Source organism: Nocardia sp. NPDC088792, assembly GCF_044750615.1.
Taxonomy (GTDB): Bacteria; Actinomycetota; Actinomycetes; order Mycobacteriales; family Mycobacteriaceae; genus Nocardia.
Genome location: NZ_JBIVKC010000008.1, coordinates 172736 through 230406, shown reverse-complemented (window position 1 = coordinate 230406; position 57671 = coordinate 172736). Strand labels below are relative to the sequence as shown.

Here is a 57671-nt window from a genome sequence, read left to right as displayed (position 1 = left end):
ACCCCCGGTGCGGCCACGATGCGACCCCGTGCGGTGTCGTACACCGCGACGGCTCCGGGTGATCGGTCTGTGAGGCCATCCGCGTAGGCGTAGGCCACGATTTCGGCGTAGGCGTGGGTGGACGCGAGGGCCATGCCGTAGATGGTGGCCTCGGTGTCGGGGACGCCCAGGTTGTAGACGGTGTTCGCGTAGTCGCCGGAAGTCGTTGCGGCGTCGAGGCGTTCGGCCAGGTCGGCGGATTCGGCGCTGAAGGCGACGAGTTCGGCGGGCGGGCAGTGGCCGAGTGCGCCGAGCAGGGGGCGGGCCAGAGAGTCGCCGGAGCCGTCGGACCACAGGGTGTGGATTTCGAGGCTGTCGCCACGGCGGATGGCTACCGCGTGGTCCTCGGCGCGACGGGTTACGCAGACGCGCACGGTGCCGGTGGCGGTCTGGATGCGCATGGCCAGTTCGCGGTCGGGCTGGGCGAGCGTGAAAAGCGCTGTGGCGGTGTCGGTGTCGACATCGCCGTGCGCGTCGACGATGCGCTGGGCGCGCAGGTCGGCGCGGGCGCGCTCTTGCGCCTGCTCTAATTCCCAGTAGGTGTCCTGTTGCGGCCCGATGGATAGAACCAGCGGGAGCGTCTGGACGCCCAGGTGCCCGGCGAGCGCGATCATGCCGTCGTTGGTGAGTGTCGTCATGATGCCGCCTCTTTGGCCGCACCAGCATCCACTGTGGCAGAAGCCGTTTCGGTTCCGGTGCTGCCCGCATTGAAGGCGATGTCGACGGGGGCGCGTTGCGCGCTCGGGTCGAGGCCGCCGAGTACGGCGGGCGCGACCTGCATGCCGGAGGTGAGTCCGAGCTCGGCATCGCCGGCGGGTGCGCCCACCAGCCCGGCGCGCGGCACGTGTTCTTCGTCGCCGGACTGACCAGTGCCGCCCATTGCGGCGGGCGCCGCGGTGACGCCGCTCTGCTGGACCGTAACCGGCTGCGACACAACACGTTGCGTGGTGGTGGTCTTGTCGGTCTCGACGGCCGTGGTGCGCAACTGGGTCAACGGCATCGGCGGCAGGTTCACCGGAGCGAAGGAGAGCGTCGGCAACGAGGTCGGCATATCGACCGGGGTCTCCACCGGCGCCGCGGGTGCGGCCGCCGGTGCGGCGGGCTCGATTCCGGCGGTGACCTGCGGCGGCGCCTGGTGTTCCCAGGGCTTGGCCAGGTTTTCGGTGGCGGCCTCGTAGGTCCGCATGACCCGCGCCGCAGCGGCTTTCGCCTGATCGGCGTCGGTGTCGGTGGTGGCCAGGCCGCCCAGTAAGGGCATGCCGAAGGCGAGGCCGACGTTCTGCATCAGCTTTTGCAGGTCCTGCAGCCGCTGGACCTCGTCCACGTCGGGCATGGTCAAGCGGGCGAGTTCGTATGCGGCAGCGTGGGATTCGGCCTGCGTGGCATTCCCGGCCGCCGCGGCGGCGGATTCGCCCATCCAGTCCCGCAGCGCCTTGATGCGTTCGATGAACGGACCGCTGTGCTGGGATTCCCAGGCGCTGTCCAGGACCGAGAGAATTCGCTCGTATTCGATGGCCGCAGCCGCGAAACCCGCGCTCAATCGCGCCCAAGCGGTCCCCGCCTCGGCGGCGGGTACCGCACCGGCGCCCGACACCAGGTCGCGCGCCAGCTGCTCGGCCGGTTTGGATTCCCAGACCGTGTCGGTGAAGCCGGGTTTCGTCGGTTCCAGCATCGGAAAGGGTATCCGCTCAGACTGCGAAGCCGAGGACGCTCTGGTCCTCGACCTGCCCGAGAGTGTCGAACTGGTTGCGCAGAGTCGCTGCGAGAGTGCGCAGTTCGGTGACGCCGTCGCTGCCGGAGGAGACGAACGAGGCGGCCACCGCGGTGAGGGTCTGCGCCGCGTGCACCGACACCTCGTCGGCACCTGCCGGCGTCAGATCCAGCTTGACCTGCTCGACCTGTAGTCCGCTCGCGAGCCGGTCGGCGAGCGCGTCCAGCTGGCTCGCGGCATCGCGCGCGGTCGACGCGTCGAAGCGCAGACCGTCGAATGCGTTGGTGCTCATGCCATTCCTCCTGTTTACCCCTGGCTGTGCAGTTTCATAGTCCGAGCGATGTCAGAGTGTGAGCGCCTTGTCCGGCGGCTCGTCGATGGCTTCGATGGCCCCGACCACCGGGAGGACGACGCCCTCGATCACGCCGACCACCTCGTCGCCGTGCGCGCCGGTGACCAGGTTGGAGCGATCCGAGGTGGATTCCTCGTCGGCGGCCCCGGCCCGGCCCGCGGCGCCGCCGGCCGGCGACATGTTCGGCGAGGCGGTGGTGCGGCCGACCGCCTCGGTGGCGGTTTTGGGAGTTCCGGCGCCGGTCGGGCTGATCTCCCCGGTCGGGACGCGCGCACTGGTGAGCGTGCCCGACGGACTCGTCGTATTGGGGACGCCGCCACCGATGATGGTGCCGGGCGGCATGCCGCCGCCATCGATTTTGGTGGTGTCCGGGCTGGTGGTCTTCGTCGGGTCGGTCTTGGTGGTGTCCGGGACCGTCGTCGGCGAGTTCGTCTTGGTGGTGTTGTTCGTGGTTGTGCTGGGGTTGTTGTTGCCGCCGGTCAGGGTGCTGACCAGGTTCTGGCCGATCTGGCTGGCCGCATCCGTCCCACCGGACACCACCGACGCGCCCTTCTCGACCAGGTTGGTCGCCACCGTGGGCGCCACGCTGGCGATGGGCTGCAGGGCGGTGCCCACCATGTTCGCGAGGTCCGCGATATTGGAGGCGATGGGCGCGCCCGCGATCATGATCTTCGTTCCGGCCGCGGCGATCTCGGCGGTGCTGCCCGCCAGTTGCACGCTGGTCTTGGCGGCGATGGCCGTGCCTTCACTGATGGCATCGGTCGCGGTGGCGATCAGCCACGGGATGCCCGCGGGCGTCGCCAGCATGGCGATGCCGGCGGATACCGCCGCGACGAATTTCGCGATGACCGCGCTGATTTCGGCGTAGCCCTCGGCGACGATGGCCTCGGCGCTGAGCAGGATCCCGTGCTGCTGCGCGCCCTGCGCGGCCACCTCGCCGCTCTGCGCCTCGACCGCGTCGCTCTTGTTCTGCGCGGCGACGGCGGCATCACCGGTCCAGGTGTTCATGACCGTGCTGGTCGCCGCCTTGCTCTGCGACGCAGCAGAAGTCAGCGCGCTGACCAGCGAGGTCAGAATGCTCGCCGGATTGAAACTGCTGTTGCCCAGGCTCCCGGTGCCGAACGACTGCAGCAGGCTGACGACCGGCTGGATCAGCGCAGTCGGATCGATACTCGGCAGCGTGGGTAGCTGTATCCCCGACAGATCCGGCAGCGTCATGTTCGGCAGCTGCGGCAGTTGCGGCAACCCCAAGTTCTGCAATACATCCGGAATCGGCGTATCGAGGTATGGGCCGACCGCGCTCTTGCGAAGCTCGTCAAGAACGGTCGGAGTCGACGGAGTCGTCACAGCACCGTCGACAGGAAACTTGCGGCAGAGGTCACTTCATTGCTGCCGTAGGCGCCGACGGCCGCGTACGCGGTGGTCGCGGTATCCGCGTGCACCGCCGCGATCTCCGTCGAGGACATCAGGAAGTTGCCCTGCGCGACAGCGAATGCCGCCAGGAACTCCTGCCCGATCAGCCCGAACACCGGGACTGCCTGCGCGAGCGCGGTACCCACATCCACCGCGGCCGTCCCCGCGACCTGTGCGGCAATGCCCGCCTTCTGGGTTCCGTACGCCAAGATGGGCGCGAAATCCGCCGCCACATGATCAGCCATGAGTGTCCCTCCCACTACCTATGATCTTGCACAGACTACAAGTACGAAATACCTTGTGCCAGCTCGCAAGGTGCAAACTCTGGCGCAAAGTTTTGTAAACAATCCGGCCTAACCGGCCATCTCCTCATTGAACCGATTCACAACCTCGGCCCGCCGCTCGAACGCCCGCCGCGCCGCCTGCGCCGCGGTAGTCACCACGACCCGCTCGAACTCCGCCGGCGTCATCCGCGAAACAGCACTGCTGAACTGCAGGTCTTTGAGAGCGCCGTTCCCGTCGACCTCAGCCGTGACGGCCCCGTCCTCGGAAGTCTCCCGCCCCCTGACGGCAGCCATCTGATCGGCCAGATCCTGAAACCGGTACAGCTGCCGCCGAACCCGCTCCTGCAGCTCATCCATAGACGAGACCACAGCTCCCCCTCTCAAACCGTCCTGAGCCAACTCTGCGGCTCAGTATCGTAGTCCTGCTCCGCGACAATCTCCTGCCGAGCGACATCAGCTTCCGTGGGAAGTCCGGTCCGCGCGAGCCCAGCCGCATCCAACCCGGCCTCCTCCAACTGCTTCCGCAGCGCAAGCCCAGCCCGATTAGCAGCCTTCTGACAAAGCCGCAGCAACTCCCCAGCCAACTGCTGCGGATCCCGATGCAGCTCAGCCGCTTCAACCTTCACAGCAAGGGGAAGCCCTTGCGCGGTAGTCCGCACCCGAATAGATCCGGTGAAGTTCGCTTCAGCAACCGAGGCCCATTCCCCCTCAGCACCACCAGAACTCACCGCCCCCGCGTCGGTCATACAGAACTCCCCTCCTGCTCAAGTAGAGATACCATACGGTACCGACACCTTCCACGGATTATCCGCGTTCATCCTTGATGACCTGGATCACTGCCGCAACATAGCTGTTGAGCACCGAGATGAATCGGGCCTCGTCCACTGCGAGCGCTCGGTCGGGCGCGTCGGTAATGGCGTATCGGCCGTCTTCCTCGAGATCGCGGAAGCGAACGGTGTGGCGGGTCAGCCCACGCGGGCCGAAAACCGATCTGCCCTGGACGATCTCGATTTCGCCGGACGTCGCGAACGACTTCGCCAGGAATTCCCGCGACTTCGACACCGCGGTATCCGGCATCGCAGCGATAGCGGAACGGCCGAAGTCGTGGTCGAGATCCTGTTCGTCGGAGGCCAATTTGATGTCACCCATGCCACCCCGTTCGGCCGACGGCATCGCACGGACGATTTCATCGGCGAGCTGGATCGGATCACATTCGGTCACTGTGTATCCGCCACGATGGAAGAAACTCGTGCCGGGCAACTGCCTGATCACGTAGCCTTTCGTTCCTTTTCGGGTGGCGCGCACCCGGATCATCGCGTCTGTGCCGAACCGATTCTGCTCGTCCCACCCATAGCCGGTCAGGAACAGATCGGGATTCGCCATGGCGTCGAAGACAAGGTGGAAATCCCCACCGGTCTTCTGACTCAAGGTTTCCCGAGCCTGCGCCTGCTCGAACTCGAAATCGTCGGCGGTCCTGGTAGCCGACGTGAACATGAACGGTTTGGGCGGCGCCTGTCCGGTCCGATCCATCCACAGGGCATAGAACTCGGCCTCGGTGAACCGCCAACTCAGCGTCATTTCTCTGCCACCGGGGTGACCGCCGCCGGAGCCTCACCGATGACTTCCTCGAAATGTTCGAGGCTGGTGAGGTACTGAGGCCGCTTGTGTTCTTTACCCTGGCCCCCTTGCGAACCGGCCGCCATGGGAGAACCACCCATGCCACCGGACGTCCCGGTCGATGCAGTCGAGGACGTCGTCGCCAATCCGGCGCGAGATGCGGTGCTCGAATCCGTCTCGGTGTCCGCGGCCGTTGTCGGCGCCGCGGAACGGGGGAACAACTGACTCTTCGGTTCGGTGGTCGTGGGCCCGCCCGGGCTGCTGGGAACGCCGCCAGTAGGCAGACCGGAAGGACTCCCCGAAGGACTCCCGTTCGGAATGAGCCCCAGATTCTGCAACTGCTTCGTCAAATCATCCTGCGGCTGAGTCGTCGGATCGCCGGGGTCCTTGGTTGTCGTCGGCTGGGTAGTCTGCACAGCTTGCTGAACGGCCGAGACGATCTTTTCCGCACCCTGTTCCACAGCTGAAATACCCGCCTGCACAACCGAACTGGCCTGCGAAAGCAGCGACTGAAGCGTCTGCGACGTATCAGTGGTGGTGGGATTGGTATCCGACGGCTTCGTGTTCGTGGGTTGCGTATCGGTCGGCTGTGTGGGGCCGTCGACCTTCGGAATGTCGGGCGTGACCGGCGATCCCGGGCTGCTCGGCGAACTCGGAACTTGAGGAGTAGTCCCCGGTCCAGGTCCCGGCGCCGCGGGGTCCCCCGGTTTCACCGGTTGTACAGCGACCGCGTCTTTCGGGTCGGGAATGATGGGCACGGCTCCGCTGGAGTCTCTTACGCCATTGCCATACCACTCATCCCACGCCTGCCGCATCTCGGTCATCGCTTCATCTACAGCGCTTTGCGAAATGGGCATATCCACGACCGTGCATCCAGCCGCAACGGTCACCGTGGTCTCCGAAATGCTCTTGTACGGAAGGAAATTCTGAAGCTTCTTCAGCCAACCCTCGGCGAACGCGAAGTTGGCGCTCATCAGATCCATGGAATCGGTGAGGGATGTCACGTTCGTCAGATAGTTTTTGATACCGGTCTGAGCTTGCTTGGCGGCATCGGAAGCCCAGATCTTGTCCCCGACAGTTGTGTCGCCTTGGAAGCCGGTCAGATACTGGTCATTGGCGGTTGAGAAGGTAGCTGCCTGGCTCTTTATGTACTCACTAGCAGTTTTCCAATCCTGCGCATGGTTCGTGAGAACACTGAGAATCGTGGAATCGTGAATGTATTGCCAGTGGTTATGGAAGTCATCCCACTCATACTGGCTACCGGGCTCGGGGGAAACCTGCTTATTGTCGAGCGAAACCCCAGCTCCACCTTTGAGTTTGTTCAGCTCGGTCACCTGGTCGGTGTGCTGCAGTTTGTTGGAGTAGTCGTCCTTCGAAGTCCCCGACCACTCGTAGACGTTCCCCCCGTTGGATTGTCCCCACCCCGGAAGACTCACCGAATCGACATGCTGGCGCAGCGCGGCCAGAGGCGATACCGCCAGCCCGTTCTGCCCAGTGCCCGTATGCATACCCCCGAACCTGTTGGCTACGTTCGCGTCGAAGTTCACGGCCGACGTATGATCAGCCTCCGCGTACTCCTTGGTCGCCCCCACGAACGCCTCGCCCATACTGGTGAGAACCGCTTGGTGACTCTTTGCAACCGTGTCACCCAGGCGCTTCACCGCCTCGTTGAACTTCTTGGCGAGCATAAGGCCCGAGTCTCGCTGGTTGAACGGCTGCAGATCCTGTTCCGGCTGTACCAGAGCAAAGGCGGCGTTCACGACCGACAACATATCGGCGGCCTGCTGCGCCATCGCTTGCGCCGCACCGGAGTCGAAGTACACCCCCTTCTTGCCGTCGCTTCTGAGACCAACGAAGTCGTCGTTATCCGCCACCGGCATCCCCTCCTACATGATCTCGTCGTAGCGTAGCGACTGAGCGCCGTGATGCCCACCGCCACCAGTCAACTAACAGCCCTAGTCACCTGATACGTCAGAGATGCACGTTCAGTATTGGACCGTTTGCGGCGGATACGCATTGCCGATCGGTGGCTGCTGAATACGGCGCGAACCTCCGAAAGCCATGGCGCCCGCAGCGAAGACTACGAGTGCGCCTCCGCAGAGAGCTCCCCAGCCCACTGGCTTGTACCATGACGGCGGAGCTGCAGGTCCGAGCACATGAACTGTGACCCCGTTCGGCACAGACATGTTGCCCACCGCAGCGGTGACCGTCGCCCTCGCCGCGGCATGGTCCGCGCCGTCGCTCCGAACCGTCACCAGAATCAACCGCGTGTGCTTATCCGTACTGACCAGGTATTTTCCATCGGACTCGACCAGAGTTACGTTCGGCATCGCACGTATCTGGGCAACGATCGGACCCAAGGTCGTAGCGCTGGTCGGCGAATCGAACGTTTCTGTATCCGATTGAACGGTCAACACGAGGTCGGGAAAGACCGCACCACTGAACTGGCGATCCGCCAGTTGATTTCGTATCTCGTCAGTGGTGAAAATCGCCGGTGCGCTGCGCAACAAGCTGACACCCCCACCCACGATCAACCCTGCCCCAACCAGAACTCCGATGATCGCCCCGATCAGGCGCCAAACCCGCCGGCCCGGCCGGCCCTGTACTGGCTGCGGGAAGCCGCCGACGGGAACCTGGGTGGTCTGGCTGTACTGCGGTGGCCAGTTGGAGGGCGCCGAATGGTGCGGCTGCGGATAATCCCCCATCAACCCTGGTGGAGTCGTACCCGACACCATCGCGCTGCTGTGCTGCTCGCCCCCCGGAGTAGACATTTCCCGACCGTATCATGCCTACATCCGCTATCGCCCAGGACGATTCGTCGCACTTCCACGGTGCTCGATGGATGCGGTAATCCTCTGGGCATCCACGTATTCGAGTCAGTTCAGCAGAGTCATGTGCCGTATCGTGCCCAGCTCGAGCGCCGTCCACAGCAGCCGTGACACAGCTTTCGAAGTGCGTCCGCCGCGCCGGATCCCCTAGGGTCCAAAAGGGTGAGCACCCTGAGCCGATCCACCAGAGTCCGCATAGGCGGCGGCTTGCTATTGATTGCTGCGGCGCTACTCGTCGCCGCGTCATTTACACCGCTCGTCGCATACCGTGCACACCAGTTCCCGCACCAGGTCAGCGCTTGGCAGCTCGGTGGAGGGCCAGATCAGCAAACCGAGCTCAGTCTGGTGGGAGTCGCGTTCGCCCTTTGCGCAGCAGCATCCATGCTGGCGGGCGCCCTGATGCTCGCGATGGCTGGAAAGCAGGGCCGTGTTGTGCACTGGCTCGGCACCTTCGCAGCGGGGATGACATTCGGCGCCTCGCTCGCGGCTATATCAGGGACCGTGTCGATTCTGCGCCTGGATGACAACGGGGATCCAGACCTCGTGTACCACCCTGATACCGGATTCTGGGTCCTCGTCCTTGCCGCAGTCTTTGCATTCGCCGCGGTACTTCTGACCGTCGCCGCAGCTGTCCCGGTACCACGAGTAAGTACCGGTGCACCGGTGACCGGTGCACTCCTCATCGCTGCCGCGGCAGTAGCGATGGCAGGTTCATTCTTGGATCTGGTCGGAGACGGTGATAAGTGGGGAGTGTCGATGTGGGGGTCAACTCTGGGCATTGACATGGCGAACCAATTGGCCTGGGTCCCTTTAGTGTTGGCAGTGGCCTCCGCCGTCGTAGCCGCCATCCTGCAATTCGCTATTCGCGGTCCCCGCAGCCCGTGGGCCCGATCTTCCGGGGCTCTCGCCGGCGCTCTGATGGCGGGAGTAACTCTCACGACAGTGCTCAATTTCGTGTCGAGCCCCGACCTGTTGGGGGTTCGGTCGGAGGTCGTGCAGTACATCAGACCCGGAAGCTGGGTTCTGGCAGCAGCTTTGATGCTTTCACTCGGTGCGAGTATCGCGAGCCTCGTCTCGATGCGGAATGCGGCCGATCACAAGTCGGCCTATCCCGCCGTCCAAAGCAACCCGACCATCTCTTCGACACCGCATATGCCCTCACCCGTCGCTTCGACCCCTGTTCACCAACATCACTCCCCTGCAGTGCAGCCCGGCCTTCGCCTGGCACGCATTCACGAGGGCCTGAGCGAAGATGGACGACCTGTCATTACCCGCGCACCGTTGGATCCGAACCTGAGCACTGCGGTGTTGGCCTTCCTCGAATCCGCGCCGCTGGTACTGGCAGCCCGCAGCCTGGGGACGGACGAGTTCGAACCAGCGGACAAAGACGTGCCGTTGAGTTATCGGACCGATGGAGTCTGGGTGTGGCCCGGCGCCGTCCCGCACTATCTACACAAGCACGGCATCGCTCCCGAACCGGATCTGGTGCGGCACATCATAGATCGCGGTTTCCTCATCAACTCGATCGATGAAGCGACAACAGCGGCTGCCGTCCGGACTATCGCAGGCGCGTAGCGACCAGAATAAATGAGGTGGGCCAATGGGCTCCGAGTCAGCTGATACCCATGGCGACCCGGCACCCCGAGTATTTCCACCTGATCCGGAGGCGTCGGCACGTTTCCGTGAGTGGCTACACTACCGCCAGGCAGGCGATCTCGATGCCGGAGAGCTCGATCTCAGCGAAGTCGATCTCTCCGACGGAAACTTCTCCCGATCATGGTTCGGTGAAACATTATTCACAAATACCAAGCTCGCCGGTTGCATGTTGCATCGATCCGATGCCTACCCGCTGGTGATCACCCTCAGCGCCAGATCCTTTGCTTCGGCGGTGATCTCACCGTGCTGAAATCCGCGGTCGATGATGTGCTGCACCAATTCGGGCTCCGGCGGGAGATCGTGCTTGCGCAGGTAATGCGGCACGGATCCCGACCAGATCCACACTCCGTCGGTCCGGAAGGTCAGCGGCACATCACGTTCCGATGGTGCGAACTCATCGACATCGAAGCTTCGCGCGGCAAGCACGATCGGCGCGTGCTCGAGGTAGGAGATGATCCCCTCTCGCAACCACCAGGGCAGAGCCTCCCGCACCGCAACGGGGTGGCCACTTTCGTCTCGTCCGTCGTAGACGCGTGCCAGACGCGGTGACTCTTCATTCATTGGCCGACACTCCCCCACTCGTAGTGCCGCCGATATTAGCCGAGCCGCTCGGAGGGAGAACGAATTGCCCGTCAGCGATGCCCTTGGCGAAGGCATCCCATTCAGCGACGGTGAACAGCAGCCTGGCCTGGCTCTGATCTGCGAGGATTACGCCCCCATTCGAGCAGAGTTCGACTCTCACTCCTTGCCCGAGATCGCCCACTGCACCCGATAGAACAAGGTCGAGGAATCTCGGCCATTGGGCGTTGGAGACCGAGACTATCGGCCGGCCGAGAGCAGGGCCCGAGTACTTGCTGTCACGAATGAGGACCCGCTCCGGCCCGAAACTCATCTCGACGCATTGGCCACCATTGCTTCCGCTGTAGGTGGACTTGCGCCATGCGCGACCTGCGAACGGGGCCATACGCCGACTCCCTCATTTCCACTCGGCCGCTCGGCTCCGAATCAGTTCGGCGGATTCACTTTTCGGCAAGGCCGCCGTGCGGAGCTGGTCGGCCAGCATCTCGTACACTGCCACCCCATCGTAATCCTGCAGGTAGAGGGCACCCGTGGGGTACTCGATGTATCCGACGGTCTGGGCCTGGTCGAAGTACAGCAGGGTGAATTCGCTGACGTTTCCCGCGTGGGCGTAGGCCCTGGTCGGCAGGATTCGGAGATCGATGTGGTCGTGCTTCATGAGCTCCCAGAGATGGGTGAGCTGCTCACGCATGACGTCAGGGGTGCCGACCTGGCGATAGAGAACCACCTCCTCGATAACCGTGGTCAGCACCATTGGGTTCGTCCTATCGGCCACTCGTTGCCGCGCCAGCCGCGCGCGAACTATCTGCGGTACGTCCACCGATGCCACCAAAGGACTACCTTCGTGCAGGGCGGTCGCGTAGGCCCGCGTTTGCAGTTGCCCCGTGAAAGTCACTGTCTGGTAGATGAATTGGCTCCGCGCCAGACCCTCGAGACCGACGAAGGTCTTGAACCAGTTGGGCAGCACGTCGGAGAACGGCGCCCACCACGTCTTCTGGTCGGCCCGGCCGGCCAGGGATGCAAGCCGGTCGATCTGGGCAACATCCGCTCGGTACAGCCGGAGCAAGGTCGTGACGTCCTCCGGCTGCTGCAGATACTTGCCCGATTCCATCGCAACAATCTTCGGCTGACTGCAACCGAGCGCCTTGGCGGCCTCGCTCTGCTTGACGCGCGCCCGCTCCCGCGCGGAACGCAGCTCATGGCCGATCAGGAACCGCAGCGCAGATGGATCCGACCGTTCGCTCACCCCGTCCGCCCTTCCCAACAGTGATCGAATCATCCTGCGGATCAACATCATCCATCGAAAGCTGTTGAACTCGCTGATATATCAGCCTATTCTCATGATGTGGCCTACGCCACATCAGCGTTCTCGATCAGCATCCCAGATGCCATGCGTGACAGCCCAAACCACAAGGGGAGTCCATGTTCGAGCAGTTGAAGGTCGGCACCTGGGCCTGTGTCGACGACCAATGTCCCATCCGGCCCGTCATCCACACCCAAGACGGGGCAGTAACACTCGTCTTCGGCGCACCCGAAGCATTCGAACTCTTCGTCAGCGCCACAGCCTTGCAGAACCTGTTGCAAGTAGGCAGCAGTGCATTGGACCAGCTCATCCGGACGCCTCGAACCACCGCGCACGGTGAGACGAGTGACGAAGGCACAGAAGAATGATCGGCGACATCACCTTCATACTCGTCGGCGCAATCGCCGGCGTAACCCTCGGCTGGATTACATCCGCTATGCGCCCGGCCGGTCCCCATGCCGGCGGCAGAACAGTCACAGAAATCCGCAGCCGCATCGAGCGCGAAAGCAGCGGTCGGCACCGACTACTCGCCTGATGGAAGCGGGCGGAGCCCGTCACACCTGTGCGACACCCAGATAGCCGCAAGTATGCGATTGATGCCGACAGTGCCGATCAGATCATGCCTGTTCAGCAAGTCCGCGCAGGTCGGAAAGGTGTGGTGCGCGTTGCTCGATTGCCCGATCATCGATCACACCGAAGGTTCCGGGAGCGTTGGCGGGGAGCGAGCGAACACGACGCAATGCTTCGAGGACCGGAAGCCCAGCGGCATGGGCATCCGACAGGCGGGCTCGCCATAGCCCACCGGCAACCAAACCTGTTCCTCCAGCAGCCGTTCGAGGAAGGTACCCGGCCGCTTCGTCACTGATCGACGCCCACACGTACCCGACCACGGATCCACTAAGCGTCACGGGCAAGAATGTGACAGGCGAAGCGGTTTCATGGGCATAGTTGGATGTCGGCACAGGAGCGATCGCACTGAACCCCTCTGACCGATTATCAGGAGTGCCGCTGGGGAAGACACCGTCCTGAATCCATGGCCCCTCACCCAACGGGCGGTCGGGATTGAGGCGCAATGCTAGCTCCTGGATGGTGCGCGATTCCCCTTGAACAACACCTTCAAGGATCCCGCCGTACTGAGAATCCGGCGTCTTTCCGACCCAGTATCTGATTGCTTCAGCCGGCTTCAGACCCCGGCGATACATCTCTTCGAGCCGGTTCTGCCAGAAGATCGAGGACCTCACATTGTTGATGCCAGAGGCGAGATGAGGGAAGAATCCCGCCGCGTTCCCGTTCTGTGCCCCCCACAAGTAGCCAACCAGGTTGTCACCCAGTGTGATCGGAAAGTAGAAGACCGGGAGACGAGTCCAGGAATCATAGTTTGTAGTCATAGGTACCGCGGATTCCTCATCGATTGAGTACCTCACCGTGCTCTGGCCATCGGGCGGCTTTACCTTCGCCTATCGAATCGGAAGGCACCTTTATGCACGAGGGCGAGGCTCCGTCTGCTCGCCATCCTCACTCCAACGCCGCTGAACCTGCAGTTTTCCGTCGATACCAAAAACATCCTCAGATGCCAGCTGACCGTTGGGATGCCAAGTCCGCCAGCTACCAACTCGCCCGACGCCCCGCTTCACCTCCCCCTCACTCTTCGGTCTGCCGTCCGAGAACCACTCGCGGAACAGTCCGTCCTCGTAGCCACCCGTGTAGGTGCCGAGCCAGATGAGATTCCCGAGCCCGTCGGTCTCGACGATCTCGCCAGTGTACGGAGTGTCCTCATAGAGCTTCACTCCTCCGACGTCAGTGTCTGCGTCGTCGATATCAATCCGCATGACCATGCCCCTACTCAATTTCCTGGTTGTCCGGGTGACCCACCGCATGCGTGTTCCTGTGTGCCATATTTTGTACGCCATCCATCATGATGTTGCAATTTGCACAGAAGGGTACTGCCATAACAGGGCGCTTATCGACAGGACGAACCGACTCAGCAGTGAAGCGGTCGGATATCATTTGTTTGATTGTCGCAGTATCGCCGCTGAAGTCGACCTCTGGGTGATCGCGCATCATCTGATTGAGCACCTTGACCTCGGCGTGACGAAGCGGTTCGTCGTCTTGTGGGTATTGCTGGGTAAGAACACTACCGTCTTCATTGGTCAGTGGCTGAACCTTCCCATCGGGACCGATAAACCGGTTGGGGTCATTCTGATGCGGATAGGCGGGGTACGGACCCTCTCGGTCCAGCCAAGCCTGTCGCTGGTTCAAGACGGGATGCACTTCACGCTCCGGAATTACCGAGTTTCGTGTCGAGCCATTGACCGCTTCCCATACCTGCCCTGTGATACGGTCCACACCCACTGCGGATACACCACCGATACTGCTCTTACTAATCTTATTTTTGCCAACATTACCGGGATCGCTTATCTGCTCACGGATCTCCCACCCACGTTGCAGCGCACGTTGTTCCGTCCAGGCTTTGACGCTCAGACCGTCAATCGTTTCGATCCGCCCGTCCAGAGTCAGCGTAATCCGGTCCGTATCGGCGAGATCGAGCCTCTCAAGCATGCTTGGTCTGGTTCCGTCGACGGGTGGCCGCTGATCGTGGGTGTCACTCGAAGGCAGTGGCCCGTCATATCCTGAATTCGCAACGTCGCGATGCTCCGCGACCCGAGGCTCACCGTGATGGGAATCGTCTTTTCTGGTTGGCTCCTCACCACGTGCCCGAGCTACGTCGGGTGTGACACCGCGCTTGTCCTCCTCGCGTGTGCCAGGCGCAAAACCGTCCTTCGTGGCTTTGGTTTTCGTACCGTCCGGATGAACAAGGTCCCAATCACCGTCCGGTGGGATGCGGGGACGCCGGGTGCCTTCGGGAGTTGGCTCTGGGGTGGAGGAGAAGATCCGGCCGTGGTCGTCGGTCCAGGCGGACTTGGTGGGGGCCAGGATGTTTCGGTTGGTGGCTCGGGATAGGCGGGCGGCGGCATCGTTGGTGGCTGCGTCGCAGCCGATCAGGCGGATGGGGCGGCCGTCGTGGCCTAGGGCGGGGAGGCGGGCTGCTAGTTCTTCGGGGGTGTATTTGCGGCCGTCGATGAGGAAGTGGCCGTCTTCGGTTACGTGGGCGTCGAGGGTGAAGTAGTGGGGGTCCTCGGGGACCAGGTGGGCGAGAGTTCGCATCTCGGGGTCGTCGTGGATGGAGACGCCGGCGGGGGTTCGCTCCGCTAGATCCAGGAGAGGGTCTGGAGTGTGCGTTGGGTGGTCGTCGAGGGGGTGGGTGGGGTCGGGGTGCGACTCGGGGTCGTGGGGGTGGGACTCGTTCGGGCGCGGCTCGTTCGAGTGCGCAGCGGTGTCCTGGGTGGGGGTGTCGTGGATGGTCGGATCGTCGCCGGGGTGGGACGCGGACGGGGTGAGGTGGGGTTCGTCCGGGCGTGGGAGGAGGGTGTTGTGGTTGTCGACCAGGAAGCGGGCGAAGGCTGGGTCGTGGTCGGCGAGGAGGCGCCAGGGGGTTTGGGCCGTGGTCGGGTCCATCATGCCGAGGCGGTCCAGGAGGTTGGCGAAATCCTCCCTGAGGGAAGGGACTTCGCTGAGTCGAGCGGGGTCGGAGATGGCGCGCATCGTGTCCGCGGCGCGGGTTCTCATCTCGTCGAAGCGGGATTCGAGATGCGGGGTCATCACCTCCGGGCGGTCGTTCGGAGGTTCGACGGTCGGGGCGGACTGGCGGTCGTCCGGGTGGGATGGGGCGTGCGGCTCGCTGTTCAGGTTGAAGGGAACATCGTGCTTGCCGGGTTGGCCTGCGTGGTGCGACGCATCCGCCTCGGGGGCGTTGTGCTCGATCTCAGATTCAGGCCGAGCAGGTGAATCATGTTCGGCCGGAACATGTCCGGCGGGTTCGTGTACGTAGTCGGCGGGGACGAGGGTGCCTTTGATCAGGTACTCGACGTAGCCGTCGTCGTAGCGGGGGCCGCCGGGCTTCTCTACGACATCCGTGATGAGGAAACGGGATTCGCGCTGGAGGAGGAGTTCGTTCTCGGGGCCGGAGAGGCCTCGGTCGCCGACCCAGATGCCCTTCGTACCGGGTGGGACGTCCAGCTCCATCCGGACCCTGAGCTTGAATTCCTGGGTCGGGGTTGGGGACAAGCTGGTTGACATGTAGCCGCGTTCGCGTTGGATCGTGCCGATCAGTTCGCGGGGGTTGCGGCCGTTCAGGGGGAGGCCCTCGTGGTCGATGAAGCGGTCGAGGCTGTTGAGGCTGATGCCTCGGCAGACCTCTATGCCTTCCGGCACAGGGTGATTGGCGGCCTGGTCCAGGTTGTTCACGCGGTCTCTGAGCATGTCCATGGTCGGGTCGGTTCCGAAGAACTCGCGCATCATGGTCAGTTTGTCGGAGTTGCGCCAGAGTTCGTCGATGCGGCCGTGTGGATTGAGCTCGCTCAGTACGTTGTCGATGGCGGCCCGCAAGGGCGGATCGAGGTACGGGTCGCGCGGGTCGGGATGCTCGGCCACGAGGCGGTCCAGTACATCGACTCGGGGCGGCACCGGACTACCGTTGGTGAGACGCAGCAACTGCTGGTGGAGAGCGTGATCGTCTTGGAGCTTGGCAATGAGCCCCATGGGATCCGGAGCGCGCAGGAACTCGTTGAGCCAGGACTTCTTGCTGTACTGCTGTAGCTCACGGAGTTGATCGGTGGGCAATGCGTCCCGGATCGGGCCGAGGGTGTCTTCGCCGTAGCGACGGCCTGCATTATCGGTGTCGAAGCGATGGATCGGATCGTGGCCGGGTGATCCGCCGTCGGGTTCGGCATGCCTGGGGCGTTCGTGAGAAACAGGGTCGTGTTCCGGCACCGGATGCTGCTCTCGAGCGGGTGCGGGATGCGAATCCGGTTGACCGATACGTACTTCCGGCCGAGATGCTGCCGGGCGCTCAGGAGCACCCGACTCGATCGGTCGCTGGGGGTTTCCGTGTTCGTCGTAGACGATCGCGTGGGTGGAGCGGACATTGGTGCGATCCATCGGGAAGGGGTGGGGGCCTTCGCCGAGAGTGGGGTCGTGGAGGACGAGGCGGCCGCCGTCGTTGGTGACCGTGTAGGCGTGAGCGCCAATTCCGTTGGTGTCCGCGGGGCCGTGATATTCGTCGACCACGAGAGCGGTGGCGCCGTCACCGAGGCGGTGTAGTCGGTCGGCCAGGCCGCCGTAGGTTTCGAGGCGCTCCATGCGAGCGCCGGCCGCGTCCTCCAGTTCCCGGGCAGTCATGCCACGGTCGGTGATCGACGGGTCTTCGGGGACACGGACGTGCTCGTTGCCGGTCAGGTCGTGGACCTGCCGGAGGGCTTGGGGGCCACAGTCGTTGGTCTGCGGTCGCTGTTCCGGGGCCGGCTCGTGGGTGGGTTGGTGTTCTTCGGCCGGCTGGTGTTCGGCGATCAGGTCCTGGTAGCCGTACGGGTGTTCGCCATCGCGAATTTCGAGTTCGGGTGGGCGTAGGCGGGCCGGGTCGTTGGGTAGCGAACCCACATTGCGCTGCCAGGCATTGGGGTCGTCGTGGCCGGGGCGGTTGTATTCCGGCAGTACGTGCGGGGATTCGCCGGCGGCGATGCGGGCGAAGTTGTGTAGTGATTCGGTCGGGACGGTACGGCCGTCGCCGTCCAGGTACCGGTAGTAGCCGGTGTGGGTGGAGATATCGCTGAGAGTGCGTGCGCCACCGGGGAATTGCGCGGCAATACGGCGGGCTCCGAAGGCCTCGATAGCGGGGTCCATGCCGAGCCCCATGCCCATTTTCGGCGCTATGCGGCCTAGCTCGCCGTGCGTATTCGCGCCGATCCAGGTGACAGGATCGCGCGGCGATGAACCGACGAAGACATTGTGGGCGCCGATACCGAAGTCGGCCGCGTGTCCGACCGGGCCGGCGCCGGGCGAGCCGAGCAAGGTGATGGTCGAGACATCGCCGGATAGTCGGCCGCCCGCGCCCGCGAAACTTGTTGTGGTGGAGCCGTAGCTGTGGCCGAAAAGGTGTGTATCCGGGGCCGGAACGCCGCCAGGACGGCTGGCTGCCAGACGGCGAGTCTGGTTGAACGCGGACACATCTCGGGCGAGCAATTGCCCACCGCGCTGGGCCAGGCGCGCGTCCGTCATCTCACGGACGATCTTCGGGAAACCGCTCGGGGCGTCGTATCCGATCCATGCGATGGACGCGACCTGGCTGGGGTCATCGGCGCGGGTCGAGGTCTCCCACATGTGGTTGAACGCGTTGGCCAGGTTGCCTTCGAGGCTGCGAACCGTAGTCGTGATACCTGGAATGTGCCAGGACACCGTGGACGCCCGATCGGTGTCACCGAAGGCAACGACCGCGCGGCCCTCACCGTTGAATTCCCGGGAGTCGTAGGACAGCACCTGCACGGGTGGCTTGTCGCACTTGAAATCGTCGGCGAAGCGCCCCGCCAGATTCTCGCCCTCGTCGAGGGCTCGCACGGTGCTGTCCAGGTTCTTCCACTGCCGGAAGTTCTCCGGATCGGTGAAGCGGGTAGTCCACTTGCCGATACGCGGATTCTGCTCGCGCAGGTTGGCCATATCGCGCGTGATGGCCAGGCGATTGGCTTCGTCGCGGACGCTTGCCGGGATGCCGTCGGCATTGCCGATCTCGCGGGGATGGACTCGGACCATCGCATCCTGCTGTTCGGGCGTGAGGTCATGCCACCACTCGTGGTTCTCGGTCGCGCGATTGTGCGCGCCCGAGACCTCGGTGTCGGGGTCGTGCCGGAGATGCTCGGGAGTCGCATCGTGGCCGAGCCGATCCAGAGCGTCGCGGGCATGCGCGTGCTCGGCATCGGTGATCGGCGAATCCTTCGGCAGGACACGATGTTCCGGCAGGGAGTCCGTGGAATGCACAGGACTCGGATCGGCGGGGTGCCCGTCGTGGGAGTGCGGACCGTCTGCAGACGAATCCTTGTCGCGGCTGGGCGCCTCGTGATCCTTGTCGCGGCCAGACGCGTCGTGGTCCTTGTCGTGGCTCGACGCGTCGTGGTCCTTGCCGTCGCTGGGCGCGTCGTGGTCCTTGTCGTGGCTCGACGCGTCGTCATCGCGAGCCCGCGTCCGGCCATCACGAACGTCCGCTTGGTCGTCACGGGTACGCGACTGATCGTCGCCGCCCGGGGCGTTTCGATCGCGGGCCGAGTTCTGGCTGTCCCGGTCGGCCGAATGATCCGAAGGCCCTTCGGATTTGGGATCTCGCCCACCGACCGGATCCTCGGGCCGCCCGCCGACACGAGACAGTGGTCCGTCGTGGGTGCGATCGGTCTTGCCGGTGTCCGCCTGCACATTTGCGCGTGACGTGACCTCGGCGCCCGTAGCTTTGGCCTCCAGCGGTGTTGCGGGACTTCCCGCGTCACGCGGGACGGCAGCGCCGGCCCGCGATTCGGCGGGCGGGACACCGGCTCCGGGCGCACCACCGCGAGGTACGGCCGGGGCATCCGCACGCGGTGCCGCGGGAACCGAGCGTTGGTCCGTCACCCGTGTCTCGGGTGCGGTATGACCGGGATTCGCGTTCTGCGGAGCTGCGTTGTCCGGGGCTCGCACATCGGTCGGGGCGATGTGGGCGGGTGATTGCGCCTGCGGCATGCCCGCGACCGGACCTTGACCGGGGTCGACCCGAGCCGGTCCGTCGGATACCGACTGCGGATCGTGAGCTTGCACTTGCGAATTCGGGTCGACCTGCGGCTGATGATCGATGGAGGCGGGGTGCTGGCCGCCGATATTGCCGGTCGGCGCGCTGTCCTGCGGCTGAGCGAGTTGTTCCGTCGTGCCGGTCAAGCGGTCGGGGACGGACACTTTAGCGGGGTCGACGGTGCTGGGCTTCTCAGTGTCGACCGTGACTCCAGGCTTTCCGTCTCCGGTCGATACGTGCGGTGCACCGCCCTTGAGGGGCGAGGGAATCTCATGAGCAAGACCGGGCAATGTACCGCCGGCCATGCCGGCGGTGATGACTCGCGGATCGAAATGCCAATCGTGCGTGAAACCGCCGCTGACCGCCCAACCCCCCAGACCAGCGGTGCCGCCGGCGATCGCACCGATACCCATGTTGGTCAGTCCGCGACCCAACCGGTTTTCGATACCTTTCGCCCACGGCTCGGTGAGCTTGCCGATTGGCGCCGCAACCAGGCCGCCGACGAAACCCCCGAGCGCAGAAAGGCCCAACTGCCTGAGATCGACGTCATCGCGGCGACCGAATTCGTGTTGATACTCCTGAATGGCACCGTCCTGCAAACCGCCCATCAGACCACCGATCAGCGCGGTACGCAGCGAGTACTTGACCAAGGCCAGCGCGGTGAGTTTCACCCCCTCCTCGCCGAGTTCCTGGACGGCCTTCCTCGTTATCAGGCGCACGGCGATCTTGGCGACACCGATCAATGCGCCCTCGGCGGCCGGCGCCGTCGGCGGGAACAGCCACGCGCACGCGATATCCGCGGCAAGAGTGACCAGCGTGGTGTAGAACATGAGCTTCGTGTATTCGAGCTCGGTTCCGGTCTTGTTCGCCGAGGCCGCGGTACTCTCGAACCATTCGGCCAGCTTGTCGATCGACTGATTGCCGCTGCGCATGTCCTGCAGCTGGGCAATGATCTGATCGCCACCGTCACCGATCGGATAGGCCTGGCGTACAGCCGCTATCGCCGCGTCGATGTCGTCATTGATGGAGCGCAGATCCGTGGCCGAGGATTTCCAGTCGTCGGCCAGGTCCCACATGCGGTCTTCATTGCCGTCCGGCCATTGCATGCCGACCAGCCAGCCGAGCGCGCCCGCCGCCGGAGGTTTCCAGATCACCGTGCACCGCCTGCGACGAGAATCACTCGCGCGGCGGCGGTTTCGAACAGACACCCCCGTGACGCCACTACCGCCCCCGATATGCACTGACCTGCGTGGTTAATACTCTGCCCACCAGCACGTTTCACCGGGAACAGTTCACGATCTCGCGACACGCTGCCACAGAACCCGCCGACGATCAACTGGGCGGCTGCCGATCGTGAGCAATCGGCTATGGTCGGCGGCAGTATCGGGACAGCGGAGGAGAAGGGCGGGAAACCATGCGCGCACTCTGGTTCATCCCGCACGGCATTACCTTCACCGGGCCGGAACGGAGCTCCGGCTACCCCGGCGGATTCTCTTCGACCCTGAATCCGATCAGCAGACGTCAGGCCGCCGCCGTCGCCGCTCGCGGGCAACATCGTGCACGAGAGCTGGTTTCACTACTCGAAGGCGCCGGCTACACGGCCGAGGACGAAGGCTCGGAGACCTGGAGCAAGACGGACCTCGTGGGCGAAGGGTTCAACCGCTTCGACAAGGGATCCAACGGGCGGGTTCACTCCCTCACCATCTGGTTCTCCGCCCCGCCCGGCGAGTTCGACGAACTGATGCAGCGATTCGCCGCCCTGCCGTCGAACATCATCTTCGATTCTAGGGACGAATCCCCTCGGCACGGGCGCCGCTTTGTCATGTGGCCCAAGCAGCGGTACGGGCACAACAGCAGTATCACGCTGTCGCAGCGCAAGGATTCGTCGCAGATAAGCGCCCGGTTGAGTCTGCACAGCGACGCGTACTTCTATCGCTGGGCCAAACGGGACGCGTTCTGGCGCATCCTGATCCACGGCAACAGCGAGAATCTGGAAGAACGGCAGCAGCGTGAACAGCGGCGGCTGGGCTTCTACAACCAGCGTCCTTGGCCGGTACACGCCGCTCTGCCCGGTGGGCTGCGGAAATCCGAGGCCGAGGAACGAGTCCGCCTCTATCTCATAGGCGCGGGCGTCGATACCGATCGCATGAAGTTCGCCGGGCAGCGCGCAGCGGATGGTTGGGACATCACCATCACCGGCGGTCCGACCGCCGGACTCGACGGCCTCCACATCGGCGACGACGGCCGCATCCGATCCCGCGAACAATGAGCTAACGTCGACCCGGCCCGACACCCACCCTCCGAATGTGTAAGGTCGCGAAGGTATCCGATCGGCGCTGGACGCGAGGCCCGGTCGAGGAGGGGAGCTCGGGATATGGACAAGCCGCAGGCCGGGAATCCGGACGAGGAGTTCATGAAGTCGTTCATGGACGGCTTCGCGCAAGCCAATAGCGATCCCGACGTAGGCTTCACGCTCGTCTCGCATCCCGGAGCTGCTCCGGTTGTCGATGATCAGCAGATCATTCAGCGTGCCCGGGAGCTGAGCCATCAGATCGCCCGCGAACTCGCCGCCGCCGCGCCGGCCGGGTGGGAACGGGTGGACGCGGTCTTTGCTTGGACGGTCGCGGCCAAGACCTGGGACGTCGTGTACTCGGCCACCGATCAGGCCGTGCGCGCGCAGCCGTCGGAAGCCGTGCTCATCCTGGTTCAGGAACAGCGCGACGTGGCCGCGCAGATGAGCGAAGGCCCCTGGTGGCGGATGCGGGTCAGCCTCACCGCTGCCGGCCAGGTCGAAACCGACTACGACTACGGCGACGAGCCCTTCCCCGACGAACAGCTGTTCCCGGCCGAGGCGTACCTGGCCGATTTGAAGGAGTATCCGCGCAAGCGACTACCGGTGTGGCTGGCCGCGTATGTGAGTCATGGCGGACGACTACTGCGCTCGCCGCGTACCGCTGCCGAACAGGCGCGCGCGGATCGCGCCAAGGAGATTCGGGGACAGGCGACCACGCAGGATTTTCCCGCGCTACCGCTGTTGTGGGCGCGCTGGACGGCGCTGGCCGCGACGATGACCGCACTCGGCGAGTCGTACGGGCCGCGAATTCTGCCCTCCCTCGCCTGGTTCGAGGGGCGGAACCGTAGCGGCAGCACGCTGTATCTGATCGGCGAGCGGGCCGTCATCTCCGGCGGTGTCTGGAATGCGCCCGAACTCGACGCCGTATACAACCAGGGCGCCCGGATGCCCGAACTGTATGCGGGAGCACCGGATTGGGTTACCGACGCGGTATTGAATCCGCGTGCCGCGACCGGGCAGCTGTCCTTCTGTTACTGGTGGGAGGACGGGCAGTGGTTCCGTGGGGAATCTCCGGCAGCCTCCGCACTCGTCGAGGCTGTGCCCGGAGTGTGGACTCACGAGACGACCGCCGGCCTCATCCTGAACGTGCTGACCTCCGCCACCGGCGAACCGGTCGACGAGCGCATCGAATCGGCTGTCGCACTGCTGATTTCAGCCGCGGAAGCGGGCGTGGTGACTTACGAAACCCTCACCACCGTCTTCGATCCGGCCCGGCACGATGTCGACGCGGCGCTCAACCAATTCTCGCTGGCGGGGCTGCGGGCCTTCGTCACGGCGCCGCCGTTGAGCCGGATCGACGCGATCGAACAGATTCGGCGCTACATCCTCGGACGCGGGTCGGATACCAGCGGTTATCCGCTGGACCAGTTGACGGCCGACCGCATCGAACACGGCTGGATGGTTTACGTACCGACCCGGCCCGGCGAAATCATGATCGGTCGCGCCATCTACTACATCGCGGACGACGGTGTCGTCGAGCCCGCTTCGTCGTCGGTGCCGCCCGCGGTCTATACCGCTGGATTCACGCAGCGATTCCTCGAGCGCTCCAAGCGCTGAGCAGCATTGATATGCGTTGCCTTCCGGGCAGCTGCCCAACTACTGTCGGCACCATCTTCGGATAGGGGAGGAAGAAAGTCATGGCGGACAAGCTCGAAGTAGATCCCGAACTACTACGCCAGGCGGCCACGAAGGCCGACTATGTGAACCAGCGCCTCAGCACGGTGGTGAACAATCTCGAATCCATGCTCGGCGGCCTCGGCGAACCGTGGGGAACCGACAGCTACGGCAGCCAATTCGCGGGCACAGAAGGCGGTGGCGGCTATCTCGCCGCCCGGAAGAACTTGAAAGACCTCGCCGACACCCTAGCCAAATCGGCCGCGAACAACTCCGACGGCCAGGACCAGTCCGGCAAGAAGCTCGACGGCACCGATCAGTCCAGCGCCAAGTCCTTCTGACCTGAGCCATGACAAACGATCGCGTCAAATCCGAACTCGCGTCGATGCTGGACGAGTTCCAGCAGCAAATGCACGTCCTCGGCGACATCCAGCAGAAACGCGCCAAGCTGATGGCCACCGGCTTCGCACTCCAGAAGCGAGTAACCGTGGTGGTGAACGCCGACGGTGTGGTCATCGAAACCCGATTCGACGACGACCTCGAAGGCCTCTCCCTCTACGAACTGAGCAAGGCCGTCACCGAGGCCGCCCAAGCCGCGGCCACCGAATTGGCCCGCAAGAGCGCCGAACTCATGAACCCGCTCCAGGAACGCCGCGGCCGCATGCCGAAGATGTCCGACCTCATCGAAGACCTCCCCGACCTCAATGCCCGCATCCCCGAACCCATCCCTGCCTCCACCGCTCCCCCGAACTCCCCTGAGCGCCAGGAAAACAACGAGCGAGGCATGACCTTCACCAATGTCGAGGACCTCGACGACATCACCCCGGGACGGATCCGCGCGGACGATTGGTGAGTGCCGGCAGCCCCGGCAAGGAGCACTCGGGCCGTCGACCGCACGATCGGCGGCTTGTCGCCGGTGGGGTTACGGTGGACGGGTTTTGATCACTCGACCTCAGGGGGAGTCGTGGCCCATTCCATGGTGCAACGTGGCGTTACGGACCACGATGGCAGTGGCGGACGGACAGCGGGGGCGCTGCTGATCGCGGTAGCGGGGCTGGTTCTGGTGGCGTCGTTCTTGACGTTGGCCACGCTGAATGGTCCTTCGTACAACCATGCGGTGGGGCTGTGGAGCCGGTTTACCAGCGGCAACATCGTCGGTATCTCGTTCGCCGGGTGCACCGTCGTCGCAGGGGTGGCCGGGATTCTGTTGCTCACACGGCCTGCTGCCCGTCATCGGGTGGTGCGATGGTTCGGCGGGTTCGGTGCGGGGATGGGGTTCGGCCTCGGTGCGGGCATCGTGATCAATCAGATTGCGACCGTGATCAGCTTGGATAGTCACTTCCATTACAAGTTGGGGGCGGGTTTCTGGTTGCTTGTCCTGGTCGTTCCGCTGTCGATCGGTGCGGCATGGGCCTCTCTATCCGGGATAGGGCGGCCGTCCGAGCCCGCCGCAGGTGGACGTGCGGCGGGTCGGGTGATGGGTGTATTCCTTTTGCTGGCGGCGATTTTGGTGATCGGCGGGGCGCTCTTCTCGGCAGGCGAGATGCGTCGCGGGACCATTTCGAACTGGTTTCAGGCCATGTTCGACGGCAGGCCGTTTTATCTCTCCGGTGTGCTGATGATCCTCGTCGGAGTATGTGCGATCGTTCTGGCGATGCTGCTGATCGCGGGGGGCGGAGCGCGCGGACGGCTGTTGCGGATGATCGGATCGGTCACCGTCGGAACGCTTTTCGGCCTGGTGCTGCCCAGCATGCTGGATGACACGTTCGGCAGGTACGGCTTCAACGTCGACAACCTCGTTCATGTCGGGCCAGGTGGGTGGATGCTGACATTCGCCGTGCCGGTGTTGTTCGCGACAACTGTTGCCAGTTTGGTGTCGAACCTCGAAACTCCTGGAAGGCAACCGGTTCGGCCGCCCGTGGGTGCACCGGCCTTCGCTCCACAGCCGAATCCCGTGACCTTCCAGCAGCCATTCACCCCGCAGCCTCCTCGTATGGCGCGGGTATACGACGGGCGCGATGCCGAAGGGCGGCCCGCGATCAGCCGGCCGCAACTCAATCCGAATATCCGGACCGCCCTGCTCGCCTATCTGGAGTCCGCGCCTATGGTGCTGGCCGCGCGTAGTTTCGATGCGGACGAGTTCGCCCCGGGCGAGCGAGATGTACCGCTCAACTTCCGGACCGACGGAGTGTGGGTGTGGGCCGGCGCCGTGCCTCACTACCTGAACAAGCACGGGGTGCCGCCGGAGCCGGAGCTGGTGCAGCACATTGCTGATCGCGGATATCAGATCGGGCAGGTCGACGAACCGGCTCGACAGGCGGCGGTTCGGGTTATTACCAGCGCGTGATCACCAGGGGTCCATGCCCTCCTCGGCCATTGCCTGCAGGACTTTCGCGACGCGGTCGTCGAGGATCGACGTCAGGCGGGAAGAGTCGACGGCCAGGGCTCGGGCGGGGTTATCGGTGATGGCGTAGCGGCCGTCGTCCTCGAGGTCGCGGTAGCGCACCCGGTGGTGGGTGATACCGCGGGGGCCGTAGGCGGATTTGCCCTGGACGATGTGGATTTCGCCCGCGGTGGCGGCCGGGGCCGTGAGGAATTCCTTGGTTCTCGACTCTTCCGTTTCGACTCCGGCCGCGATTGGGGAGTGCCGGAAGTCGTGGTCCAGTTCTTGGTCGTCGGTCACGAGTTCGATATCGCCACGGTTGCCGCGATCGACGGGAGGTAAGGATGCGACGACAACCGACGCCAGTTCGTACGGGTCGCATTCGTCGACTGTGTAGCCGCCGCGACGCCAATGGGTCGGACCCGGAAGCTGGCGTATGACATAGCCTTTCCGGCCTTTTCGGAGGGCACGGATCCGGATCATCGGGCCTACGCTCCACCGAGCCCGCTCGTCCCAGCCGTAGACGGTCAGGTAGAGGTCCGGGTCGGAGATGGTGTCGAAGGCCGAGCGGAAGTCGCGATCGAACTGCCGGCTCAGGCTTTCTCGCGCGGCGCGCAATTCGGCGTCGAATTCCTCGGCGGTCCTCGTCGCGGAGGTGAACATGAAGGGGTCGGGTGGGTCCTCGCCCAGCTGGTCCATCCACAGTACGTAGAACTCGGCCTCGCTGAACTGCCAGCTGGATGTCACTGGTCCGCCTGCGGGGCGGGGGGTGGGTTCTGGTCACCCGGCGTGGTGGGGGGCGGGTCGGCGGGGAGTAAACCCGCCTTTTGCAGGGCCGAGACCATGGACTGCACCATGTTCGATCCTTGTGAGGCAAGCGATTCGACGGCCTTGGTGCCGTCCTGTACGAGTGTGTTGACGGACGACATGATCGTCGACACGGTCGGGTCGGTGGTGGTCGAGGGCGTGCTCGGGTCCGGAGTCGTGGGTGCGGTCTGGCTGGGCTCAGTGGTAGTCGGCTCGGTTGTGCTCGGGTCGGCGGCGGTCGGCCTGTAAGTGGTCTCCACGGTCGGTGCGGTTTGTGTGTCCGGGGATTGGTGCGTGTCGGTCGGCGCGGGCTTGTCCTGGGTCGGGGCCTTGGGTTGGGCGGCGATCGTCGAACTCGGTTCCGGCAGAACGGGAATCGCCGAACTGGAATCCTTCACGCCTTCGCCGTACCAGTCGTCCCAGGCCCGGCGCAGATCCCTCAGGGCCTGGTCCACGGCGGATTGCGAGAGGTGTCCCACACTTCCGGCGCTGGTGTCGTAGGTGTCGGCAATGCCGCTGTGCGGGAGGAAGGTTTGGAGTTTCTTCAACCAGCCTTCGGTGAACGCGAGGTTGGCACTCATGATCTCGATCGAGCTGACCAGCGATCCGACATTCTCGAGGTATTTCTTGACGGCGGTCTTGGCGAGTTTCGCCGATTCCGAGGCCCAGACATCGTCGGCTGCGGCGCCCTGATATTCCTGGAGATACCTGTTGGTGGCCGCGTAGAAGCTGCTCAGCTGTGAGCCCAGACGCTGTCCCGCCGTGTGCCATTCCTGCGCGCGGGTAATGAGCTTGTCGAGGGCCTTCGAGTTGTCGATGTACTCCCAATGATTGTGGAAGTCGTCCCACTCGTACTGCACACCGGGCTCCGCCACGATCGACGTCCCTTGCATGGCAATGCCGTTCTTGCCCGCCATGCCCGCGAGGTCGATCTGCTCCTGAGTACCGGCGAGCAGATTGCTGTAATCCTTCTTGGCCGTCCCGGACCAGGAATACCCGTTATCGGTCCCACTCCACCGCGACGCTCCCCACTCTGGAAGTTGCACCGGATCAGTGGATTTCAAGGGCGCCGCGAGACCCGCCTGGCCCCCGGTCGTGGCCGCCAGGCCGGGCTGCCCGCCACCGGAGCGCATGCTGGTGAATTTCGCCGACACCTGCTGCTGAGTGAAATTCCGTGCGGACGCCTCATCGGTGTGCTCGAACAGCCCCCCGGCTGCCACGAACGTCTCCCCCATCTCCGTCAGCACGCTCTTATGTCCGATCAGAACGCTGTCGACCAGCTGCTTCGCAGCCGCATTGAACGCATCCGCCAGCCGCGCCCCGGAATTCCGCTGGTTCAACGGCACCAGCTCATCCGGCGCGGCCATCGTCGCAATAGCCGACTCCACCACCTGCAACATCTCGGCGCATTGCTGAGCCATCACCGTGGCCGCACCGGAATTGAAGGAAACCCCGGCCCGCGCATCACTCGCGAGCCCGGTCAACGCATCGTCGCCCACGGCTGCCCTCCTACTGAATCCCGTTCGCAGCCTAGCGATTCGGACATCCCGACGCCTACCGGACGCCCTCTCTACTGTCCGCCGGACAAGCGCATGTTGAGTGCGGACGCCCGGCCGAGGTCGTCGAAGTCGATCGTTCCGCCGATGACCTCATGATCGAAAGTGAGGTGGGAGAGGTCGGCGGTGAAAGTCGGGTTGAGGCCGCGGCGGCTGAGGTAGCTGTGGAGGGCTCGACGGTGATCACGCAGCACAATCTCGGCCAGGCCGGCGTTGAGCACTCGCATGACTCGGGCCCCGGACGGCGGTGGCAGCTGAAAGTCGGGATGCTCCACCAGGAACGCAGCACGCGTACCCGCCGCATTCACACCACCGCTGTAACTGGTCCAACGGCCGCTGAGGACCTTGGCCGCTTCCATCATCGCGCCCGCAACGAGCGCCGGGGTCGGCTCCTCGAACCAGAAGGCATCGAAAGGCACCTCCTCATCGGCCAATTCGTCGACATCGTGCGCGATCCCGAAATTCCGCAGCGACCTCGCCAGCCCCACCACCTCTTCCGAATAGCCGGAGGGGTTCGCCCACGACCACAGCCAGGAGCTCGGGCCGGGGGCGGCCGAGCCGAGGAGGTGGAAGTCCGTGCAAACCTTCGTGCCGAATTCGGTTTCGAAGGCGAAGCGGCCCTCGTTCAGGTCGACATTCCACGAGTGTTCGCCGAGTACATCCGCCAGATGGAGTTGGTGTTCGTAGGAGAACAACGCGGCGTCGTCGAGCAGGTCAGCGAGGGCTATTGCTTCAGCCATGCTGCCTACCTTGGATATTCGGCATAGGTGTCGCGGAGGGCTTCCAGGCGGGGGCGGGTGAAGCGGCCGGGCTCTTGCCTGTAGGTGTCGATGCCTCGCTGAGAAGTGAAGGCGGACTCGGGGATTCGGTCTACGCCCGGGGGAAGGAATTTCAAGGTTTCCTCGACGGCGGCCAGGGCGGTGGCGAGGGCGTGGCGGGACTTGCGGCGGGCCTCGGCATCCAGACCTGCGGGGTTGGCGGGGACCTGGCGGATGGCCACATCGGAGTACCAGAGCCAAACGCCCGGGTCCAGGAGTTGGGACGGATCGCCGGCGCCGAAGCGGACGGAGTCGGCCGGTGGGGGGAGGATCTCATCCGGGAGGAGGAATTCGTATTCGCGGGCCGTGCCGCAGGTAGGGCATTGGCCGGTGTAGCGGCTGGCCAGGAGGCCGTCGATGTTTATGACCGCGCTGCGGTATTGGCAGCGGGTCTCGCCACAGGTGGGGCAGGGCTGGAGGGTGAGGTAGAGGCGGGCCTCGGCGTTGGTTCTGGCCAGCGGGAGGGTGTCGGGCATGGGACTCCTTTCGGCCGGGGGCGCGAACGCGGTTGGGGTTGATCTTGCCAGGCGGGTGGTGGATGTGTCGCGTTCATGTTGTGTTCACCGATCGGCTGTGGGACAGTCGGTTTTGCTGTGCTGGTCACGGCATTGTTGCTCGGAGCTACTCGGTAGGGGCATGCGAATGACCGGGAGATTGAACGCTGATCCGGCGGCGGTGCAGTCGGCCGCGACCATCGCGGGGGACATCCAGGCGCGACTGACGGCGATCGCGAATGCGGCGCGGCAGGCGGTCGCACCGGGGCAATCCGCCTGGGGAAACGACAGTTTCGGGAGCAACTTCGCCAACGGCGCCAAGGGGTTCGTGACGGGCGCCGACAACTTGACTTCGGGGACCGACAATCTGGGGTCTTCGTTCGGGAATCTGGCGGGCGGATTGAGCACATCCGCCAAGCGCCTCACGGACACGGAGCACGGCAACACCGGCAGCTTCGGGTAGGACAGCACCAGATGGTAAGGGAACGAGGGGAATTCGCGAAGGCCGCCATTCTGGAGGGCCTCACGCAGCAGATGAAGGAGATCGCGGAGGCGTCGCGGCAGCGGACACAGCTCGTCGCCAGTGCGAGCGCCGCGAGCGGGCGGGTCACAGTCACGGTGAATGCCGATGGGGTGGTGATCGCGACGCGGTTCGGCTCCGATATCGAGGACCTGTCGTACGAGGAGATCGCCAAGGCGGTGACCAGCGCCGCACAGCAAGCCGCCGAGCAGGTGAAGCGACAGGGACAGGAGCTGTTGCGGCCGTTGCGCGACAAGCGGGCCGCCATGCCCAGGCTGTCGGAGCTGTTCGAGGGTCTGCCCGATCTGGAGGCGACGGCGCCGACGGTCGAGCCCGCCTCGCTCGCGCCGCCCAAGTCTCGGGAGCGGCTCGCGCGGCTCACCGAGCCGGCGCCCGACTACAGCAACGCCGTGGACTACGAGGAATGGAGTTCCGAGCAGAGCGACCGGGGAGCCACCAGCTCCGGGTGGTGAATTACTCGGGCGCGCGGCGCAATTCCGGGTAGAACTCGCGCTGGAAGGGCTGCAGCTGTGAGATCGCCAGCTCCCCGCCGCCGCGGCAGATGGGGCAGACGCGCTCGCTGTTGCATTCCGGGCAGCGCCTGCGCTTGCCGTCCGGGCCGGCCAGCCAGCCACGGCCACCGCATTCGGGGCACCAGCCCAAGCCGTCACATTCGTAACAGAGCACGTATCCAGGGGTGACGGTTTCGGGAGTACGCACCGGGTCCGGGCGCTGGAAATCGCTCGTCTCCAGTACCAGTGACGGCGTCTCGGCCTCGTACATCACGCCCGAATTGTTCTCGCCTGTACGGATTTCGATGCCGATGCCCTCCCGCTGACCGGCGACCACCAGCCGAATCTGCTCACCGGCCATCCGCTCCGACGTCGTGACCGCCCAGCCGGCCGCACCGAGCAGGGCCGCGGCATGCTCGGCGAGAGCGGCGGCGGTGACGCCCGCGGGCCGCTCACCGCGGAAGACGACCGAGTAGTGATAGCGCGGCGGTTCACTCCAGTCGGCGATCGTGGGGTCGTTCAGGAACAGCAGGCGCAGATCCGCGGCGGGGGTGAGAGCGGTGATGAGCTCAACCAGCCGCGTACGCAGGATCCCGCCCAATCGGTGCAGTTCATCGCGTGCGCCGGGAATGTCGCTCATACCGCCTCCTTCTCCGCCGGACCCTATCACCGCCGGGTGTACTCGCCCCGGCCACCGGCAACCCATCGCCCGTTCGTGTTGAGTTCACCTACATCCCTGTGGCACAGTCATTCTGGCCAAGATCGGATCGGCGTGAGGTGGCCTGTGGCACTGGAGTTCCCATCATGGCTCGAGTGGATGGGCTGGTTGGTGGGCTCCGCATGGCCGCACGGCAATGAGGACCTGATGTGGCAGATGGCCCACGACCTCGATTCCGTCGCAGGCCAAGCCGATGATTTGCTCGGCGATCTGGATGGACTGATCGGTGCGATCGGGAACGCCTATCCGAACGGCGACGGCGGCGAGAACATTCTCCAGTGGCTGACGCCGCTGCGCGATGGCGACAGTTCCGGGCACGGCTCCATCCGCGAATTCGGCGACAACTTCCGGCAATTGTCCACCGCCGCCGACAATATGGGCGATCAGCTGCAATCGGCCAAACTCAACTTCTACATCGCGGGCGCCTGGCTGGTCGGCGAACTCGCCTGGGCCGCAGCGACCGGACCGTTCGCGCCCGAATCCGAGACCGCCGTCATCAATATCGCGCGGGTCACCTTCCACGAACTCGGCGAGGCGTTCTCCGAGCGCGTCATCGGGCTGATCGAGCGCTGCATCACCAATGACGTGCTGAAGGCGGTGCTGCCCAAGCTCATCTACGAGATCGGCAAGCAAGCGGTCATCGCGACGGCGCAGAGCACCGCGCAGGAACTGCTCGTCGACACCATCCAGGACGCGTCCGGGCACGGGCACGGCTACGACTGGGGCGCGATCGGGAAGAACGCGCTCGTCTCCGCGGTATCCGGCGGCGCGGGCGGCATGGTCGGACTCGGGGCCAACCATCTGTTCCCGACCGAAATGGGCGGTCTGCGAGGGTCGTTCAACGGAATGCTCACCGGCGGGCTCTCGGGCCTGGGCGGCTCGGGGGCGGCCTGGCTCACCGGCGGACTCGTCAATGGCGACTGGCAATTCGATCCACGGTCGCTGATCGGCGGAGCGTTCATGGGCGCGGGCGCCAGCGCGCTGCACGGTTACGTCGGCGACTCCAATCACGCCGGCGCACCCATGGGGACACGGGACGGCAGCGCCGTCACCTTCCACGAGCCCTCCGTCGACGGAAACCCGAGCGTCACCACGAATTCGGGCGGCGGAAACGGGGACGTCACCGGCCGGAACGGGAACGTCAACGACGGGAACGGGAACGTCAACGGCGGGAACGGGAACGTAAGCGGCGGGAACAGCGACGGCGCCGGACAGCCCGGTGGGCCGCAGCTGCACCCCACCAGCTCCACCGCGGCGGATACGGCGCCGCCGGAGGCTCCTGGACGGGACACGTCGAACCAGGGCAACGGCCCCGCCCCGACGGACAACGGCGGCGTGGTCACCGGGGGTGGGCGGGACCGGCCGGACCCGAATCCGCAGGACGTCAACGGCGCGACGGATCAAACGTCCTCGACGACGTCGGGGCCGGGTATGAGCCCAGTGGGCGACAACTATTCGGGCGGCCACCCGGATACCCCGCAAGACGCCAACCCCCAAGCAGCGGGCAATGTTTCGCACAATGGGTTCGACGGGCCGGGCGAGGCCGGCAGGGTCACACCGGATGGTTCGCTCGGCGGGGCCGCGCCCATGCATGGCGCCGATTCGAATGCCGTCGCGGCGAACGACACTCGGGCTCCCGGCGCCGACGCCAGAACACCCGGGACCGATGCTCGGGTCTCGCCCGCCGACACCCGTATCGCAGGCCCGGATTCCCGTGTGTCCCAGGCGGATCCGGCCCGAGCCGCATCGACCCCGCGCGACCTCCGAACCGCCGGTCCGGCCGACGGCACCGCAGCCAAGCCCGCCGCCGCCGACGCCCGCGCCGGCGGTGACCGCGCCACCCGGCCCGGTACCGCGCCGCTGCAGTCGGGCCGAACCGGTACCGAAGCCGATGCTCCGACGAACGGCTCGGCGGACAACGCCGGCCTGGACGCGCTCACCAGCCTGGCAGGCATTCAAGAAGGACTGTCCGGCCTCGACGGGCTGCTCACCCGGGATGGACTGCCCGGCGACGGCGAGGGCCTGCCCAGCCCGCTCGAACCGCAGCTCGGCGATCGCGATGCGCGGCCCGGACAACATCCGCAACCGGACAACACCGATGGGGCGCCACACGATCGGCAACCGGACAACATCGGTGCACCGACGGACCCGCGCGATACCCAGCCCGGCGATCGCAATGGGCTGGCGAGCGAGTACACCGAGCCGGCGGACGAGACTCACCTCCCCCGCGAGCAGAACGGTCGATCACACAGCCGCACCGATGATTTCGGCAACCCGATAGATCGGCCGGAAGTCCATCCGGACCTCCCGCGACACGATGCACAGCAGCACATCGAACACGACGACGCCCCGGCTGTGGTGCCGATTCCCATGGATACCCCGCATCGCGCCGGCCTGGCCGATCCGCGCGCCGCGAACAATCCCCGGAATTACGATGTCGCGGCAGCCGGACCGGTCGGCGAGTTCCGCGGTGATGCCCGGGTCGGCGATCCGCTCGAAATGAAGTTCGTGCTCAACCAGATCAAGGACTACGCCGGGCTCATCACGCCCGAGGGCGTCAGCTGGAATCGGGACGAACAACACTTCGTACTCGACGGCGGCCAGGTCGTGCGGCTCGAGATCGGCGACACCGAGCACAACAATGTGGCCGAGTTCCGTCCCAGCGCGGACGGCTACGACATCCGGATCTCAAAGGGCGCCCGCGACCAGGATGTCATGCGCGCCTTGGCCCATGAGCTGGCCGAGATCCGGCTGAACCAGGACGACGACATCCTGATCGACCCCCACGATGACCGGCCCACCGAGATGTCGACGCAATTGGGCGGCCGGTTCGCCGAAATGCGTGCGCTGGCGGACTCGATCGACAGCGCGGTCATGGACCCGGCCCAGGCGCCCAAACTCGCGGGCATGCGCAGCGATCTCCGGGACCTCGCGGCGCATCTCGGCTTCCGTGATCCCGAGCACGCGCCGATCGTGGAACGACTACTCGCCGAACATGATCCGGTGCTGGCCCGCCGCCTCGCCCTCGAAGACGAGAGGGTGTTCGCCGACCGCCCCACCTTCAACCCGGATCTCACCGAATCCGATTTCCGGCACGGCACCGAGAACCACCTGAACCAACTTCGCGAACTGGTCACCGGCGAGCATGCCGAAGATCTGCTCCGCGCCGAGGAACAAGGCCTCGATGGCCGCATGCGCGAGGAACTCTCGCGCCGGCTCTTCGATCCGATCTTCCTCAAGGAGGCCAAGGCCGCCCGCGACCAGGTACCGGGCCTGCTGGACGCGCTCAACCCCATCAACGCCGCCATCAACCACCCCGCGCTGCACGGACCCGAGCGCGCCGCCGCGATCCACCGCGCGATCGACGACTTCCACGACTGGATGCCCGAAGCGGGCCGCACCGCCTTCGGACCGGATCTGCTCGCGCATATGCACGCCTGCGCGGACGCCTTCGCCGACGCGCCCGAACGGATCACCGGCGTCATCGATCACGCCACCGGGCTCATGGACATCGGCGGCGAGCACAAGACCTTCGCGGACTTCCTGCACGACATCGATCACGCCAACCGGGGCGCGGCCGAGAACGCGCTCAGCGTCGAATACACGGTGGTGCTGCACGATCCGGTGGACGGCCTGTCCACCGTGGAGGTGCTCCCCCGCCCGCGACCGCAGCACCGGCTCCCCATCGACCAGCTGGTCTTCGGGCCCGACAACCAGCCCCTGCCGCACGAGCAGCGCCCCTCGGTGCCGGCCGCGGCGGCGGGCGGGCACACGATCGATGTCGGCGTCGGCCGCGGCGCCTTCGGCGTCGAGATGACCCCGGCCGCGGACCGCGCCGGCGGCGGGCTGATCATCAAGACCGAACTCGCCGACGGGGCGCCGCTCGGCGGGCAACGCCGCCGCGATCTCGGCATCCTCGACCCCGGACCACTCGTCGAACCCGGCACGGTCATGGTCTTCGGCAATCTGCTGGACAACGGTCACCTGCTCAATGGCGACATCGCCCGGATCTACATCAACAATGTCAGCGCGCACCTGCCCGACTCCGCGTATCACCCCATGGCCGAGGCTGTTTCGAAGATCCTCGCGCCCGGCGGGCGCGTGGAGATCCAGTGGGATATGAAGCCGGACGAGGTGGGCGGCAAGCCCGACAGCCGCGGGCACATTCGCGGCGACAAGCTATGGGGAGAGGTCGAAAAGCTCTACGAGGGCGGACACAATCCGTTCCAGCTGGCAGACCCCGAGGACTTCCCGCATCCGGGCAATCGCGACTACGACTACACCATCGACGCCGGCTCCAGCAATGATCGCCCATACGCGCGCATGGAGAAGTTCTCGCCACCGCAACCGGAACATCGGTGGATCATGGAATTCCGGCCGGATTCCGCTGGAACACCGGAACATACGGCCGCCGAGACGACGAACCCGCCGGAGCACAACACTCAGCACGGCGCGGCCGCACCGATCGGCGACTTCCAGGGGAATGCCCGCCCGGAAGACGGTCCGAAACTCACCCCGAAGTTCGTGCTCGACCAGATCACGGACAATCTGGCACTGATAGCGCCGGAGGATGTCTCCTGGAACGGTAATCGAGAGCGTTTCCTGCTGCCGGACAACCGCAGTGTGACGGTTACCATCGGCACGACCAGCGACGACCATGTGGCCGAATTCCATGCTCGGCCCGATGGTTCCGGCTACGACGTGGTGCTGTCCGCGCGGGCCAGAGACGAAGATGTCACTCGCGCACTCGCACACGAACTGGCCGAGATCAGGTTGTCGCAGGAACCCGAGATCCTCATCGATCCCTTCGATGACCGGCCCTCCGAGATGAGCACCCACCTGGGTGGCCGGTTCGCCGAGATGCGAGTGCTCACGGCACATATCGACCGGGCGACCGTCGATCCGGCTCGCGCAACAGAGCTTCCGCGACTACGGCAGGACCTGCACGACCTCACCGAGCGGATCGGGCTGCACGATCCCGAACACGCCGACACCGTACGGCAATTGCTGAGCGAACATGATCCCGCGCTGGCACGGCGATTCGAACTCGAGCAACAAGGGCTGCACGAACACCGGCCCACCTTCGGCAAGCACCTCACCGATGCCGAATTCGACCGATCGAGCGCCGAACATCTGAACCAGTTGCAGCAGTTGCTGAACGGCGATCACGTCGAGGATGTCGTTCGAACCGAACGGATGGCGCTCGATGGGCGCATGCGCGAGGAACTGTCCCGTCGCATCTTCGACCCGCTCTTCGATCCGGCTCTGAAGGCCGCGCGCAAGACCGTGGACGTCGAGTTCATGCTGGACGCGCTCGACCCCGTCAACAGGGCGATCAATGATCCGACACTGAGCGGACCGGAGCGCTCCCAGGCCCTGCACCAGGCCATCAACCGCTTCCGCGACGATATGCCCGAGAAGTTCCAGGAAGCCGTGGGACCGCACGTCTTCGATCAGATGCGCAGCGCGGCAGACACATTCGCGCGCGGCTTGGACAACATCGCCGGCGTCATCGACCACGCGACCGGGGAGCTCGTCGTCAACGGCGAACGGACGAACCTCGCCGACTTCCTGCGTGGGGTGGATCGAGCCAATCGCGGCGCCGGTGAGAACGCGCTGAACGTCGAGTACACCGTGGCCGTCCACGACGCCGTGGACGGCAGGTCCGCCGTCGAGGTGCTGCCCCGTCCCCGGCCACAGCATCGGCTTCCGCTGGAGCGGAACGCCTTCGGCGACGACGACCACCGCATTCCGCACCAGCCGCGCCCCGCCGCAGCCGTCGGCGGCCACACCGTCGACGTCGGCGTCGGCCGCAGTGCCTTCGCCGTCGAAATGACACCCGCCGCGGATCGAGCCGGCGACGCGCTGATCATCAAGACCGAACTGGCCTCGCTCTTCCCCATCAAGGGACAGCGCCGCCGTGATCTCGGCATCCTCGATCCCGGTCCATTGACCGAGCCGGGCACCGTGACGGTCTTCGGCGACCTCCTCACCCAGGGCAGCATGCTGTCCACCGGACCGGACGGCACCGTGGGCCGGATCTTCATCAACAATGTGAGCGCCGATCTGCCCGATTCCGCCTACCACGAGATCGCGGCAAAGCTGGCCACCACCCTCACCCCCGGCGGACGCATAGAGCTGCAATGGGACATGAAGCCGGAGCGGACGGACGGCATACCCGGCGACCGCAATCACATTCTCGGCACGAAGCTCTGGGAGGCGCTGGTCAGCCACTACGGGGAGTCCGTCAACCCGTTCCGAGTCGAGGAGTACACCGAGTTCCCGTACCCGGGAAACGAGAACTACATCTACACCATCGACGCCGGCGCCAGCAACAAACTCAATACCGCGCTGATGGCGACCTACAACCCACCCGTGCCGGATCACCGGATGGTGATCGTCTACGAGCCACACGACAGCGCGGCGGGACACGAGAGCCCGGCCGAGCACGGCACCGCGAGTCCGGTCGGCGAATTCCACGGCGAGGCAAGGCCTTCCCCGCTGGTGGATCTCACCCGCGAGGATGTCGTCGATCGAGTCGAGAACGAACTCGGGCTGATCCGGCCCGAGGACGTGAGCTGGAGTAACGACGAGCGGCATTTCGTGCTGCCGGATGGGCGCACGGTGCGCATCGACGTTGCGCCGACCGAGGGCCGGGCCGTGGCCGAATTCCATTCCACACCAGACGGTTACGAGATCCACGTATCGCCGCGCGCCCGGGACCAGGACGTCGTCCGCGCGGTCGCCCATGAGCTGGCCGAGATCCGGCTGTCGCAAGAGCCGGATGTGCTCGTCGACCCGACCGACGATCGCCCGAACCGAATGACATCCCATCTGGGCGGCCGCTTCGCCGAATTCCGGACACTGGTAGCACATATCGACGAAGTGGTCCCGGATCGGAACCGGGCGGCGGAACTTCCGGAGCTGTACCGCGACCTCAACGACCTGATCGGCCATCTGGGACTGCACGATCCGGAACACGCGCCCATCGTGGAACGGCTACTGGCCGAACACGATCCCGAACTCGCACGCCGCATAGATCAGGCCCGGACCCCGGACTCGGGCATTCTGCGGCCGGGCGAATTCGACTCGCACGCCGAGCCGACCGCACACGATCTCGGAAGAATCCGCCAGCTGCGTGAGCTGGCCGAACGAGCGGACCAGACCTCACCGGAAGCACGGCAGCACGATCTCGCCGCCCGGGCCGACCACGATTCGGCCCGCCGCGAGGCGCTGGGGCTCGTCGAACGGCTCGGGCTGCGCGAGGACACACCGGGCGCAGCCGAACGACGTGCGCTGGTGGCGGATCGGCTCACCGAGCCCGCCCGCAGGCAGGTAGACGAGCTGCTCACCGATGTGGGCCGGCGCGAGTCCGATCTCCCCGCACCGGATCGGGAGCTCGTCGCGAACGTCCGGCTCGACGCCAGGGCCGCGGACGCACTGGACTTCCTGTCACTGCCGTTCCACAAGGCAGTCATGAAGGCCCACACGGCTTATCGAACCGAGATGACCGAGCATCTCGCGCGCGCTGCCGGCGGGGAAAGCGGCGATACGGGCACCGGACGGCTCCGGCCCCTCGGCGACCACATGGTGGAGGACACCGAGACCGGCGCGCGCTGGTTCAGATGGCCGCCGGGCACCGAGGAGACTCCGGAGCACCCATCGATACCGGACGTCGGGATACCCGCGGATCCGGACTACCGGCTCCCCGAGGAGCCACGGCAACTGCACGACGTGTGGTCCGGGCTCTCCACAGAGCAGAAGGATGCCTGGCATCATGCGGACCCGTTCATCGGCAACCGGGACGGGATACCGCAGGCGGATCGCGACCACTACAACCGCCGGACCCTGGACATGCTGCGCGAGCAGGCCGAGCGGGAACAGCTCTCCGAGCGCCTCGACGTCATCCGCGACATGCAGAAGTACCTCGACGCACCTCCCGCGCAAGGCGTGCCGGAGGTCTACCTGTCGTACCTCGACGAGAAACTCCAGTACATCTATGCCCTCGGCAATCCCGATCACGCCGACTACGTGGCGGTCGAGCTGGCCGGCGCGTTCCGGCGGCGCAGCGGAGTCGGCTACGCCACCGAAACGCTGCAGGAAGTCCGGATGGCCGCCCTCCAGATCGATCCGGGCGCGGAGGTGTCGGCCATTCTCTTCGGCGCCTACGACAACCCGAATTCACTTGTCTCGGCACTCCATTCCGGGCACGCGGAGGACGGCGCGGCGAAGGTCCGGGAGTACCACGACGGGCTCCGGGTCACCCGTGAGGGACCACCCGCCCATCTGACGACCATCGCGCACTCGTACGGTGGTGTCACCGGCGGGCATTCGGCCGGGCACGGACATGAACTGAACACCGATGCGCTGGTGTTCATCGGCAGTTGGGGCACCGGCGTCACGAGTGTCGCGGACCTGCGACTGACCGGCGTCGACCCCGCCGACAACGGCGATCACGTCTTCGCGACCATGGCCGCGCACGACTCCATCCAGCTGATGCCGCCCACGCACGGTCCGGCGCCGGCCGAGCCGGAGTTCGGCGCTACGGTTTTCGAGGCCCCCACCACGCCGAGCGACACCCGGCTGGGATGGAACCCGGCGGACCACGTAGGTAAGAACTACTTCAACCGCCACCAGGAAACGTTCCGGATGCTCGGGTTGATCCTGACCGGCAACGCGCATCTGCTCCGCTGAAAGGCGGTGCACGACAGTTCGAATCGACGAAACGAGGACGGTATGCCACCGGCGACGACGCAGGCCGCGGCCCGCGCCCAGCTGCAACGGCACTTCGCCGAAACGCTCCGGGCGCTGCCCGCCGGGCTGGCGCTGGTGCAGTGGCATCCCGAGCTGCCCAAGGCCGGATTACCGCGCGGCGTCACGCTGCCCTGGGACGAAAGCGACCCCGATGACGTCCTGGAGTTCTTCGACCTCGGGTACTGGGTGCTCGGAACGACACCCGATACCTCCGACCGATACTTCGACCTGATCCTGGAGGTGTGGCGCGAACTGGGCTGGCCGACGCGGACCGACCGGGATGCGCGGCCGCGCACCGGCTATGGGTCGACGCCCGACGGGTACGGACTCACCGTCACGCAGAGCATCAATGGATACCTGAGCTTGGCCGGATCGACGCCGCCCTTCCCCGCCGGGTCGGACGAGGGCGACCCGCCGCCGCTCCGGATCGACCGACCCGGAACGACAGACAGCGGAGATTGACCCGATCAGAGGCTGAGGAAGTCCGTCTGGTTGGACTGCTCGACCTGACCGAAAGTGCTTGCCTGATCGCGGACGACGGCGGCCAGCTTGCGTAGCTCGCCGACACCGAGACCGGACTGCGCGACGAAGGACGCCGCGACCGTGTGCAGGGTGGTCGAGGCCGTCGTCGAGACCTCGTCCGTACCCGCCGCCTGCGGCGACAGGGTGGGCGACTCGAAGCTCAGCGCGGCCTCCAGGCGATCGGCCAAGGCATCCAGATCGGCCGCGGCGGACCGGACCGTGGTGGGGTCGAAACGTACCGTCCCCGTAGTGAAATCGCTCATGATCCCTCCCTCTCAGCGGCATCCTACCGCGTGGGGGTGACGTTCATGAACGCGATTCGAGCTGTGCGCATGAACATCACCGAGCCCTGCACCTGAACATCACCGCACCTGAACATCACTGCGCGGTGCGCGGACCCGTGGTGCCCGCGGCGCCGACCACCGCCACGCCCGTATTGCCCAGCTCGCCGACCACCTCGTCACCGTGTTCGGCGGTGACCATATGGGTACGGACCTCTTCATCGGCACCGGCATCACCCGCACGGGCACCCCCGGCCATACCCATCGGCGGCACCATTCCCGGACCCGCCGCGGCGGCCCGCGCGGACGGCGCGGACTCCGGACCGGTGGGCGGCGTGGTGGTGGCGCTCATGGTGCGCGGGTTCGCCATCTGACTCGGGGCGGGCGCGGCGGCCGGACCGGCGCTCATCGGCGCGAGACCGCCGGGGAGTCCGCCGCCGATGTTCAGCGGTTGCGCGACCGGATCGGCGGACGGGACCTGCGGCGGCGCCTCGGACGGCTGGCTGATCGACTGCAATTGCTGGGCCGTCTGCACACCGCTGCTCGCCACGCTCGACAGCGGCTGCGCGAAGCTCAGCAGTTGCGACAGTGCGGAACTCGAGTCCCCGCCCGACGGTGCGACACCCGTCGGCGGCGCGGTGACCTTCACCTTCTGGCCCACGGTGGTCATCTTGGCGCTGTGCACGGTCAGTTCCGCGCGGGTCTTCGCGACCACCGAGGTGGCCTCCGCGGCCGTCTCGCTCGCCAGCGACAACAGGAACGCCTGACCGGGCGGGGTCACCAGGAACGGCGCGGAAACCGTCACGCCGGTGACGAACTTGGCGATGACGGCCGACATCAGGGCCGCGCCGGTGCCGACCGTGGTCGCCGCACCGCCGAGCACCGCCTTCTGACCCACGTTCTGGGCACCCAGCTCCACCGCATTCGATTGTGCCGCAGTACTTTTCTCCGCCGCGCTGTCGGACCCGGAACCCTGCCACTGGCTCGCCAGCGACATGAAGGTGGAGGCGATCGACATGACCTGCTGCAGCGCGGTCGAAACACCTTGCAGCGCATTGGTCGCGTCCGTACCCACGGTGCCCGTGCCGAACGAGGCCGCCAGATCGGTCAGCGGTTTGGTGAGGGCCGTCAGATCCAGGGTCGGCAGCGGGGGTAGTTCGGGCAGCGGCGGCGTGGGCGGCAATTGCGGCAACGGGGGCAGGCCCAGATGCTGCAGCACATCCCCGACAGGGCTGGCGAGCAGGGGCGCGAACTCGGTGTCGCGCAGCGTATCCGCCACCGAGGCCGCGGCGGCGTTCGCATCGAAAGGAGTGCTCATATCTCCTGCGACAAGGAGAGGAAGTCGACACCCGAATGGGCATCGGTGTTCTCGTAGCTCGCGGCGGCCTCGTGCGCGGTCGCGGCGGTACCGGCGTGCACTGCGGCGAGCTCGGCGGTCGAGGCGAGGTGATTGCCCTGCGCGCCCGCGTAACTCAGCAGAAAGTCCTGCCCGATCAGGCCGAAACACGGGACCAGCCCGGCAATGGTGGCGGCTTGGTCGACGGCCGCGGCGCTCGCCACGGTCGAGGCCATGGCGGCCGAAGCGTCCCCGTAGCGGTGGAGCGCCTCCGGCGTGACGACGAGGTTGCTCATGGGACCCCCATCATGAAGATCAATTCAAATCGAACTATACAGAGCGGAGATTCGCGCGGCATAGCGAAAAGTTCACGAACTCCGCAACCCCCGAATGAACGGCAGGTATTCCCCGGGTTATCGGTTACATCTTCGCCGGACCTTCGGCGCCGTTGCCGAATATCTTGCCCTGCCGTCTATTTCACCACGATCAGATGGGTCGGAGCCAACTGTCCGGTTCGTTCTCATAGTCCTGTTCCGCCGCGTACTCCTGCTTGGTCACCTCATCGACCGTCGGCAATCCGGTCAGCGCCAGCAGCTCCGGCGACAACCCCGCCGCCCGCAAGGCCGCACGCCGCTCGACACCCGCCCGCATCGCCGACTGCCGGCACAGCCGCAGGATCTCCCCCGCCAGCAGTTCCGGGTCATCGCGCAGCCGATCCCGATCCACCGAAAGCGCCCGCGGCAGACCCTGTTCGGTCGTCGTCACCACAATTGCCCCCGTCCGCGACGAGAGGGTGAACTCGGTCGGAAACGGCATCTGCTCCGCTGTCATCGCTGCTCCGCTCACTCGTCCGCAATCACCAGCGCCACCTCGGAGAGATGCGCCTCCAGGGTCGCGACCATACGACGGCGATCCGCGGGCGCGGCCACCGGCGGATGCTCGCCGGTGATCACATAACGACCGTCGTCCTCCAGATCGCGCCATTCGATCCGATGCCGGGTGATACCGCGCGGGCCGAAACGCGAACGGCCCTGCACGATATCGATGGTGCCCATACTCTGCGCCGGGACCGCGAGAAACTCCGCGGCCTGATCGACGACCGTGCCCTCCAGCCGCTCGTGCGCCGGCGACAGGCCGAAGCCGAAATCGATCTCCTCGGTGTCCTCGGCCTCGGCGAGCACCATCTCCGGCCCGCGCCCGGCCGCCGTCTCCGGCAGCGCGGTCACCACCGCGTCCGCGAGCTCCGACGCCCAATACTCGGCGACGATGAAACCCGCACTGTGCCTGACGGTTTCACCGGGCTGTTGCGTCACCAGGAAACCGGCCTCGCCGGACCGCACGCCGTACAGGCGGATACTCGACTCCGCGGCCAGCCGATCCCGGCCGTCCCAGCCCTGCACCTCGATGCGGATCTCGGGCATCCGGAGGGCGTGCAACACCTCGTCGAAATCGTCGTCGCGCATGCTCAACCCCTGCCGGGCGCGGGCCATGTTCGCCAGGTGGTCGTCCCACCACTCGGTACGGCTGGAAAAGACCAACGGGCACGGCAGCGACTCCTCCCCCAGGTCCTCCCACAACGCCAGGAACTCGAGATCGGTGAACTTCCAGGTCCGAAGCACCGAATCAGCCCTCCACCACCGGTTTCGCCACAATCGGCGCGGTTCCCATGGCTGCGTCCAGATACTCCGAGGATTCCAGCGCCTCCATGCGCTTGTGTTCCTTGCCCTGTCCACCGCCGTGTCCGCCACCATGGCCCATACCGCCACCACCCATGCCGCCACCCATCGGAGTGGCGCTCCCCGCCGCGACACCCGCACTCGCTACACCTGAGACCGACTCGGTCGCCTCGGTAGCGATGGCGGCACGCGGAAACAGCTTGGACTGCATCGGTTCCACCTTGGCAGGCGCGACGCCGGGTCCGCCCCCGGGACCACCGAGGCCACCGGGCAGCTTCTCCTTGGCGAGATCGTCGAGCATGCTCGGAATAGCGGCCAACGGCGAGTTCTGCAACTGGTTCGCCAGGTTCTGTTGCGGGCTCTGCTGCGTCGTCGATTGCAGCGCCTGCATGCCCGACTGCAGGGCGCTCTGCAGCTGCGACATCCCCGAATCGGGCGAACTCGAGGTGGAAGCGCTCGGATTCGTCGAATTCTGGTTCGTGCCGGAAGGATTCGTGCCGGACTGGTTACCGCCGTTCGGGTCGGTGCCGTTCTGGGTGCCCTTGCCCTGATTGCCACCGGTGGGGCCGGTTTTGTCCTGGGTGCCGGGAGCCTTGTCCGGATTCGCGGTCGATCCGTCCTTCGCCGTCGGCAGGCCGGCGTTCACCGCGCTTCGCGGTACGGCACCGCCGCCACCGGTACCGCCGCCGCCATTGCCGCCGTTGCTGTTGCCCCCGTTGCTGTTGCCGCCGTTGCTGTTGCCGCCGTTGTTGTTGCCGTTGTTGTTGCCGTTGTTGCTGTAAGTCACCGGCTTGGTCGGATCGGTCGGATTCACCAGGGTGGGAATCGTGGTGCCCGCCGGCTGGATATTCGGTATGTACCAGGTCTTGAAGGCCGTGCGCGCGGTGGCGACGAGGCCGTTGCCTTCGGCGGTCCCACTCAACTTGGGCTGCCATTCGGTCGGCATACCCGCCATGGTCTGGTTCATCCAGCCCGCGGTGTGCAGCATGTTCTCGGCGATGGCGTGCAAGTCGGTGGCGAAATCCGTGGCCTGGCCCTCGAACCGTTTGGCTGCACCGATGGCCTGGTCTATGCCCTCCCCGGTCCAGTTGTCGTTCGCCTGGAGACGTTCGACGCGACCGGACAATTGCTGGAAGTTCGTGGTGATCTCGTCCGCGATCCATTTCCACGCCGTACTGCGCGCCGCGATCGCCGATGGATTCATGCCCTGCCGAATCGCCAGGAACCAGTCACCGTCATGCGAGTTCGGGTCTTCCACCGGAATAGGGGTGGTATCGCACGACGAATTTCGGGCGGCGACGGTGTTCAGATCGCCCAGATCACCGCTGTCGCTGAGTGTCGACTTGGACTGATCGGACACGTACGGGATGTCGGTCTTCAGGTCGGCCGGGAAGTCCGGAACCGGGGAGCTCTTGGCGGCGTCGGTCTTGAACCGGTCGAAGGCCGCCTTCGAATCCCCGTCCTGCGCCTGGTAGAGCTTGCCCGCGGTGACGAAGGTGTCACCCATGGTGTTGAGCAGGTCGATGTAGCTGTCGATGATCGGGCTCACCTGCTTGCCCTGCAAGGCGAAGCGGTCGGCAAGGTTCAGCGCTGACTGCAGTGGGCCGCTGAAACCGGTTTTGTCGCAGAGCTTGTCGGTGTGCCCCTTGGCCGCCACCAACGCGTTGACGCATTCGGCGGCGAAGTTCGCCGCCTCCTTCGCGGAGCCCTCGTCGAGGTGCAGATGGCCGCTGTGCGCCTGCCGGGACAGCCCGATCCAGGGGTTGTCCACCTTGTCACCCATTGTCCGTCCCTCACTCACCGATCGCGTCGAAGATCACCAACACCGTCGCCGCCCTGTTTCTTTCACGAATGTCGTCGGCGAAAGCGCTGTTCGAATCCGGGCAGGTAGACCGAGGCAGGCGTGCTGGACGTCGCTCGTTCGACCACTCCGTCATCGGCGACGTAGAAGAGGGCGCGGTCTATCACGATCTCCTCCGCGTCGGTCGGAACATACACCAGCCAGCCGACCGAAAGCCGTTCCGCACGAAGATCATCGAGTGGAAAGCCGGCGGATTCGAGCCCCTCCGAGCGAATCTGGTGACGCGCCGCGTCCAGCGCCTCGCCTTCCGGCAGCGGATCCGGGCCGATCCGGGCCACGCCCGCCAAAGCCAGCTGATAGTGGGCGGCATCCAGGTCGCCGATCCCGCCGAAGGCCGCGGCGAGCACGGCGTGGGTGACATCGTGGCGCTCGGCGGCGGCGACGAATTCCGCCACCGCCGCACGCTGTTCGGGGGCGGGATGCTCGGCGACCAGACCACTGATCACGTCGGTGACGGTGCCCGCGGTCCAGATGCCGGGCACGGCGGCGGCCAGCTCGGTGGCCGCCGGGGACGCGCCGCGATACCAGCGTCCGCGCTCCCACCAGTAGCAGAAGGAGAGCAGGCCGCCGCCCGCCCGAGTGTTCAGCACCGGGTTGGCGACCCACTCGGGCGCGCCCGCATACAGGCGCGGCAACGGGGTCGTGCCGTTGTACGCGGCCGCCAATTCCGGCGCGTTCCACACGCCTCCGGACAGCACCGCCCGGCCGCCCGGCAGCATGTACAGCGAGGAGCCCGAACGACGCGAGCCCTCGAACCAGGCGAAGGACGGAAGGACGCGCGGACCCCAGTCGGAGCGGACCGCGACGAACGCCGCCGAGATCGCGGCCCAACGCGCCCACAGCACCGGAAAGTTCGGGAAGTCATCCTCGGAAACCACCGGGAGATAGCCGGATTCGCGTTCAGTGCGGGCAGCCGCGGCCGCCTGCTGCGGCGTGCGGGACTGTCGGCCGTCGTGGTGCAAGTAGGCGGCCAGCCAGGTCGGCACGCCGTCGCGGGGATAGGCCTCGAGGTCGGCCAGGTAGTCCTGGATGCCGAACATCTGGTCGGCCGGGAAAGGCTCGTCACCGTAATCGTGGTCGACGCTCAGCTCGCCCGCCGCGGTGAGCTCCAATTCCAGCCGCCACCATGGTCCGTCGCCGAGATCGGCCGAGAGCCGCCGATGCTCGGCGACCAGGGCCAGGGTCTCGGCGGATGGCAGCACCTGGGCCTCGCGGTCTCGATCATCGGAGAAGACGACGCGGGAACGCTGGCCGGTGGTGGTGAGCGCGAACGAGGCATGCAGGCGCACCCAGCCTTGTGGGCCGAGAGCGAACAGATCCTGGGCAATACGGTGTGCCAGGCCGCGGGCGCGCTGCGGAACGTCGAGCGCCGAGTCGGTCAGGCTGAAACCGATGTCCGGATCGGAATCCGCTGGCGGTCCGAGGGTTTCGGCCATCTCGAGAGCGTCGGTCGCGGCCGGGGGGCCGTCGGGGTCCGCCACGCCGATGACGGCGGACAGGCCGTCGAATTCGGGGAGGTCGCTGTTCTTGTCAGGAATCGTCACGCGCAATCTTCTCCGTCAGCCCTGCTCCGCAGACCCCTGCTGCTGGTCGCGCGCGGCCTTGCGTTCTTCACGTTCGTCGAACCAGTTGTCCATTTCCTCGCGCCAGCGCTCGGCATTGCTGCCGTCGAGCTGACCCGCGAGAGCCTGCCGGGCCGCCGCGATCAGCTCGGGGGTGGCATTCGGATAGGCCTCTGCGATTGCCCACAGGGCGTCCTGAGTGTCGTCGTCGAGGCCGGTGGCGGTGTGAACGCCGCGGCCGGCCAGCACGTCCGACAGCACCTCGTCGAAATTCGCCCGCAACTCATCGTCGCTGGGATCGCTGTGCCGCATGTTCCTCTCCTCCCTCAGCCGAGCCGGAACTCAGCATCACATATCCCAAACGACCATGCGGTTGCAGGAACCGTAAGAATCGGCGAACTCAGCCAAGTTCACCCGAAGATTCCCGCCCGCCGCGCCGGATCCGACAGCACATCGCGAATCAGCAGACCCAGGTCGGAGTCCTGCGGGACCGTGCGGTAGCGGACCTCGCACTGCGGCATGCCACCCACCCCGACCAGCAGGCGGTTGAAACCCTGTTGCGTGCGCTCCCAGTACACATCGGCACCCAGCCGGTCCACCTCGATGGCCTGATCGCCCACCCGGAGCACCAGCCCGGCCTGCTGATCCCGGTAGAGGATCACCCGCAGCCCGTCCAGATCGTCGTAGACACCCGCCAGCGAACCCGCGCCCACCGGAGCCGAGTTCAGCTCACCGGTCAGCGGATTCAGCATGGCGAACTCACCGAAACCGGAATGCGATCGCAGGAATACCCCGGTGCCGGACGATGCCGGACCCGATGCGCGCGGGAAGCGGTTGCCACCCTTCGCACGTCCGCCATTGGCCCCGCCTTGCGATTGCCCGCCCGGAGCGCCGCCGCCCATCGGGCCGCCCGGGAATCCGCCCGGAGCTCCGGACGCGCCGTTCCCGCCATTGCCATTCGCGCCATTGCCGTTCGCACCGGCGCCGTAGCCGTCGGACGGGCTGTCCGGCAGGCCGTTCCAACCCGGCGCACCGTTCGGACCTTGCGGCGCACCGCCATTAGGTCCACCGGGGCCACCGGGAGCGTGCGGCGTCCCACCCGGAGCCGAGGGCGAGCCCGGGTACCCCGGATGCTGCCCACCGGGCGAGCCCGGCCACTCCGGCGAACCATTCGGCGTCTGCTGAGACCCGTTGGGCCACTGCCCGGATCCATTGGGCCACTGCGACGAGCCGCCCGGGTCCTGCGGCGAACCCGGCCACGAACCCCACGGCTGCTGACCATCAGGCGGCAACTGGCCACCCGGCCGGCCCGGGTCAGGCGGCGTCGGGATGCCCGGATACGAACCACCCGGCGGCGTCGGGTACGGCGGGATCACCGGCGGCTGCGGCATCACCGGCGGCTGCGGCATGGTCGGCAACTGCGGCTGCGCCGGCATCCCGCCACCGGGCATCCCACCACCACCCGGCATCCCGGGATCCTGCGGGTCCGAAGGTCCGCCCGGCCCGATCGGTGGCAGCGGCCGCTGCGGCGGATTCGGCGGCTGCGGCTGCGGCGGATTCGCATCCGGCGGCAGCGACCACGGCGCCGCCTCCTGCGACGGCTGCGGCGTGTACTGCGGGAACTGCGGATCGAAGTCCCGCGGCACCTTGGGCAGATGCGACCGCACATGCTCCCAGTTCAGCCCCGACCGCTGAGAATCCGGCACAGCGGAATTCGGCTCGTTGCCGTCCGAACGACCGGATTGCGCAGTGCCGCTGGGTATCCGGTTCGCGCTCGGCGCCTCCGGTTCGTTCCGTGGGGCCGATGGCTCCCCGTCCGGGGCGGGGAGAGCTGCCTCGGGGAGGTAGCGCACCGCGCGGGCGTCGGTGAGGGTGCCTTGGATCAGGACCTGGCTGAACTCGTCGGGGAGGTCGTAGATCGGCTTGAAGCGCCAGCCGGCGCCTTCGGGGGGCGCGCCGGTGCGCCACTCCATGATGAGGCCGTCGCCCTTGGCGAAAACCGCTGCCACCTTGGGGTTTCTGGTCCAGGAGGTGGCGTCGCTCTGCTCACCCAGGTGCGAGGTGTGGCCCTCGTAGTCGAGGTCCAGGTCGCCGCGCGGCGGCACGACGCCCTGCAAGCCCTGGAGGTAGGCCGGGTTGACCGTACCGTCGGGCAGCAGGCGGGGGATGCCGCGATAGAGAGCGTCGTCGTTGGGCGGCAGATTGCCTTCGTGCAGCACCGCGCCGTGTACATCGGGGGTCTCGCCGGTGGAGAGAACCTGGGTGACAACGGAATCGGGGTCGGGCCCGGCTTGGGCCGCGCCGTCGCCGGACCCGGTGTCCGGCTTCGGGCCGCCGCCCGTGACGGGACCACCTTCGGCGGGGCCACCCGCGGAGGGACCGGATCCGCCACCGTCCGGCCCGGATCCGTCCGTGCCCGAATTCGGGTCGCCAGTACCGGTTTCCGGGCCACGGGTGCCAGGAGTCGTGCCGGTGGCGGTGTCGCCGGGGCGCGGGATGTTCTGGTCGACCCAGCGGGCGAGGGCGTCGGCGCGATGGGATTCCTCGGCCGCGCGGCGCAGGTCCTCGAAGGCGGTGCCGCTGCCGGGGCCGTTCGCCAGGACGGTCTTGCCCTTCAGATACTCGATGGTGGGCTCGAGCTTGTCAGGGGTGAGATCGATCTCGGCGACAGGCAACTCGGTCGCCGCGCGGAAATTCACGACGGCCTGTTCGAGGGCGGCGCGGGCAGCATCGCGGGCCGCGGCGGCGGCCTCGTGAGGGGTGACGGCGGCCCGCTGCTCCGCGGCCCACAGCCGCTTCAGCTCGTCCGACCACGGGCCGGCGGCCGCCTTCGCCTGATCGACCCGCTCGCCCGCGGCGCGCAAGGCATCGAGGCGGGCCGCGATATCCGCGGCGCTGCCCGACTTCGGCGGGGTGGCGGCCAGCTCGGCCTCGTCGGCCAGGGCCGCACGCAGTTCCTGTTGCGCCGCACGGGATTCCCGGCGGGCGGTGTCCAGCGGAGACTCGGCTGCCCGGGCGTGCGCCTCGGCGGCCGCCTCGTGACCTGCGATAAGTTCCTGGATCTGATGCACTCGCACCGTCGCGTCGTGCAGACGGTGGATGAGCGGCGTCGCCGCAGCCTGCTCCTGGAGTGTGCGCGCATGCTGCGCGGCCTCGTCGAGGGCATTGCGGAAATGCTCGGGCGTCAGATCGGATTCGTTCACCCGCACGCCCTGCATGGCGCGCTTCCGGTCGCGGAGGGCCTGGTCGAGTTCGCGGCGCAAGGTGTCGACCGGCGGTTCATCCGGGCGGGCACCGGCCATCAGCGAGCGATCCAGCTGCTGCTCGGCAGCGCGGACCCTGGCCTCCGCCTCGTTGTAATGCTCCGCAGCCGTACGCAGTTCGGAGACCCTGGCCTCGTGGTCGGACCGCATGGCCGGGTGCATGGGCAGCTGTTCGAGGTGTTCGATAGTGGACGCCAACCGGCCCGGCGTCAGATCCCGGGCGTCGATCGGACGGCCCGGGGCGCCCTCGAGGTGCGGCTCGTGCGCGTCCGGGTGCGTGATGCGGGACAGCGCGTAGTCGCGACTGTTGCCCGCGGACTCCAACTCGGTTCGCGCGTTGTCCAGTTCGGCGGCGGCCACGGTCGGGCGGACCGGCGGGCGCTCCGGCTGCGTCGCGGTGGTGACGTCGTTGTAATCCTGTGCGAGCCGCTGCAACGCCGCGATATCGGCGGCGCGATCGCGTACCGCGGCCCGCAACTCGTCGACGTTCGCCTGGGTCTGGGCGTCGTCCGGGCGCTCGAACTTCTCGATCTTGCCGTCCCGATAGGCCTCGTAGGCCTTCGCCCAGCGCTTCGGATCGTCGCCGAGCTCCAGACCTTGGAGCTTCGCCCAAGCCGAGCCCGCCAACGACGGATCATCCGAACTCGGCGCCTCGCCGATCAATTCGTGGTTGAAGTCGCGCAGTGCCGCGACCGCGGCCGCATCCCGGATGGGTAGCTCGCCCTCGGCGACGCGCGGATCGGTGTTCGGATCGAAGCGCAGGTTCTCGTGGAACGGGTCGATCCCGGCGAGGGTGTGCGCGTACTCGGTCAGCGCGGCCACCAGTTCCGGCCGTTCGAGCGAGCGATGCATCATGTCGTTGATCGCCCGCAGCAGTGCGGGTGGCGCGATGCTCTTGCGGTCGGGCTCGAATCGATCAGCGACCTTGTTGTACTTGTCGGAGTACAGGTCCTCGGGCTTGATGCCGAGCCGCTCCGCCAGCCGGTCGCGGGCCGCCAGCGCGGCCGGTTCGTCCACACCGCGCAGGGTGGACGCGTACCCGACCAGATCCTGAACCGCTTGCAGGCGGCGCACATTGCGCATCCCCGGATCGGTCAGTGCCTCGACCATCTTCTCGGGGCTCAGCTCGGCCGGGTCCAGACCCAGCCGGTTCGCCAGCTGCTGCAGGGCATCGTTCAAGTCGTTGAACGACTCGATGCTGTCGCTGCTGCGCATGAAGTCGGCGGCGCCCTCGATCTGCGCGGCGCGCAGTGCATTGTCGTGCTGCAGGGCCTTGATGGTGTCGGCCAGCTTGTCGGGAGTGAGGTCCTCCCGGTACACGGCCATCTTCTTCGCCAGTTCATCACGCGCGGTGCGCAATTCGGCCAGCGAGCGTGGCAGCTCGGGCGCTTCGTGCGGAACCCGATCCGCGGGCGTGTGCTCGACGACCCGCCAGCGGTCCGCCGGATGATCACGCACCGTGGTGGCCGGGACCCGCTCGCCGTTCAGTTCGGGCTCGTGGAAGCGCACCTCGGGGGTGTGCTCGGCCACGACGCTCAGGCGGCCCTGGTCGTCCATGGTGACCGTGCGGAATTCAGGGCGCAGACGGCCGTCATTGAGCTGGCGGCCGATCTCGGGGTGCTCGGCGAGATAGTCGGCGAGCGCCCGGGTGTGCTCGCCGTCGGCGCGAATCACGGTGAGGCGCGGCGGCTTACCCGGCAGTACGGCGATGCCATTGTCGAGCGGCGCGCCGCCCTCTTCGTTCGCCCAGGATCGTGCCGCATCGTCGGCGAGATCGGTTGCCGCGCCGCGGACCTGGTCGTCGGCCCGCAGGTAGTCGTCGACGGCACGGCCCAGATCGGCGACCTGGGCGGCGTGTTCACGCACCGCCATCCGCAATTCGGAAACGGTGTGCGGCAACCGTTCCTGGGTCAGTTCATCGATACCGACACCCAGCAGCTGCGCCCAGTTCGAACGCTCCTCGCGAATCTGATCGCGCTCCAGGGCGTTCTTGAAGAGCACGCCCTCCTTGCGGGTATCCAGCTCATCCGGGGACAGATCGTCGAAATTGCGGGCCGGCTCGCCGCCGTTGGGAGTGCCCTCCCAATCCAGGAAGGTCGAAAGCGGGTCGTCCTTGCCGAACAGCCCGAGCTTGCGCGCCGCCTTGCCGAGCAGCCCGTCCACCCGGGTCGGATCGCTGTGCACCAGCTCACGCAGGTACCGGCCGAGCGGATCCTTGTCGAAGAAATTGATGCTGTCGAGGAAGGGGACCCGCGCGTGCTCGGTGTTGTAGCGCTGCGCGACGTCGAACAGCGCCTCGACCGCGCCTGCCCGGCGCAGCATCACGTACGCGGACTCGTCGACCAGGCGGCGCAAGGTCGCAGGATCGGCCGTACGCAGGTCGATGCCCTGGCGCGCAGCCTGATTCAGCACCTCCTGGAGCGCCGCGTCGCGGGCGTCGAGTCCGTCGGCGAGGGTCTTCGGCAACGCGTCACGCGAGGCCGGTTGGTGCTGTGCGGAGTGGGCTGCCGCCGGATCCGGCTGTGCGCCGGTATGCCCGGAGGACCCGGCCGCATGCTCGCCGGACGGCAGCTGCGGCAGGGGCTCACGCTGGGTGACCGCGGTGGGATCGGTACCCGGGTCGGCTCCCGGCCGCTGACCGGCGGCCACCGGACTTTCCTGCTCGATGCCGGCCAGGCGCAGATCCGCGGCCGCCCGCGCCACGGTCGCGGGATCCACCTCGCTGATCCAAGGCTGGTACTCGCCGCCGTCGCGGGTGCGCATGGGCACGGCCTCGGAAGCCACGTCGGGAACCCGCGCGGTCAGGTGATTGACGAACGGCAGGTTCTCGCGCGCCTTCCAGAAGGTGGCGAACTCCTTGCCGAGCCGGGACGGATTGATGCCCAAATGGTGCAGGAAGTCGTTGTGCAGCCAGCCGCCGATCTCATTGATGATCTGCTTCTGCCCGGTACCGTCGAGACCCGAACCCGAGGCGTACTTCGGGTACTGGCCCTTGAATCCGCCGCGCACGAAGTCCCACAGCCGGCGCATGAACGGCGGGCGGACCGGCTGTTTCGCGGCCGGGAGACGATCACCCGGCAGCTCCGGCCGGACAGCCGGTTCCAGATGGCGGGTGCCGTCGGCGTCGGTGCGGACGGTGACGTGGACGCGCTCGCCATCGACCTCGAGGACCAGACGCTGGGGCGCGGAAGGGTCGGGCTCGTGGAAGGTCGCCGCCAGCAGATCCGCGACATCGTTTGCACGGCGGACGGTTTCATCACGCAGGCCGGCCAGCGTCGCCGCGCGATTTTCCGGGGCGAGCCGATCGGGATCGACACCGAGCAGACGCGCCCACTCGTCCCGGACGGTGGCCAGCTGCGCGCGCTCCTGCGGGTCGGTGGCCGCGTCGTGGCGGGCGGCGGCGTCGTCGAGCGCTTCGATCGCACCGGCGCGCAACATGTTCCGGTATTGCAGCTCGCCCGCGACCTCCGGTAGCCGCGCCTTCGTGAGATCGGCGTCCGACAGGCCGAGACGGGTGGCGATGTCCTGGCGCATCTCGTCGAGTGTCATGGCACGCGGCGGGGTGCCCGCCTGGTGTGTGGGATCCGACCACGGCTCGAGCGGCAGATCGCGGGACGCGCCGGGGTGAGACGCGTTCTGCTCCAGGGCCTGCCGGGTGGCGGCGGCCTCGGCCGCTTCGGCCTGCCGCAGGCGATCGTCGATACCCAGGGCACTGTGCTCGGCCTCGATGGCGGCCAGCGCGCGCGGGTCGACCTCCGAACGCCAAGGCTCCTCACCGGCATAACGCTCGTCGAACGTGAGCGGGCGGTAATCCTCCGCACCCCGCATGGACCCGGGCCCGGCGCCGGTATCCGGATCGCCGAAAAAGCCACGCGCCTTGGCCATCTCGGCCATTTCCTGCAACGAGGCGAGCGCGTCCGGCCGCTTCGACAGCGGCTCGACCATACCCAGCCCATCGGCCAGCTCGGCCAGATAGGCCAGCTCCTCCGGGCTGCGCTGACGCGCATTGTGCTCAAGCGGCGCATCCGCCAGGAAGTCCGCGACAGCCTTCAGCGTCGGCGAGGCCACCACCGGATTCACCGACTCCGGCGCACCCTCCACCGGCCGCTCCAACTCCACCGTCTGCGCATTCGGATCATGCTGCGGCGACGCCAGCTCAACGGTCTGCGCATTCGGATCATGCTGCGGCTGAACCTCAACCGTCTGCGCATTGGGGTCATGCTGAGGTGGCGGCGACAACTCGACCGTCTGCGCGTTCGGGTCGTGCTGCGCCGGCAACTCGACCGTCGGTTCGCCAGAACCCTTGGGCGGCAGTTCAACTGTCGGATCGCCCGAACCGACAGGACCCGAACCCTGCGGCAATTCCGCCGTCGGGCCCCCCGGACCAGACCTGGGCGGAACCTCCAACGTCGGATCACCCGAGCCCACTGGACCCGAGCCATTCGACAGTTCGAGGGTGGGATCCTCGGAACCCACCGGAATCGAACCCGACGGGAGCTCGACGGTCGGATCTACGGCACCCACGGGGCCCGAACCTTGTTGCAGTTCGAGGGTGGAGTCCTCGGAACCCACCGGGCTTGAACCCGGCGGCAGTTCAACTGTCGGATCTTCCGAACCCGGAGGGCCCGAGGCGTGTTGCAGTTCGAGCGTAGGGTCCTCGGAACCCATCGGGGTCGAACCCGGAGGCAGTTCGAGGGTCGGGTCTTCCGAACCTTCTGAGCCTGAGCCGTGTTCGAGCTCGACGGTCGGGTCCTCGGAGCCCGCATTGCCACCCGGTCCTGAATTGCCCTCCGGTTCTTCGGGGTCCGGGGTTCCTGATTCAGAGCCGGGATCGGTGCCGTTGCCGCCGGAGCCCCCGGAGCCGGACTTGCCGCCGGATCCGCCGGGTTCCGGTTCGCCGGAGTCGGGTCCCGTTGCGCCGGAGCCATTGTCACCGGGATCCTTGCCCCCGGAGCCGCCGGAGCTGGGCTCGGCGCCGGATCCGCCGGGCGGTGGTGGGGTCGGCTTCGGACCCGGGTCGCCATCGGGGCCGCCGCCTCCCGGGCCGCCTCCTGGCTTGTTGCCGGCGATGTGTTCCTCGACCCAGGCGGCGAACTCTGTTGCGCGATTCCAGGTTTCAGCCGCGGTGCGGAGGTTTTCAAAGGCGGTATGCGGGTCGCCGTTGTTGCGGCGGATGGTCTGGTTTTCCAGGTCGGCTATGGCCGCGCCGAATCCGGGGCCGGCGAGCTGGGATTCGTCGGTGGACAGGCCGGTCGTTTCGAAGAGGTCGCGGATGGCGGTGCGCAGGTCGGTGCGGGCGGCGTCGACGGCGCGCGCCGCGGCGGCTCGGGGCGTGTCGGCGGCGTTGTGAGCATCGGCGGCGAGGTGGTCGAGCTGGGCCTGCCAGCGGGCGACGTGTTCCTGGTTGTCGAGGTAGTGCTCGGCGTAGCCGGCGAGGTCGAGGCGGCTGCGCTGATCGGGGGTGAGCTGGTCGCGCGGGATGTCGCCGAATTGTGCTCGGGTGGTGGCGATCCAGTCGCGGGTGAGGTCGGACTCGGTGAGCGGGAGGCCGCTCATGCCCGACTCCATGGCCAACTTGGCGATGTCGGCGTCTTGCCGGGCGTACCGCAACTCGCGCTCGGCCTGCGCCTGCGGCGATTCGCCGGCGCGGACCGCCTCGATCGGCTCGGGCCGCACCGCACCCTGGAAGTCCATGGCGGTCTGGTAGCGGCTCACAGCCTCGCGCAGCGGATCGAGCTCGGGGTCGAGGACCAGACCGTTGTGATCGGCCCCGCGCGAAAGCCGGTCGAACCGACCGACGATCTGATCGGCGTGGTCGGGCCAGGTCCCCGGCGCTTCGGCCGCCGCGGTCACCAGATCGTCTCGCGCACGGTCGACTTCGCGCTGCCATACCTCGGCCGGCGTATCACCGGTGACTTCGACGGCCGCGTGCAACTGCGCCTCGTGGTCGTTCACCCGTGCATCGGCCGCATTGAACTCGGACGCCGTGCGCGCCAGATCCTGTAGGTGCTGCTCGGAATTGAGCAGATGGCCCCCGTCTTCGCTGGTGCGAGTGGCCAGGTATTCGAGCGTACTGGGCAGCCGTTGCGGGCTCAGATCACCGTCGCGCAGCGGCCGGTCCGAGCCGGTGTCGATCCGGCCCACAGCGGCGTCGAGTCGGTCGCGGGCCGCGTCCCGCTCCTGACGGGCCTCGACCAGGCCGCCCGCCGCCTCGAGCGGACTGCTGCGTGGCGCAGGCGGTTCCGGCGTAGAGGTGAGCGCGTGGTGTTCAGCGGCCAGCCGCTGCAGGTCGTTGATATCGGCCTCGCGGGCGCGGACCTCAGCGCGCATCTCGTCGAGCATCTTCGCGAGGTCGGCCGGATTGGGCCGCTCCCCCGTTTCGATCTTGCCGTCGCGATAGATCTCGTAGACGTCGGCGAAGCGGGCATCCCTGACCCCCTGGACCAGTTCGACGAAATCGCCGACCGACAGCGGGTGATGCTCGGGATCCATCCCCATCATGTACTCGGCGTAGGTCACCCGCACAGCGTCCAGGTGCTCCCGCACGGCGTTCTCCCGCGCGGCCTTCGCCTCTGCGACCTCCGCCGGTGTGGCGCTCTTCGGCGTGGGCTGCTCCTGAGGGAGCGGCTCCGGCAGTGACTGCAGCGCCTTTCTCATCTGTTCCGGCGACATCCGGTCCTGCAAGCCGGGCAGCTGCTTACTGTAGGACTTGATCATGCGGTCGATATCGTGGACGTCCACGCCGAGCAGATGCGACCAGACACCGGTGGCCTGTGAGGGGTTGCCGGAAAGTGGGTGCTCCCCGATCGTTTCGCTCAACAGACTGTGCAAAAGCTCCGGCGCGGACCCCGGGTGGATCGGCACGACGCCGTCGGCCGCGCGCGGATCGGTGCTCGGATCGAAGCGCAGGTCCGGGTGGTACGGGTCGACGGCGCCCAGTGCGTGCGCGTACTCGGCGAGCGCGGCGACCACGTGTGGGTGTTCCCCATCACGACCCAGCGCGGCCTTGACAGCACGCAGCACCGCGGGCTTGTGGGTGGCGGTGGGATCCGGCCCGTAGCCGATGATCTCCGGCTTGATCTTGTTCTTCTCGTACTTGGGTCCGTACAGGTCTTCCGGCTCGACACCGAGCCGCCGCGCCAACCGGTCCCGCGCCGCGATCACCGCGGGCTCATCGGTCTTGCCCAACTGCTTCGCGTAGTCCATCAGGTCGCCGA

42 protein-coding genes (2 of these 42 running past the window's edge) are annotated in these 57671 nt (G+C 66.4%); 12 read left to right on the top strand and 30 right to left on the bottom strand.

The window, feature by feature from the left end; all coding sequences use genetic code 11:
- The 10 genes from ACIP5Y_RS43380 to ACIP5Y_RS43335 all read right to left on the bottom strand — a co-directional run.
- Positions 1-677 carry the 5' portion of an ESX secretion-associated protein EspG gene (locus tag ACIP5Y_RS43380; RefSeq protein WP_400359316.1) on the bottom strand. 112 nt of this gene lie to the left of the window's left edge, so only the first 677 of its 789 coding nucleotides appear in the window; the start codon lies at positions 675-677; its stop codon lies beyond the left edge, outside the window.
- The gene (locus tag ACIP5Y_RS43375) at positions 674-1711 is read right to left on the bottom strand and encodes a PPE domain-containing protein (RefSeq protein WP_400359314.1); all 1038 of its coding nucleotides are present in this window, start codon (positions 1709-1711) and stop codon (positions 674-676) included. Before ACIP5Y_RS43375 ends, ACIP5Y_RS43380 begins: the two co-directional genes overlap by 4 nt.
- Positions 1712-1727: 16 nt before the next feature.
- Positions 1728-2042 (bottom strand): PE domain-containing protein, encoded by a 315-nt coding sequence (locus ACIP5Y_RS43370; protein ID WP_400359312.1) that lies wholly within the window; start codon positions 2040-2042, stop codon positions 1728-1730.
- 51 nt (positions 2043-2093) lie between these two features.
- Positions 2094-3449 (bottom strand): hypothetical protein, encoded by a 1356-nt coding sequence (locus tag ACIP5Y_RS43365; RefSeq protein ID WP_400359310.1) that lies wholly within the window; start codon positions 3447-3449, stop codon positions 2094-2096.
- A complete protein-coding gene (locus ACIP5Y_RS43360) occupies positions 3446-3760 on the bottom strand; it encodes a hypothetical protein (protein WP_400359308.1) in 315 nt (104 codons plus the stop codon). The genes ACIP5Y_RS43365 and ACIP5Y_RS43360 overlap by 4 nt, the downstream gene beginning before the upstream one ends.
- A gap of 108 nt (positions 3761-3868) precedes the next feature.
- The gene (locus tag ACIP5Y_RS43355) at positions 3869-4156 is read right to left on the bottom strand and encodes a YbaB/EbfC family nucleoid-associated protein (protein ID WP_400359307.1); all 288 of its coding nucleotides are present in this window, start codon (positions 4154-4156) and stop codon (positions 3869-3871) included.
- 23 nt (positions 4157-4179) lie between these two features.
- Positions 4180-4545: a hypothetical protein gene (locus tag ACIP5Y_RS43350; RefSeq protein WP_400359306.1), complete on the bottom strand. Its 366-nt coding sequence runs from the start codon at positions 4543-4545 to the stop codon at positions 4180-4182.
- A 58-nt stretch (positions 4546-4603) separates the two neighbouring features.
- The gene (locus tag ACIP5Y_RS43345) at positions 4604-5377 is read right to left on the bottom strand and encodes an ESX secretion-associated protein EspG (RefSeq protein WP_400359304.1); all 774 of its coding nucleotides are present in this window, start codon (positions 5375-5377) and stop codon (positions 4604-4606) included.
- Positions 5374-7290 carry a hypothetical protein gene (locus tag ACIP5Y_RS43340; RefSeq protein ID WP_400359302.1) on the bottom strand — a complete coding sequence of 639 codons (1917 nt, stop codon included), beginning with the start codon at positions 7288-7290 and terminating at the stop codon, positions 5374-5376. Before ACIP5Y_RS43340 ends, ACIP5Y_RS43345 begins: the two co-directional genes overlap by 4 nt.
- Before the next feature lie 111 nt (positions 7291-7401).
- A complete protein-coding gene (locus ACIP5Y_RS43335; RefSeq protein ID WP_400359301.1) occupies positions 7402-8187 on the bottom strand; it encodes a hypothetical protein in 786 nt (261 codons plus the stop codon).
- Positions 8188-8406: 219 nt separating this feature from the next.
- Between ACIP5Y_RS43335 and ACIP5Y_RS43330 the strand changes: the two genes are divergently transcribed.
- On the top strand, positions 8407-9819 hold the full coding sequence (locus tag ACIP5Y_RS43330) for a hypothetical protein (RefSeq protein WP_400359299.1): 1413 nt from the start codon (positions 8407-8409) through the stop codon (positions 9817-9819).
- 267 nt (positions 9820-10086) lie between these two features.
- Here ACIP5Y_RS43330 and ACIP5Y_RS43325 read toward each other — a convergent pair whose 3' ends face one another.
- From ACIP5Y_RS43325 to ACIP5Y_RS43315, 3 genes are read right to left on the bottom strand one after another with little or no spacing between them, the layout of a single operon-like run.
- Complete coding sequence (locus ACIP5Y_RS43325; RefSeq protein WP_400359297.1) at positions 10087-10461, bottom strand: hypothetical protein; 375 nt, start codon at positions 10459-10461, stop codon at positions 10087-10089.
- Positions 10454-10864 carry a DUF397 domain-containing protein gene (locus ACIP5Y_RS43320; protein WP_400359296.1) on the bottom strand — a complete coding sequence of 137 codons (411 nt, stop codon included), beginning with the start codon at positions 10862-10864 and terminating at the stop codon, positions 10454-10456. Before ACIP5Y_RS43320 ends, ACIP5Y_RS43325 begins: the two co-directional genes overlap by 8 nt.
- A 12-nt stretch (positions 10865-10876) precedes the next feature.
- Positions 10877-11776 (bottom strand): helix-turn-helix domain-containing protein, encoded by a 900-nt coding sequence (locus ACIP5Y_RS43315; RefSeq protein ID WP_400359294.1) that lies wholly within the window; start codon positions 11774-11776, stop codon positions 10877-10879.
- A gap of 125 nt (positions 11777-11901) precedes the next feature.
- Here ACIP5Y_RS43315 and ACIP5Y_RS43310 point away from each other — a divergent pair, with 125 nt between their 5' ends.
- Positions 11902-12150 carry a hypothetical protein gene (locus tag ACIP5Y_RS43310; RefSeq protein ID WP_400359292.1) on the top strand — a complete coding sequence of 83 codons (249 nt, stop codon included), beginning with the start codon at positions 11902-11904 and terminating at the stop codon, positions 12148-12150.
- A complete protein-coding gene (locus tag ACIP5Y_RS43305; RefSeq protein ID WP_400359290.1) occupies positions 12147-12317 on the top strand; it encodes a hypothetical protein in 171 nt (56 codons plus the stop codon). Before ACIP5Y_RS43310 ends, ACIP5Y_RS43305 begins: the two co-directional genes overlap by 4 nt.
- Before the next feature lie 82 nt (positions 12318-12399).
- On the opposite strand, the gene ACIP5Y_RS43300 is transcribed toward ACIP5Y_RS43305, so the two are convergent.
- From ACIP5Y_RS43300 to ACIP5Y_RS43290, 3 genes are all read right to left on the bottom strand, one after another.
- Positions 12400-13170, bottom strand: coding sequence for a hypothetical protein (locus tag ACIP5Y_RS43300; protein WP_400359289.1), 771 nt, complete (start codon positions 13168-13170; stop codon positions 12400-12402).
- A 90-nt stretch (positions 13171-13260) separates the two neighbouring features.
- Positions 13261-13611: a toxin-antitoxin system YwqK family antitoxin gene (locus tag ACIP5Y_RS43295; protein WP_400359287.1), complete on the bottom strand. Its 351-nt coding sequence runs from the start codon at positions 13609-13611 to the stop codon at positions 13261-13263.
- A gap of 10 nt (positions 13612-13621) precedes the next feature.
- The gene (locus ACIP5Y_RS43290; RefSeq protein ID WP_400359285.1) at positions 13622-20578 is read right to left on the bottom strand and encodes an alpha/beta hydrolase; all 6957 of its coding nucleotides are present in this window, start codon (positions 20576-20578) and stop codon (positions 13622-13624) included.
- A 260-nt stretch (positions 20579-20838) separates the two neighbouring features.
- On the opposite strand from ACIP5Y_RS43290, the gene ACIP5Y_RS43285 reads away from it, so the two are divergent.
- The 5 genes from ACIP5Y_RS43285 to ACIP5Y_RS43265 all read left to right on the top strand — a co-directional run bounded on the left by ACIP5Y_RS43285 (position 20839) and on the right by ACIP5Y_RS43265 (position 25738).
- Positions 20839-21693: a hypothetical protein gene (locus ACIP5Y_RS43285; RefSeq protein WP_400359283.1), complete on the top strand. Its 855-nt coding sequence runs from the start codon at positions 20839-20841 to the stop codon at positions 21691-21693.
- A gap of 105 nt (positions 21694-21798) precedes the next feature.
- On the top strand, positions 21799-23334 hold the full coding sequence (locus tag ACIP5Y_RS43280; protein WP_400359282.1) for a hypothetical protein: 1536 nt from the start codon (positions 21799-21801) through the stop codon (positions 23332-23334).
- Between the two features lie 80 nt (positions 23335-23414).
- On the top strand, positions 23415-23732 hold the full coding sequence (locus ACIP5Y_RS43275) for a hypothetical protein (protein WP_400359280.1): 318 nt from the start codon (positions 23415-23417) through the stop codon (positions 23730-23732).
- Between the two features lie 8 nt (positions 23733-23740).
- Complete coding sequence (locus ACIP5Y_RS43270) at positions 23741-24244, top strand: YbaB/EbfC family nucleoid-associated protein (RefSeq protein WP_400359279.1); 504 nt, start codon at positions 23741-23743, stop codon at positions 24242-24244.
- 111 nt (positions 24245-24355) lie between these two features.
- Entirely contained in the window at positions 24356-25738 is a 1383-nt protein-coding gene (locus tag ACIP5Y_RS43265) for a hypothetical protein (protein WP_400359277.1), read from the top strand.
- On the opposite strand, the gene ACIP5Y_RS43260 is transcribed toward ACIP5Y_RS43265, so the two are convergent.
- From ACIP5Y_RS43260 to ACIP5Y_RS43245, 4 genes are all read right to left on the bottom strand, one after another.
- A complete protein-coding gene (locus ACIP5Y_RS43260) occupies positions 25739-26521 on the bottom strand; it encodes an ESX secretion-associated protein EspG (protein ID WP_400359275.1) in 783 nt (260 codons plus the stop codon). It lies immediately after the preceding gene.
- A complete protein-coding gene (locus ACIP5Y_RS43255) occupies positions 26518-28080 on the bottom strand; it encodes a hypothetical protein (RefSeq protein WP_400359273.1) in 1563 nt (520 codons plus the stop codon). Before ACIP5Y_RS43255 ends, ACIP5Y_RS43260 begins: the two co-directional genes overlap by 4 nt.
- A 71-nt stretch (positions 28081-28151) precedes the next feature.
- Positions 28152-28877, bottom strand: a complete 726-nt coding sequence (locus ACIP5Y_RS43250; RefSeq protein WP_400359272.1) for a DUF6882 domain-containing protein — start codon at positions 28875-28877, stop codon at positions 28152-28154.
- Positions 28878-28882: 5 nt separating this feature from the next.
- A complete protein-coding gene (locus ACIP5Y_RS43245; RefSeq protein WP_400359271.1) occupies positions 28883-29431 on the bottom strand; it encodes a hypothetical protein in 549 nt (182 codons plus the stop codon).
- Between the two features lie 166 nt (positions 29432-29597).
- Between ACIP5Y_RS43245 and ACIP5Y_RS43240 the strand changes: the two genes are divergently transcribed.
- Both ACIP5Y_RS43240 and ACIP5Y_RS43235 read left to right on the top strand, forming a co-directional pair.
- Positions 29598-29912, top strand: coding sequence for a WXG100 family type VII secretion target (locus tag ACIP5Y_RS43240; RefSeq protein WP_400359269.1), 315 nt, complete (start codon positions 29598-29600; stop codon positions 29910-29912).
- Positions 29913-29923: 11 nt separating this feature from the next.
- Complete coding sequence (locus ACIP5Y_RS43235) at positions 29924-30442, top strand: YbaB/EbfC family nucleoid-associated protein (protein ID WP_400359267.1); 519 nt, start codon at positions 29924-29926, stop codon at positions 30440-30442.
- 1 nt (position 30443) lies between these two features.
- Here ACIP5Y_RS43235 and ACIP5Y_RS43230 read toward each other — a convergent pair whose 3' ends face one another.
- Positions 30444-31121, bottom strand: coding sequence for a hypothetical protein (locus ACIP5Y_RS43230; protein ID WP_400359266.1), 678 nt, complete (start codon positions 31119-31121; stop codon positions 30444-30446).
- Positions 31122-31265: 144 nt separating this feature from the next.
- Between ACIP5Y_RS43230 and ACIP5Y_RS43225 the strand changes: the two genes are divergently transcribed.
- Both ACIP5Y_RS43225 and ACIP5Y_RS43220 read left to right on the top strand, forming a co-directional pair.
- A complete protein-coding gene (locus tag ACIP5Y_RS43225) occupies positions 31266-39893 on the top strand; it encodes an alpha/beta hydrolase (protein WP_400359264.1) in 8628 nt (2875 codons plus the stop codon).
- Between the two features lie 42 nt (positions 39894-39935).
- Complete coding sequence (locus ACIP5Y_RS43220) at positions 39936-40415, top strand: hypothetical protein (RefSeq protein ID WP_400359262.1); 480 nt, start codon at positions 39936-39938, stop codon at positions 40413-40415.
- A 5-nt stretch (positions 40416-40420) separates the two neighbouring features.
- Here ACIP5Y_RS43220 and ACIP5Y_RS43215 read toward each other — a convergent pair whose 3' ends face one another.
- The 9 genes from ACIP5Y_RS43215 to ACIP5Y_RS43175 form a co-directional block, all read right to left on the bottom strand.
- Positions 40421-40738, bottom strand: coding sequence for a PE domain-containing protein (locus tag ACIP5Y_RS43215; RefSeq protein WP_400359260.1), 318 nt, complete (start codon positions 40736-40738; stop codon positions 40421-40423).
- Between the two features lie 115 nt (positions 40739-40853).
- Positions 40854-42074 (bottom strand): hypothetical protein, encoded by a 1221-nt coding sequence (locus tag ACIP5Y_RS43210; protein ID WP_400359258.1) that lies wholly within the window; start codon positions 42072-42074, stop codon positions 40854-40856.
- A complete protein-coding gene (locus ACIP5Y_RS43205) occupies positions 42071-42388 on the bottom strand; it encodes a type VII secretion target (RefSeq protein WP_400359256.1) in 318 nt (105 codons plus the stop codon). Before ACIP5Y_RS43205 ends, ACIP5Y_RS43210 begins: the two co-directional genes overlap by 4 nt.
- Positions 42389-42578: 190 nt before the next feature.
- On the bottom strand, positions 42579-42923 hold the full coding sequence (locus ACIP5Y_RS43200; RefSeq protein WP_400359254.1) for a hypothetical protein: 345 nt from the start codon (positions 42921-42923) through the stop codon (positions 42579-42581).
- 11 nt (positions 42924-42934) lie between these two features.
- Positions 42935-43711: an ESX secretion-associated protein EspG gene (locus ACIP5Y_RS43195; protein WP_400359253.1), complete on the bottom strand. Its 777-nt coding sequence runs from the start codon at positions 43709-43711 to the stop codon at positions 42935-42937.
- A 4-nt stretch (positions 43712-43715) separates the two neighbouring features.
- Positions 43716-45551: a WXG100 family type VII secretion target gene (locus tag ACIP5Y_RS43190; RefSeq protein WP_400359251.1), complete on the bottom strand. Its 1836-nt coding sequence runs from the start codon at positions 45549-45551 to the stop codon at positions 43716-43718.
- A gap of 62 nt (positions 45552-45613) precedes the next feature.
- Entirely contained in the window at positions 45614-47173 is a 1560-nt protein-coding gene (locus ACIP5Y_RS43185) for a hypothetical protein (protein WP_400359249.1), read from the bottom strand.
- 15 nt (positions 47174-47188) lie between these two features.
- Positions 47189-47503 (bottom strand): hypothetical protein, encoded by a 315-nt coding sequence (locus ACIP5Y_RS43180; RefSeq protein WP_400359248.1) that lies wholly within the window; start codon positions 47501-47503, stop codon positions 47189-47191.
- 98 nt (positions 47504-47601) lie between these two features.
- Positions 47602-57671: the end of a hypothetical protein gene (locus ACIP5Y_RS43175; RefSeq protein WP_400359246.1), read on the bottom strand. The gene runs 15433 nt beyond the window's last position; only the last 10070 of its 25503 coding nucleotides appear in the window; the start codon falls outside the window, past its right edge — the gene reads right to left on this strand; the stop codon is at positions 47602-47604.

Excerpts from the sequence above, each read along its gene's own strand:
- ACIP5Y_RS43375 (WP_400359314.1), bottom strand. The coding sequence starts at position 1,711 with ATGCTGGAACCGACGAAACCCGGCTTCACCGACACGGTCTGGGAATCC.
- ACIP5Y_RS43370 (WP_400359312.1), bottom strand. The coding sequence starts at position 2,042 with ATGAGCACCAACGCATTCGACGGTCTGCGCTTCGACGCGTCGACCGCG.
- ACIP5Y_RS43360 (WP_400359308.1), bottom strand. The coding sequence starts at position 3,760 with ATGGCTGATCATGTGGCGGCGGATTTCGCGCCCATCTTGGCGTACGGA.
- ACIP5Y_RS43355 (WP_400359307.1), bottom strand. The coding sequence starts at position 4,156 with ATGGATGAGCTGCAGGAGCGGGTTCGGCGGCAGCTGTACCGGTTTCAG.
- ACIP5Y_RS43350 (WP_400359306.1), bottom strand. The coding sequence starts at position 4,545 with ATGACCGACGCGGGGGCGGTGAGTTCTGGTGGTGCTGAGGGGGAATGG.
- ACIP5Y_RS43345 (WP_400359304.1), bottom strand. The coding sequence starts at position 5,377 with ATGACGCTGAGTTGGCGGTTCACCGAGGCCGAGTTCTATGCCCTGTGG.
- ACIP5Y_RS43335 (WP_400359301.1), bottom strand. The coding sequence starts at position 8,187 with ATGTCTACTCCGGGGGGCGAGCAGCACAGCAGCGCGATGGTGTCGGGT.
- ACIP5Y_RS43325 (WP_400359297.1), bottom strand. The coding sequence starts at position 10,461 with ATGAATGAAGAGTCACCGCGTCTGGCACGCGTCTACGACGGACGAGAC.
- ACIP5Y_RS43320 (WP_400359296.1), bottom strand. The coding sequence starts at position 10,864 with ATGGCCCCGTTCGCAGGTCGCGCATGGCGCAAGTCCACCTACAGCGGA.
- ACIP5Y_RS43315 (WP_400359294.1), bottom strand. The coding sequence starts at position 11,776 with ATGATGTTGATCCGCAGGATGATTCGATCACTGTTGGGAAGGGCGGAC.
- ACIP5Y_RS43310 (WP_400359292.1), top strand. The coding sequence starts at position 11,902 with ATGTTCGAGCAGTTGAAGGTCGGCACCTGGGCCTGTGTCGACGACCAA.
- ACIP5Y_RS43305 (WP_400359290.1), top strand. The coding sequence starts at position 12,147 with ATGATCGGCGACATCACCTTCATACTCGTCGGCGCAATCGCCGGCGTA.
- ACIP5Y_RS43300 (WP_400359289.1), bottom strand. The coding sequence starts at position 13,170 with ATGACTACAAACTATGATTCCTGGACTCGTCTCCCGGTCTTCTACTTT.
- ACIP5Y_RS43295 (WP_400359287.1), bottom strand. The coding sequence starts at position 13,611 with ATGCGGATTGATATCGACGACGCAGACACTGACGTCGGAGGAGTGAAG.
- ACIP5Y_RS43285 (WP_400359283.1), top strand. The coding sequence starts at position 20,839 with ATGCGCGCACTCTGGTTCATCCCGCACGGCATTACCTTCACCGGGCCG.
- ACIP5Y_RS43280 (WP_400359282.1), top strand. The coding sequence starts at position 21,799 with ATGGACAAGCCGCAGGCCGGGAATCCGGACGAGGAGTTCATGAAGTCG.
- ACIP5Y_RS43275 (WP_400359280.1), top strand. The coding sequence starts at position 23,415 with ATGGCGGACAAGCTCGAAGTAGATCCCGAACTACTACGCCAGGCGGCC.
- ACIP5Y_RS43270 (WP_400359279.1), top strand. The coding sequence starts at position 23,741 with ATGACAAACGATCGCGTCAAATCCGAACTCGCGTCGATGCTGGACGAG.
- ACIP5Y_RS43250 (WP_400359272.1), bottom strand. The coding sequence starts at position 28,877 with ATGGCTGAAGCAATAGCCCTCGCTGACCTGCTCGACGACGCCGCGTTG.
- ACIP5Y_RS43245 (WP_400359271.1), bottom strand. The coding sequence starts at position 29,431 with ATGCCCGACACCCTCCCGCTGGCCAGAACCAACGCCGAGGCCCGCCTC.
- ACIP5Y_RS43240 (WP_400359269.1), top strand. The coding sequence starts at position 29,598 with ATGACCGGGAGATTGAACGCTGATCCGGCGGCGGTGCAGTCGGCCGCG.
- ACIP5Y_RS43235 (WP_400359267.1), top strand. The coding sequence starts at position 29,924 with ATGGTAAGGGAACGAGGGGAATTCGCGAAGGCCGCCATTCTGGAGGGC.
- ACIP5Y_RS43230 (WP_400359266.1), bottom strand. The coding sequence starts at position 31,121 with ATGAGCGACATTCCCGGCGCACGCGATGAACTGCACCGATTGGGCGGG.
- ACIP5Y_RS43220 (WP_400359262.1), top strand. The coding sequence starts at position 39,936 with ATGCCACCGGCGACGACGCAGGCCGCGGCCCGCGCCCAGCTGCAACGG.
- ACIP5Y_RS43215 (WP_400359260.1), bottom strand. The coding sequence starts at position 40,738 with ATGAGCGATTTCACTACGGGGACGGTACGTTTCGACCCCACCACGGTC.
- ACIP5Y_RS43210 (WP_400359258.1), bottom strand. The coding sequence starts at position 42,074 with ATGAGCACTCCTTTCGATGCGAACGCCGCCGCGGCCTCGGTGGCGGAT.
- ACIP5Y_RS43205 (WP_400359256.1), bottom strand. The coding sequence starts at position 42,388 with ATGAGCAACCTCGTCGTCACGCCGGAGGCGCTCCACCGCTACGGGGAC.
- ACIP5Y_RS43200 (WP_400359254.1), bottom strand. The coding sequence starts at position 42,923 with ATGACAGCGGAGCAGATGCCGTTTCCGACCGAGTTCACCCTCTCGTCG.
- ACIP5Y_RS43190 (WP_400359251.1), bottom strand. The coding sequence starts at position 45,551 with ATGGGTGACAAGGTGGACAACCCCTGGATCGGGCTGTCCCGGCAGGCG.
- ACIP5Y_RS43180 (WP_400359248.1), bottom strand. The coding sequence starts at position 47,503 with ATGCGGCACAGCGATCCCAGCGACGATGAGTTGCGGGCGAATTTCGAC.